At 63.9% G+C, this 56,244-nt stretch carries 53 protein-coding genes (2 of these 53 cut by a window edge); 20 read left to right on the top strand and 33 right to left on the bottom strand.

The features are described 5' to 3' along the window. From RBH77_RS03730 to RBH77_RS03665, 14 genes are all read right to left on the bottom strand, one after another. A protein-coding gene (locus RBH77_RS03730; RefSeq protein ID WP_311030812.1) for an amidohydrolase family protein crosses the window boundary here: on the bottom strand, positions 1–409 show its beginning. It extends 788 nt beyond the left edge of the window; the window shows 409 of its 1,197 coding nt (coding positions 1–409); it begins with the start codon at positions 407–409; its stop codon lies beyond the left edge, outside the window. Between the two features lie 185 nt (positions 410–594). Beyond that, positions 595–1,809 (bottom strand): ABC transporter substrate-binding protein, encoded by a 1,215-nt coding sequence (locus RBH77_RS03725; protein ID WP_311030811.1) that lies wholly within the window; start codon positions 1,807–1,809, stop codon positions 595–597. A gap of 254 nt (positions 1,810–2,063) precedes the next feature. Further along, positions 2,064–2,474 carry a RidA family protein gene (locus RBH77_RS03720; RefSeq protein WP_311030810.1) on the bottom strand — a complete coding sequence of 137 codons (411 nt, stop codon included), beginning with the start codon at positions 2,472–2,474 and terminating at the stop codon, positions 2,064–2,066. Positions 2,475–2,490: 16 nt separating this feature from the next. Next, a complete protein-coding gene (locus RBH77_RS03715) occupies positions 2,491–3,177 on the bottom strand; it encodes an ABC transporter ATP-binding protein (RefSeq protein WP_311030809.1) in 687 nt (228 codons plus the stop codon). Beyond that, positions 3,174–3,926 carry an ABC transporter ATP-binding protein gene (locus RBH77_RS03710; protein ID WP_311030808.1) on the bottom strand — a complete coding sequence of 251 codons (753 nt, stop codon included), beginning with the start codon at positions 3,924–3,926 and terminating at the stop codon, positions 3,174–3,176. Before RBH77_RS03710 ends, RBH77_RS03715 begins: the two co-directional genes overlap by 4 nt. Continuing rightward, on the bottom strand, positions 3,919–4,914 hold the full coding sequence (locus RBH77_RS03705; RefSeq protein ID WP_311030807.1) for a branched-chain amino acid ABC transporter permease: 996 nt from the start codon (positions 4,912–4,914) through the stop codon (positions 3,919–3,921). Before RBH77_RS03705 ends, RBH77_RS03710 begins: the two co-directional genes overlap by 8 nt. Before the next feature lie 19 nt (positions 4,915–4,933). After that, positions 4,934–5,854: a branched-chain amino acid ABC transporter permease gene (locus RBH77_RS03700; protein ID WP_311030806.1), complete on the bottom strand. Its 921-nt coding sequence runs from the start codon at positions 5,852–5,854 to the stop codon at positions 4,934–4,936. Between the two features lie 277 nt (positions 5,855–6,131). Then, complete coding sequence (locus RBH77_RS03695) at positions 6,132–7,268, bottom strand: ABC transporter substrate-binding protein (RefSeq protein ID WP_311030805.1); 1,137 nt, start codon at positions 7,266–7,268, stop codon at positions 6,132–6,134. A 24-nt stretch (positions 7,269–7,292) separates the two neighbouring features. Then, entirely contained in the window at positions 7,293–8,126 is an 834-nt protein-coding gene (gene kynA / locus RBH77_RS03690; protein ID WP_311030804.1) for a tryptophan 2,3-dioxygenase, read from the bottom strand. Next, positions 8,126–9,319, bottom strand: coding sequence for a kynureninase (kynU, locus tag RBH77_RS03685; protein ID WP_311030803.1), 1,194 nt, complete (start codon positions 9,317–9,319; stop codon positions 8,126–8,128). The genes kynA and kynU overlap by 1 nt, the downstream gene beginning before the upstream one ends. Before the next feature lie 247 nt (positions 9,320–9,566). After that, a complete protein-coding gene (locus RBH77_RS03680; protein ID WP_311030802.1) occupies positions 9,567–11,192 on the bottom strand; it encodes an AMP-binding protein in 1,626 nt (541 codons plus the stop codon). Between the two features lies 1 nt (position 11,193). Then, entirely contained in the window at positions 11,194–11,664 is a 471-nt protein-coding gene (locus tag RBH77_RS03675) for a MarR family winged helix-turn-helix transcriptional regulator (RefSeq protein ID WP_311030801.1), read from the bottom strand. Next, positions 11,664–12,416: an SDR family NAD(P)-dependent oxidoreductase gene (locus RBH77_RS03670; protein WP_311030800.1), complete on the bottom strand. Its 753-nt coding sequence runs from the start codon at positions 12,414–12,416 to the stop codon at positions 11,664–11,666. The genes RBH77_RS03675 and RBH77_RS03670 overlap by 1 nt, the downstream gene beginning before the upstream one ends. 196 nt (positions 12,417–12,612) lie before the next feature. Next, positions 12,613–14,904 (bottom strand): bifunctional salicylyl-CoA 5-hydroxylase/oxidoreductase, encoded by a 2,292-nt coding sequence (locus RBH77_RS03665; protein ID WP_311030799.1) that lies wholly within the window; start codon positions 14,902–14,904, stop codon positions 12,613–12,615. Between the two features lie 178 nt (positions 14,905–15,082). On the opposite strand from RBH77_RS03665, the gene RBH77_RS03660 reads away from it, so the two are divergent. From RBH77_RS03660 to RBH77_RS03640, 5 genes are all read left to right on the top strand, one after another. Then, positions 15,083–15,916 carry a hormone-sensitive lipase gene (locus tag RBH77_RS03660; RefSeq protein ID WP_311030798.1) on the top strand — a complete coding sequence of 278 codons (834 nt, stop codon included), beginning with the start codon at positions 15,083–15,085 and terminating at the stop codon, positions 15,914–15,916. A gap of 150 nt (positions 15,917–16,066) precedes the next feature. Beyond that, complete coding sequence (locus RBH77_RS03655) at positions 16,067–16,897, top strand: ABC transporter ATP-binding protein (protein WP_311030797.1); 831 nt, start codon at positions 16,067–16,069, stop codon at positions 16,895–16,897. After that, positions 16,894–17,598 (top strand): ABC transporter ATP-binding protein, encoded by a 705-nt coding sequence (locus RBH77_RS03650; protein WP_311030796.1) that lies wholly within the window; start codon positions 16,894–16,896, stop codon positions 17,596–17,598. The genes RBH77_RS03655 and RBH77_RS03650 overlap by 4 nt, the downstream gene beginning before the upstream one ends. 48 nt (positions 17,599–17,646) lie before the next feature. Then, positions 17,647–18,639, top strand: a complete 993-nt coding sequence (locus tag RBH77_RS03645; protein ID WP_311030795.1) for a branched-chain amino acid ABC transporter permease — start codon at positions 17,647–17,649, stop codon at positions 18,637–18,639. After that, positions 18,639–19,943: a branched-chain amino acid ABC transporter permease gene (locus tag RBH77_RS03640; RefSeq protein WP_311030794.1), complete on the top strand. Its 1,305-nt coding sequence runs from the start codon at positions 18,639–18,641 to the stop codon at positions 19,941–19,943. The genes RBH77_RS03645 and RBH77_RS03640 overlap by 1 nt, the downstream gene beginning before the upstream one ends. 124 nt (positions 19,944–20,067) lie before the next feature. Here RBH77_RS03640 and RBH77_RS03635 read toward each other — a convergent pair whose 3' ends face one another. The 4 genes from RBH77_RS03635 to RBH77_RS03620 form a co-directional block, all read right to left on the bottom strand. Next, complete coding sequence (locus RBH77_RS03635) at positions 20,068–21,720, bottom strand: ABC transporter substrate-binding protein (RefSeq protein WP_311030793.1); 1,653 nt, start codon at positions 21,718–21,720, stop codon at positions 20,068–20,070. Positions 21,721–21,792: 72 nt separating this feature from the next. Beyond that, a complete protein-coding gene (locus RBH77_RS03630) occupies positions 21,793–23,847 on the bottom strand; it encodes an oxidoreductase (RefSeq protein WP_311030792.1) in 2,055 nt (684 codons plus the stop codon). An 85-nt stretch (positions 23,848–23,932) separates the two neighbouring features. After that, the gene (locus RBH77_RS03625) at positions 23,933–25,489 is read right to left on the bottom strand and encodes a trimethylamine methyltransferase family protein (protein ID WP_311030791.1); all 1,557 of its coding nucleotides are present in this window, start codon (positions 25,487–25,489) and stop codon (positions 23,933–23,935) included. After that, the gene (locus RBH77_RS03620) at positions 25,486–26,469 is read right to left on the bottom strand and encodes a LysR substrate-binding domain-containing protein (RefSeq protein ID WP_311030790.1); all 984 of its coding nucleotides are present in this window, start codon (positions 26,467–26,469) and stop codon (positions 25,486–25,488) included. Before RBH77_RS03620 ends, RBH77_RS03625 begins: the two co-directional genes overlap by 4 nt. Before the next feature lie 214 nt (positions 26,470–26,683). Between RBH77_RS03620 and RBH77_RS03615 the strand changes: the two genes are divergently transcribed. Further along, positions 26,684–28,666 carry an oxidoreductase gene (locus tag RBH77_RS03615; protein WP_311030789.1) on the top strand — a complete coding sequence of 661 codons (1,983 nt, stop codon included), beginning with the start codon at positions 26,684–26,686 and terminating at the stop codon, positions 28,664–28,666. A gap of 23 nt (positions 28,667–28,689) precedes the next feature. Here RBH77_RS03615 and RBH77_RS03610 read toward each other — a convergent pair whose 3' ends face one another. The 3 genes from RBH77_RS03610 to acnA all read right to left on the bottom strand — a co-directional run bounded on the left by RBH77_RS03610 (position 28,690) and on the right by acnA (position 33,972). Next, on the bottom strand, positions 28,690–30,231 hold the full coding sequence (locus RBH77_RS03610; RefSeq protein WP_311030788.1) for an acetolactate synthase large subunit: 1,542 nt from the start codon (positions 30,229–30,231) through the stop codon (positions 28,690–28,692). Between the two features lie 166 nt (positions 30,232–30,397). Beyond that, complete coding sequence (locus RBH77_RS03605) at positions 30,398–31,138, bottom strand: DUF1223 domain-containing protein (RefSeq protein WP_311030787.1); 741 nt, start codon at positions 31,136–31,138, stop codon at positions 30,398–30,400. Positions 31,139–31,281: 143 nt separating this feature from the next. After that, the gene (gene acnA / locus RBH77_RS03600) at positions 31,282–33,972 is read right to left on the bottom strand and encodes an aconitate hydratase AcnA (RefSeq protein WP_311030786.1); all 2,691 of its coding nucleotides are present in this window, start codon (positions 33,970–33,972) and stop codon (positions 31,282–31,284) included. A 276-nt stretch (positions 33,973–34,248) separates the two neighbouring features. On the opposite strand from acnA, the gene ccmA reads away from it, so the two are divergent. Continuing rightward, positions 34,249–34,863 carry a heme ABC exporter ATP-binding protein CcmA gene (gene ccmA / locus RBH77_RS03595; protein WP_311030785.1) on the top strand — a complete coding sequence of 205 codons (615 nt, stop codon included), beginning with the start codon at positions 34,249–34,251 and terminating at the stop codon, positions 34,861–34,863. Positions 34,864–35,136: 273 nt separating this feature from the next. Then, positions 35,137–35,802: a heme exporter protein CcmB gene (gene ccmB, locus RBH77_RS03590; protein WP_311030784.1), complete on the top strand. Its 666-nt coding sequence runs from the start codon at positions 35,137–35,139 to the stop codon at positions 35,800–35,802. A 26-nt stretch (positions 35,803–35,828) separates the two neighbouring features. On the opposite strand, the gene RBH77_RS03585 is transcribed toward ccmB, so the two are convergent. The 4 genes from RBH77_RS03585 to RBH77_RS03570 form a co-directional block, all read right to left on the bottom strand. After that, positions 35,829–36,290, bottom strand: a complete 462-nt coding sequence (locus RBH77_RS03585) for an RNA pyrophosphohydrolase (RefSeq protein ID WP_311032413.1) — start codon at positions 36,288–36,290, stop codon at positions 35,829–35,831. 69 nt (positions 36,291–36,359) lie between these two features. Further along, on the bottom strand, positions 36,360–37,520 hold the full coding sequence (locus tag RBH77_RS03580; protein ID WP_311030783.1) for a divergent polysaccharide deacetylase family protein: 1,161 nt from the start codon (positions 37,518–37,520) through the stop codon (positions 36,360–36,362). Between the two features lie 123 nt (positions 37,521–37,643). Beyond that, positions 37,644–38,975, bottom strand: a complete 1,332-nt coding sequence (locus tag RBH77_RS03575) for a S41 family peptidase (protein ID WP_311030782.1) — start codon at positions 38,973–38,975, stop codon at positions 37,644–37,646. Continuing rightward, positions 38,965–40,248 (bottom strand): murein hydrolase activator EnvC family protein, encoded by a 1,284-nt coding sequence (locus RBH77_RS03570; RefSeq protein ID WP_311030781.1) that lies wholly within the window; start codon positions 40,246–40,248, stop codon positions 38,965–38,967. The genes RBH77_RS03575 and RBH77_RS03570 overlap by 11 nt, the downstream gene beginning before the upstream one ends. 266 nt (positions 40,249–40,514) lie before the next feature. On the opposite strand from RBH77_RS03570, the gene RBH77_RS03565 reads away from it, so the two are divergent. Further along, on the top strand, positions 40,515–41,705 hold the full coding sequence (locus RBH77_RS03565) for a GGDEF domain-containing protein (protein WP_311030780.1): 1,191 nt from the start codon (positions 40,515–40,517) through the stop codon (positions 41,703–41,705). Between the two features lie 31 nt (positions 41,706–41,736). Here RBH77_RS03565 and RBH77_RS03560 read toward each other — a convergent pair whose 3' ends face one another. Continuing rightward, positions 41,737–42,123, bottom strand: coding sequence for a hypothetical protein (locus RBH77_RS03560; protein ID WP_311030779.1), 387 nt, complete (start codon positions 42,121–42,123; stop codon positions 41,737–41,739). Positions 42,124–42,326: 203 nt separating this feature from the next. Here RBH77_RS03560 and RBH77_RS03555 point away from each other — a divergent pair, with 203 nt between their 5' ends. The 6 genes from RBH77_RS03555 to msrA all read left to right on the top strand — a co-directional run bounded on the left by RBH77_RS03555 (position 42,327) and on the right by msrA (position 47,276). Continuing rightward, complete coding sequence (locus RBH77_RS03555; protein WP_311030778.1) at positions 42,327–42,770, top strand: G protein-coupled receptor family protein; 444 nt, start codon at positions 42,327–42,329, stop codon at positions 42,768–42,770. Positions 42,771–43,035: 265 nt separating this feature from the next. Further along, positions 43,036–43,443 carry a succinate dehydrogenase, cytochrome b556 subunit gene (sdhC, locus tag RBH77_RS03550; protein ID WP_311030777.1) on the top strand — a complete coding sequence of 136 codons (408 nt, stop codon included), beginning with the start codon at positions 43,036–43,038 and terminating at the stop codon, positions 43,441–43,443. Between the two features lies 1 nt (position 43,444). Beyond that, the gene (gene sdhD, locus RBH77_RS03545) at positions 43,445–43,828 is read left to right on the top strand and encodes a succinate dehydrogenase, hydrophobic membrane anchor protein (protein WP_311030776.1); all 384 of its coding nucleotides are present in this window, start codon (positions 43,445–43,447) and stop codon (positions 43,826–43,828) included. A 10-nt stretch (positions 43,829–43,838) separates the two neighbouring features. Next, positions 43,839–45,683 (top strand): succinate dehydrogenase flavoprotein subunit, encoded by a 1,845-nt coding sequence (gene sdhA, locus RBH77_RS03540; RefSeq protein ID WP_311030775.1) that lies wholly within the window; start codon positions 43,839–43,841, stop codon positions 45,681–45,683. Positions 45,684–45,731: 48 nt separating this feature from the next. Further along, positions 45,732–46,511 carry a succinate dehydrogenase iron-sulfur subunit gene (locus RBH77_RS03535; protein WP_311030774.1) on the top strand — a complete coding sequence of 260 codons (780 nt, stop codon included), beginning with the start codon at positions 45,732–45,734 and terminating at the stop codon, positions 46,509–46,511. Between the two features lie 150 nt (positions 46,512–46,661). Next, complete coding sequence (msrA, locus tag RBH77_RS03530; RefSeq protein ID WP_311030773.1) at positions 46,662–47,276, top strand: peptide-methionine (S)-S-oxide reductase MsrA; 615 nt, start codon at positions 46,662–46,664, stop codon at positions 47,274–47,276. Between the two features lie 253 nt (positions 47,277–47,529). Here msrA and RBH77_RS03525 read toward each other — a convergent pair whose 3' ends face one another. The 3 genes from RBH77_RS03525 to RBH77_RS03515 all read right to left on the bottom strand — a co-directional run bounded on the left by RBH77_RS03525 (position 47,530) and on the right by RBH77_RS03515 (position 49,250). Further along, positions 47,530–47,967 carry an OsmC family protein gene (locus tag RBH77_RS03525; protein ID WP_311030772.1) on the bottom strand — a complete coding sequence of 146 codons (438 nt, stop codon included), beginning with the start codon at positions 47,965–47,967 and terminating at the stop codon, positions 47,530–47,532. A gap of 124 nt (positions 47,968–48,091) precedes the next feature. Continuing rightward, positions 48,092–48,976, bottom strand: coding sequence for a pyridoxal kinase PdxY (pdxY, locus tag RBH77_RS03520; RefSeq protein WP_311030771.1), 885 nt, complete (start codon positions 48,974–48,976; stop codon positions 48,092–48,094). Between the two features lie 7 nt (positions 48,977–48,983). Then, the gene (locus tag RBH77_RS03515; RefSeq protein WP_311030770.1) at positions 48,984–49,250 is read right to left on the bottom strand and encodes a hypothetical protein; all 267 of its coding nucleotides are present in this window, start codon (positions 49,248–49,250) and stop codon (positions 48,984–48,986) included. Between the two features lie 116 nt (positions 49,251–49,366). Here RBH77_RS03515 and RBH77_RS03510 point away from each other — a divergent pair, with 116 nt between their 5' ends. From RBH77_RS03510 to ppa, 5 genes are all read left to right on the top strand, one after another. Beyond that, positions 49,367–49,999 (top strand): LemA family protein, encoded by a 633-nt coding sequence (locus RBH77_RS03510; RefSeq protein WP_311030769.1) that lies wholly within the window; start codon positions 49,367–49,369, stop codon positions 49,997–49,999. A 100-nt stretch (positions 50,000–50,099) separates the two neighbouring features. Continuing rightward, positions 50,100–50,888 carry a TPM domain-containing protein gene (locus RBH77_RS03505; RefSeq protein WP_311030768.1) on the top strand — a complete coding sequence of 263 codons (789 nt, stop codon included), beginning with the start codon at positions 50,100–50,102 and terminating at the stop codon, positions 50,886–50,888. Beyond that, positions 50,888–51,526, top strand: a complete 639-nt coding sequence (locus RBH77_RS03500) for a TPM domain-containing protein (protein WP_311030767.1) — start codon at positions 50,888–50,890, stop codon at positions 51,524–51,526. Before RBH77_RS03505 ends, RBH77_RS03500 begins: the two co-directional genes overlap by 1 nt. Before the next feature lie 104 nt (positions 51,527–51,630). After that, positions 51,631–52,137 (top strand): GNAT family N-acetyltransferase, encoded by a 507-nt coding sequence (locus tag RBH77_RS03495; protein ID WP_311030766.1) that lies wholly within the window; start codon positions 51,631–51,633, stop codon positions 52,135–52,137. Positions 52,138–52,223: 86 nt separating this feature from the next. Next, a complete protein-coding gene (gene ppa / locus RBH77_RS03490) occupies positions 52,224–52,757 on the top strand; it encodes an inorganic diphosphatase (RefSeq protein ID WP_311030765.1) in 534 nt (177 codons plus the stop codon). Positions 52,758–52,769: 12 nt separating this feature from the next. Here ppa and RBH77_RS03485 read toward each other — a convergent pair whose 3' ends face one another. From RBH77_RS03485 to RBH77_RS03470, 4 genes are all read right to left on the bottom strand, one after another. Then, a complete protein-coding gene (locus RBH77_RS03485; RefSeq protein WP_311030764.1) occupies positions 52,770–54,242 on the bottom strand; it encodes an ATP-binding cassette domain-containing protein in 1,473 nt (490 codons plus the stop codon). Beyond that, positions 54,239–55,168, bottom strand: coding sequence for a branched-chain amino acid ABC transporter permease (locus RBH77_RS03480; RefSeq protein WP_311030763.1), 930 nt, complete (start codon positions 55,166–55,168; stop codon positions 54,239–54,241). Before RBH77_RS03480 ends, RBH77_RS03485 begins: the two co-directional genes overlap by 4 nt. 6 nt (positions 55,169–55,174) lie before the next feature. Then, positions 55,175–56,050 carry a branched-chain amino acid ABC transporter permease gene (locus RBH77_RS03475; protein WP_311030762.1) on the bottom strand — a complete coding sequence of 292 codons (876 nt, stop codon included), beginning with the start codon at positions 56,048–56,050 and terminating at the stop codon, positions 55,175–55,177. Between the two features lie 76 nt (positions 56,051–56,126). Beyond that, a protein-coding gene (locus tag RBH77_RS03470) for an ABC transporter substrate-binding protein (RefSeq protein WP_311030761.1) crosses the window boundary here: on the bottom strand, positions 56,127–56,244 show its end. It continues 1,139 nt past the right edge of the window; 118 of the gene's 1,257 nt are visible here — the last part of the coding sequence; the start codon falls outside the window, past its right edge; it ends in the stop codon at positions 56,127–56,129.

The raw sequence follows: 56,244 nt of genomic DNA, 5'->3' as shown, positions 1-56,244 counted from the left end.
GCGCGGCCATCACGCCCTCGATCCCGGCGAGTCCCACCTCGGTATCGACATCGACATGGCTGCGCATATGGGTGGTGCCCATTTTCACCATCCGGGCGGCAAGTCTGACGGACTGCCGCTCCGGATCGATGCCGGTTTCGCGCCGCACCCGTCGCTCGTTTTCGATCCTGTCGATCAGGCCCGGTCCGGCCGTATGTTCGAGCCAGCCCATGCCCCAAAGGGTCTTGTCGAGATGCGTATGCGCTTCGACCAGCCCAGGCAGCAGCAACATGCCTTCGCCGTCGAGCCTCTCAGCGCCGGACGCGTCATCCGCTGCATCCGTTTCCGCGATAATACCGTCGCGAATCAATATGTTCGCGGGCTTGGCGCCGGCCGGCCTGACATTGCGGATCACAAGCTCTCGCGGCATTTCCTCTCCCTCCAATCCCCCTACCGGACCATATACTCCGGCCGCGGGCAATATCCCGGATCCGGAAATGAAACGCCCCGGGGCGTTGCCGTCCCGGGGGCTGCTACATGCTTCATCATTTTGGTTTCACGCAATTCCGAACGGAAAACCGGTTCCCACTTTTCCTGGAATTGCTTCGATGCAGTCTATTGCATCTTGATCAGGCCGAGATCCTTGACGCCGCCGTCGGCGAGCACGGTCTCATGATAGACGCCGGGCACATCGCCGCTCTTGTCGAAGGTGATGAGGCCGGTGGCGCCCTCATATTTCACGGACTTGCCCGCGTCGATGAGTTCCTTCGCCTTCTTCCATTCGCCCGGCAGGACGGTTTCGCCCTCTCCCGTCGTCACCTCGCGGACGGCCTTGGCGATCTTGGCGCGGTCGGCGCTGCCGGCCTTCTCGATCGCCATGGCGATGATGAAGGAAGCGTCATAGGAGTTGGCGACGAAGGTGCCGTCGGCGTTGAGCCCGGCCTTCTTCATCATGTCCTCATACAGCTTCCTTCCCTCGCCACTCGGCGTGGAGGGTTTGGTGAAGGTGATCTTGCCCTCGATGCCTGGCACGTTCTTGATCAGCGAGGCCGCGACCATACCGTCGCCACCGAAAAAGGTGCTGAAATCGCCGCCTTCGAGCGCCTGGCGCAGGATCGTCTGGCCGGAGCCGTCGGCATAGGCGAGTACCACCAGCGCATCGGCGCCTGTCGCCGACAGATTGCCGATCTCGGCGCGATAGTCGGCCTTGCCGTCTTCATGCGCCTGGCTGGCGGCTACCGTGCCGCCGAGTTCCTTGAATGCCTTGTCGAAGGAATCGGCGAAACCCTTGCCGTAGTCGTTGTTGACGTAGGTGACGGCGACATTCTTGACGCCTTTCGACATGATCAGATGGGCGAGCACCTCGCCCTGATAGGCGTCGGAGGTAACCGTGCGGAAGACGAGGTCATTGTCCTTCAACGCCGTTAGCGCCGGTGACGTGGCGGACGGCGAGATCGTCAGCACGCCGCCTGGAATGGCCGCGTTGTTGGCGACCGCGATCGCCGCGCCGGAGCACTGCGCGCCATTGATGGCGACGACCTTCTCGACGTTGACGGCGCGGTCGCCGGCGTCCGCCGCCTTGGTAGCGTCGGCGCAGGTCGCGTCGAGCACGACCGTGGCGGCTTTGGTGCCGTCCTTCCAGAAGCCGCCCTGCTCGTTGACCTGCTGGAAGACGAATTTCCCGCTGGCGATGATCGGCGGCGCAAGGCTCTCGATCGGCCCGGTGATGCCGCCGATCACGGCGATTTTGACGTCAGCGGCAAGAGCGACCTGTGAAAAGGCCGCGATGGCGGCGCCCGCGATCAACGCGGTCTTTATGCGACGCAACATGGTAAGCATTCTCCCTGATTTCGAGCCGGACTTTCCGGCAAGTCTCCAGTTTGTCATTTCCTCCCAGGCCATAAAAAGCTGAAAGTTATCGTGATCATAGCGGAACGCTCGCAACTTGAAAGCCGATTTCGGGACCCAGGCACGCTACCTTGGACTGACCGGAATGCACCGCATTTGACGGTGTCTCGTCGTTTGCCGGACAGCAATCGCGCCGAACGCCTCTATCCGTCGCAACAGACAGCGGACCGCCGCAATCATTCCGGCAGGACGGCGGTCGCCTCTATCTCCACCTTGGCCGCGTCTTCCATGAGCGCCACCACCTGCACCACGCTCATGGCAGGGAAATGCTTGCCCATGACGGCGCGATAGGCCTGGCCGAGTTCGTCGAGCCGGGCGAGATACTCCGCCTTGTCGGTAACGAACCAGGTCATGCGCACGATGTGCTCCGGCCGTCCGCCGGCCTCGCGCAGGATATCGACGATATTCGCGAGCGCCTGCCGCATCTGGCCGATGAAATCCTCCGTTTCGAACACCTGCTCGCCGGTCCAGCCGATCTGGCCGCCGAGAAAGACGGTGCGGCCCTTTGCCACCACGCCGTTGGCGTAGCCTTTGGCAGGTTTCCATCCCGCCGGATGAAGCGCCCGATGAATGGGATTCGTGCTCATGCGATTCTCCTGCACTTCAGACGCCGAGATAGCGGTCCTGGATATCGACGCCAAGTTCGGCTGGGCGGCCTTGCCAGACGGTCCGGCCCTTTTCGAGGATCGTACATCGGTCGGCGACCGGCATCAGTTCCTTCAGCGTCTTGTCGACGACAAGGATCGCCTGGCCCTCTTCCTTTAGCCGGCGCAAAGCGGCCCAGATTTCCTGGCGGACCAGCGGCGCAAGGCCTTCGGTCGCTTCGTCGAGGATGAGAAGCGTGGGATTGGTCGTCAGCGCGCGACCGATGGCGAGCATCTGCTGTTCGCCGCCCGAAAGCGTACCGGCATATTGCCGGCGCCGCCCGGCAAGCTGCGGAAAGAGATCGTGGACGGCCTCGGGCGTCCAGCGACCCGGACGTGCCGCGGCGCGCATGTTTTCGTCCACCGTCAGATTGGCGAAGCAGCGTCGCCCCTCCGGCACGAGGCCGACGCCGCATCTGGCGATACGGTGCGGGCTGAGCCGCGTCGTCTCGCGGCCGGCGAACCGTATCGTGCCAGCCCGCGCCGGGGTCAGATTGCAGATCGAACGGATGGTCGTGGTCTTGCCCATGCCGTTTCGTCCCATCAGCGCCACGACCTCGCCCTCACCGACGGCAAGCTCGACGCCGAACAGCGCCTGGCTGGCGCCGTAATATGTCTCAAGCCCGGAGACTTCGAGCAGCGTCATGCGGCCGGCTCCCCGAGATAGGCTTCGCGCACGATCGGATCGTTCCTGATCTCGTCGACCGTACCGCTGGCCACGACCCGTCCATAGACCAGCACCGAGACGCGGTCGGCGAGCGCGAAGACCGCATCCATGTCGTGTTCGACAAGCAGGATCGGCGCCTCATCGCACAGCCGATGGAGGAAACCCGTCAATGCGCGCGATCCATCCGGACCCATGCCGGCCATCGGCTCGTCCAGGAGGAAGATTTTGGGCCCGAGCGCCAGCGCGACCGCGATCTCCAACTGGCGGCGCTCCCCATGCGACAGTTCGGAAGCCGCCACATCGGCGCGTGGTCCGAGACCGGCGCGGTCGAGCGCCTCGCGCGCCGGCTCGACCAGGGCGCGATCGTTCATGACGTTGCGGATGAAACGGTAACTCGTACGGCTTTGCCCCTGAACCGCCAGCATGACATTGCGCAGCGCCGAGAATTCATCGACCAGCGAGGATACCTGGAACGTGCGCGCGATGCCGAGGCGCGAGCGTGCCGCGGCGCCGAGATGCGTCACTTCCTGCCCGTAAAGCCTGATCTCGCCGCGGTCGGGTCTGAGCGTTCCGGCAATCTGGCCGATCAGGGTCGATTTGCCGGCGCCGTTAGGGCCGATCAGCGCGTGGATTTCGCCGGCACGGAGTTCGAGATCGACGCCGTCGGTCGCCTTCAGCGCGCCGAAGGATTTGGCAAGCCCGGTGATGCGGAGCGCTGGCTCAGCCATGGCGCGCCCTCCCGGCCAAGAGACCGACCACGCCGCCACGCGCAAAGAGCACGACGAAAAGCAGGATCAGTCCGAGGAAGAACTGCCAGCGCTCGGTCATGCCGCCCAGCAGGAATTCGAAAAGCACATAGAGCGCAGCACCGGCGAGCGGGCCGGCAAGCCGGCCGGTCCCACCCAGGACGACCAGGACGATCAGTTCACCCGACATCTGCCAGGACAGCATCGAGGGGCTGACAAAGCGATTCAGGTCGACATAGAGCGCCCCGGCCACGCCGGTCATCATCGCTGACAGGACGAACGCGGCCAGACGGATGCGGAAGGGCGCGATGCCGAGGGCTGCGACGCGAACCGGGTTCTGGCGCGCCGCCTGAAGGGCGGCACCGAAACGGGAATCGCGCACCAGCTTGAAGAAGAAGAGCCCCGCGGCAAGCAGAACGAAACATATGAGGAAGAACGGCAGCGGGCGGAGCGTGTTCACGCCGGGGAAACTGTTGCGCACGAATATCGACAGCCCGTCCTCGCCGCCATAGGCCGGCCAGGAGATGGCGAAATAGTAGATCATCTGCGCGAAGGCCAGCGTGATCATGATGAAATAGACGCCGGAAGTCCTCAGGCTCAACGCGCCGATCACCACTGCCACGAGGCCGCTCGCGACAAGCGCCACAAGCCAGATGACGGGCATCGCCTGCGTGCCGGGCAGGCCGAAGATCATCGGTTCGCCATTATAGGCGTGAATCGCCAGTATGCCGCAGGCATAGCCGCCGATGCCGAAGAAGGCGGCATGGCCAAAGGAGACAAGCCCGCCAAGCCCGAGCGCCAGATTGAGGCCGGTTGCCGCCAGAGCCAGTATGGCGATGCGTGTGGCAAGCGTGACATAAAACGTCTCGCCGCTCGCTTGTGCGATGAGCGCGCCTGCCAAAAGCGCAAGAAGGAGTGTCAGGCTGACCGCCGTCTCGCGGGACACGGGCCTCGACAGCGGCATCGACATGGCTGTTTTCAGGGGCGCCTCACGCATTTGCCGAGAACAGGCCTTGCGGCCTGACCACCAGAACGAGGGCCATGAAGACGTAGATGAGCATCGAGGCGACCGCGCCGCCGATGGAGGCGGCCTGCGAGGCCGGCAGGAAGAGATGAAGCGCGGCCGGCAGCAGGAAGCGGCCGAGCGTGTCGATGACGCCGACCAGAACGGCGCCGATGAGCGCGCCCTTGATCGAGCCGATACCGCCGATGACGATGACGACGAAAGCGAGGATCAGGACCGGCTCGCCCATGCCGACCTGGACCGACTGCAACGCGCCGACCATGGCGCCGGCAAGACCGGCGAGCGCCGCCCCGAGCGCGAAGACCAGCGTATAGAGCGTGGTGATATCGACACCGAGGGCGGCGATCATCTCGCGGTCGGATTCGCCGGCGCGGATGCGCATGCCGAGCCTCGTATGCGCGATGAGGAAATAGAGCCCCGCCGCCACCGCTATGCCGACGACGATGATGAAGAGCCGGTAGAGCGAATAGTCGAGCCCGCCGGGCAGCGACACGGCGCCCGAAAGCGCCGAAGGGATGTTCAGGTAGAGCGGCGAGGAACCGAACAGCCAGCGCATACCTTCGGAGAAGATGAGGATCAGCGCGAAGGTGGCGAGCACCTGATCGAGGTGGTCGCGGCCGTAGAGACGCCGCACCACGAGGACCTCCACGATGGCGCCGGCAGCAGCAGCCGCGGCGAGGCTCGCGGCGAGGCCGAGCCAGAACGAACCCGTCGCCGCCGCGACCGCCGCGCAGGCGAAGGCACCGACCATATAGAGCGATCCATGCGCCAGATTGATCAGCCCCATGACGCCGAAGATCAGCGTCAGCCCGGCCGCCATCAGGAACAGCATGACGCCGAACTGAACGCCGTTGAGCACCTGTTCTATGAGGAGGTCAGTGGACATGTCTTGGTGAGCATCGTCCTCTGCGGATGGCAGCCGAGAAAGGCAGGGCGATCGCATATGGAAGTTACGCAAGGTTTGCGTGGCTGCTTACCCCCACCCCTGTCCCCTCCCCACAAGGGGGAGGGAGATGCTGCCACCGCGCTCTGAGCCAAAATCATCAAAGATTGATGCCGTACGACGTCAGAGCGGAATCCCCCTCCCCCTTGTGGGGAGGGGTTAGGGGTGGGGGTATCTTCATACGCGAACCCTCGTCCAATGAAGAGAGACAGAACTCCCCTCACATCTTGCACTGCTCAGCGTAGGCGTCGCCGTGGTCGGTGAAGGCCGTGCCGACGATCTTGTTCGTCAGCACGCCGTCTTCCTTCACCACCTCGCGCACATAGATGTCCTGGATGGGGTGGTTGTTGGTGTTGAACTTGAACTTGCCGCGCACCGACTTGAAGTCGGCCGCCTTGAGCGCTGCGCGGAAGGCGTCCTTGTCCTTGACGCTGGCCTTGGCGGCGGCCGACAGGATCAAATTCGCCGTATCCCAGGCCTGTGCGGCGTAGACCGAAGGCAACCTTTTATATTCGGCCTTGAACGCCTCGACGAATTCCTTGTTGGCCGCATTGTCGAGGTCGTGCGACCAGGAGGCGGAGTTCTTGACGCCGAGCGCGGCATCTCCGATGGCGCCCAGAACATCCTGGCTGAAGGAGAAGGCAGGGCCCAGAAGCGGCAGGCCGACGCCCGACTGCGCATATTGCTTGGTGAAGGCGATGCCCATGCCGCCGGGCAGGAAGAAGAAGACGGCATCGGCCCCGGACGCACGGACCTGGGCGATCTCGGCCGCATAGTCGGTCTGGCCGAGCTTGGTGTAGATCTCGCCCGCGACCTCGCCCTTGTAATAGCGCTTGAAGCCGGTCAGTGAATCCTTTCCGGCCGGATAGTTCGGCGCCAGGATGAAGACCTTCTTGTACTGCTTGTTCGCGTATTCGCCCATCGCCTCGTGGAAATTGTCGTTCTGGTAGGCGACGTTGAAATAGTTCTTGTTGCAGTTCTTGCCGGCAAGCGCCGACGGGCCGGCATTGGGCGAGAGGTAGATCACGTCCTGAGCGACGACGTTCGGCACGACGGCCATGGCGAGGTTGGACCAAATGATGCCGGTCATGAGGTCGACATGGTCGCTCTGCAGCATCTTGTCTGCGATCTGCACGGCGAGTTCCGGCTTCATCGCGTCGTCCTCGGTGACGATCTGGATATCCTTGTTGCCGGATTTCTTCATGGCGAGGTCGAAGGCGTCACGTACATCGACGCCGAGCCCGGCGCCGCCGCCGGAAAGCGTCGTGATCATGCCGATCTTGATCGGCTCGGCAAAGGCCGTTCCCGCCACGCCGAGAGCCAGGGTCATGACGCAAGCTGCCAGTATTTTCCTCATTCCATTCCTCCCTTTGGTTATCCGTTATAGTTCCGTTCGCAGATGCCACAGTTCTGGAAAGAGTTCCACATCCAGCATCTTGCGCAAGTAGGAAACGCCGGAGGTCCCGCCCGTGCCGCGTTTCATTCCGATGATCCGTTCCACCGTCGTCACGTGATTGAACCGCCAGCGGCGGAAATAATCCTCAAAATCGACCAGCTTCTCGGCCAGTTCGTAAAGCCCCCAATATTTGTCGGGTTCGACATAAACGGCTTTCCACGCCACCTGGACCGCCGCGCTCGGCTCGCGTTTCCGGCTCCAGTCGGTGCGGTAAGCTTCCTCGCCGATATCGAAGCCGTTACGGGCAAGCAGCAACAGCGCCTCGTCATAGAGGCTCGGCCGGACCAGGATCGCTTCCAGTATGCGCACGCGGTCGGGCTGATCGGCATATTGCTTCAGCATCGCGGCATTGCGGTTGCCGGCGAGGAATTCGATGGCTCGGTATTGCCATGACTGGAAGCCCGACGATTGTCCCAGCACGGCGCGAAAACTCGTATATTCGCTGGGCGTCATCGTCCTCAGCACGTCCCAGGCATTGTTCAACTGTTCGAAAATACGGGCGACGCGGGTCAGCTTCTTGAAAGCGGGGCGCAACTCGTCCGCCGCCACCGCCTGCATGGCGCCCCTCAATTCGCTGATAGCGAGTTTCATCCACAGTTCCGAGGTCTGATGCTGGATGATGAAGAGAAGCTCGTCCGGCGAGGCGGAAATCGGTGCCTGCGCGGTCAGCACCTTGTCGAGTTGGAGATAGTCGCTGTAGGACATCGACGGCCTCAGTTCGGCGGCCGCCATTTTTTCCTTCAAATCGTCCGCGCCCATCACGTCACCTTCGCCCGCACGGCATAGGCCGGTTCTTCCCAGAGCCGGCGTTTCATCACGTCTTCCAGCCGGTCGACGGCGGTGAGCACATCGTCCATGCCGAGATAGAGCGGCGTGAAGCCGAAGCGCATGATGTCGGGCGCGCGGAAATCACCGATCACGCCGGCCGCGATCAGCGCCTGCATGGTTTCATAACCGTGCTTGAAGCGGAAGGACACCTGGCTGCCACGCCGGCTGGGATCGCGTGGCGAGGCAAGCTCCAGTCTGGAACAGCGTGCCTCCACTTCCCTGATGAAGCATTCCGACAGCTCGATCGAGCGAGCACGGACAGCCTTCATGTCCACTCCGTCCCACACGTCGAGCGCCGCATCGAGCGCGGCCATGGAGAGGATCGGCGGCGTGCCGACGCGCATGCGCGTGATGCCGTCGCCAGGCCGGTACTGAAGATCGAAAGCAAAGGGCTCCGCATGGCCCATCCAGCCGCCGAGGGCCGGGGCGGCGCGCTTTGCCCATTCCGGCTTGCAATAGATGAAAGCCGGCGCGCCAGGGCCGCCATTCAGATATTTGTAGCCGCAGCCGATGGCGAAATCGGCATCGGCGCCATCGAGGTCGATCGGCAGGGCGCCGGCGGAATGGCAAAGATCCCAGACCGCGATCGCCCCCGCCTTGTGTGCTTTCTCCGTCAGCGACTTCATGTCGTGGAGACGACCGGTGCGGTAGTCGACCTCGGTCAGCATGAGGACAGCGACGGTTTCGTCAATCGTCCGCTCTATCGCTTCAGGCGCCGCGATCTTCAATTCGTAGCCCATGCCCAGGGCCCGGACCGCCTCCTGCGCGACATAGAGATCGTTGGGGAAATTGCCGCTGTCGGACAGAACCACGCGGCGCGTCCCGGCAACCGAAAGCGCCGCTGTCAGCACCTTGAACAGATTGACCGAGGTGGAATCGCCGGCCATCACCGTGCCTTTCGGTGCGCCGACCAGCCTGGCGATCCTGTCGCCCACCCTTTCCGGCAGGCCGATCCAGTCCGCGTCGTTCCAGCCGCGGATCAGCATCGCGCCCCATTCGTCGCGGACGGTGCGGGAGACCCGCTCGGCCACGCCCTTCGGCAGCGGCCCGAGCGAATTGCCGTCGAGATAGACGACGCCTGCGGGAAGATCGAACAGGGCGCGGGTGCGTGTGAAATCGGTCATGCGACTGCCTCGACCGCCGATAGACCCCCACCCCTGGCCCCTCCCCACAAGGGGGAGGGGGACTTAGTCTGGCGCTGCATAGCGCAAATTTCGATGATTTCATCTCGGAAAGCGATGACGGCGTCTCCCTCCCCCTTGTGGGGAGGGGACAGGGGTGGGGGTACGAAGCCGCGCGAATTCCATATGCGATCGCCCTGCCCTTGCAGGGAGAGGCTGGGGGTAGAAGCCACCCTCGTAACAAGTACCGTCATGATCCTTTTCCCTCCCTCAGCCGGAAGCGCTGGATCTTGCCCGTCTGTGTCTTCGGCAAGGCTTCGATGAACTTCACCGAGCGCGGATATTTATACGGCGCGATCGTCGCCTTCACGTGGTCCTGCAACCGCTTGACGGTGAGCGCGTCACGGGCAACGCCCTCGGCCAGTACGACATAGGCCTCGACGATCTGCCCCCGGGCCTGGTCGGGCGCGCCGATCACGGCGCATTCCACCACCTCTTCATGGGAAAGAAGTGCCGCCTCCACCTCCGGGCCGGCGATATTGTAGCCCGACGAGATGATGAGGTCGTCCGAGCGCGCGGCGAAATGGAAATAACCGCCCTCGTCCTGGATGAAGGAATCGCCGGTCAGGTTCCAGCCGTCGCGGACATAGATACGCTGGCGTCGATCATCGAGATAACGGCAGCCGGTCGGCCCGCGCACCGCGAGCTTGCCGATCTCGCCACGCGGCATTTCGTTCATGTCGTCGTCGACGATCTTTGCCTCGTAACCCGTAACCGGCCGCCCGGTCGTGCCGGGCGCGGCATCGCCGAAACGGTTGGTGATGAAGATATGCAGCATTTCCGTCGAGCCGATCCCGTCGAGGATCGGCTTGCCGGTCTTCTTCGTCCATTCCTCGAAGACGGGCGCCGGCAGCGTTTCGCCGGCAGAGACCGCGGCGCGCAGCGAGGAGAGATCGGCCCCCTCGTCCATCGCCTTCAGCATGGCGCGGTAGGCGGTCGGCGCGGTGAAGGAGACCGTCGCGCGGTATTTCTCGATGATCTCGATCATGTTGGGCGGCGAGGCATTTTCCAAGAGCGTGGCGGCCGCTCCGAAGCGCAGCGGGAAGACCGCCAGCCCGCCGAGGCCGAAGGTGAAGGCAAGCGGCGGCGAACCGACGAAGATATCGTCGGGCGTGACGCCGAGCACCTCCTTCGCATAGCCGTCGGCGATGATCAGAAGGTCCCGGTGGAAATGCATCGTCGCCTTGGGCACGCCGGTCGTGCCGGAGGTGAACCCGAGAAGCGCCACGTCGTCGCGGCCGGTTTTCACGGCTTCGAAGATCACCGGCTTGTCGAGGGCGATGCGATCGAGTTCGGCGTCGAAATTGGCGGTGCCATCGAAGCCGATCACTTGTCTGAGGAAGCCGCTAGTCTTGGCGCAGGCGACCATCTCGTCCATCAGCCTCGTGTCGCAGAGTGCGACCGAGATTTCAGCCTTGTCGACGATCTTGGAAAGTTCGCCGGCGCGCAAGAGCGGCATCGTGTTGACGACGACGGCGCCGGCCTTGGTCGCGGCAAGCCAACAGGCGACCATGGCCGGGTTGTTGGCCGAGCGGATCAATACGCGGTTGCCGGGCTGGACGCCGTAATCCTCGACCAGCGCATGCGCCAGCCGGCTCGTCCAGTCAGCCAGTTCCTTGTATGTGCGTCGACGGCCGTTGCCGATCAGCGCGACATGGTCGCCGAAGCCTTTTTCGACCATGCGGTCGGTGAGTTCGACACCGGCATTGAGATATTCGGGGTAGTCGAAGCCCGAGAGCGGGAATTCCGGCCATTCTTCTGCAGGCGGCAGCTTGTCGCGCGCGAATGTGTCGGTATGCGCCGATGGCCCAAGCATCTTATTCCTCCCATTCGCTCCGGAACGATTTCAGCATCTCGGCGAGATGCCGGGCTTCCTCCCTGCCCACCCCGCCGAGCAGTGCGTCCACCCAGCCCTCATGCGCGGCAGCCATGCGGGCGAAGGTCTCCGTGCCCAGTTCCGTCAGCCGCACGATGGAAGCGCGCCGGTCGCCGTCGCGCTTGGAGCGCGCAACCAGGCCGTCCGCCACCAGCCGCTCCACGATGCCGGTCACATTGCCGTTGGAGACGAGCAGGAAGCGCGAAAGACCGCTCATCGCCATCCCGTCCGGCTCGCGATAGAGCGCGGCGAGCACGTCGAAGCGGGGCAGGGTCGAGCCGAATTCCGTCTTCAGCCGCTCGCGCAACTCGGCCTCGATGGAGCGCGAGGCGCGCAGGAGCCTGATCCACAGGCGAAGCCGGTCCTTGGAAGGCGCATCGGGCTGGAAGGCCGTCAACGGCGCACTCACCATCACGCGCCTCCCGAAATGGCGATCGCCTGGCCGGTGACCGAGATAGCTGCGTCGCTGACCAGCCACATGGCGGCGGCCGCGACCTCCTCGGGCTGGATCAGCCGGTGATTGGGATTGGTCTCGGCAAAGCCGCGCCGGGCCTCCTCCTCGCCGCGGCCGGTCTTCTCCATGACGCGCCGGATCGATTCCTCCAGCATCTCGGTCTGGACATAGCCGGGGCAGATCGCATTGACGGTGACGCCGGTCTTAAGCAATTCGGCGGAAAGCGCCCTCATGAGCCCGACCACGCCATGCTTGGACGCGACATAGGGCGCCACATAGGCCGAGCCGCGCAGGCCGGCGACGGAAGCGATGAAGACGATGCGTCCGCGCCCGCGCTCTGCCATGCCTTTCAGCGCCGGGCGCACGGTAAGGAACGCTCCCGTCAGATTGACATTGAGAATACGGTTCCAGTCTTCGAGCGTCGTCCTATAGGCGGGCGCGCTGGAGGCGGTGCCGGCATTGGCGACGACAATGTCGAAGGGGCCGCGCGCGCCTTCGGCGGCTTCATAGAGCGCCGCGACGGAGGCCTCGTCGGTTACGTCGGCGACATGAGCGTGGATATTCCGATTTCCCACCGCGACCGCTTCCAGAGGCGCGGCCTTGCGGCCGCAGACGGTCACCGCGATACCGGATTCGGCAAGCGAAAGCGCGACCGCCCGGCCGATGCCTGACCCGCCGCCGCTGACCAGGGCGTGATGAAGGGCGGTCATTGAATCGACCCCGTGGTTCCGGGCCCGCCGCTATACCCCCACTCCGTCTCGGGCTGCGCCCGAGCCACCTCTCCCCCACTGCGTGAGGTAGAGGAAATGCCGGCCGCGAGTCGGGCGCCCTTCCTCTCCCTCGGGCAGGGGGAGAGGTGGTTCGCGAAGCGAACCGGAGTGGGGGTGCTTTCCTTGTCGCCGTACATCACACCTTCCCCGTCATGGCTTCCTGGCGCTTGGCCAGCCGGTATAGCTGGTCGCGGCCGGGGAGGTAGGGATCGGGCCATTTCACGCCGTGGTCGCCGAGCTTCGCCGCCGCATGCAGCGTCCAGTACGGATCGGCCAAATGCGGACGCGCCATGCAGACGAGGTCCGCGCGGCCGGCCATGAGGATGGAATTGGCGTGGTCCGGCTCGTAGATGTTGCCCACCGCAATGGTCGCCATGCCGGTCTCGTTGCGGATACGGTCGGAAAAGGGCGTCTGAAACATGCGGCCGTAAACAGGCTTTGCCCGTGTCGAGGTCTGGCCTGCCGAGACATCGCAGATATCGACGCCCGCCTCATACAGCATGCGCGCGATCCCGACTGCCGCCCCCGGCGTCACGCCCTCCTCGCCGACCCAGTCATTCGCCGATATGCGCACCGAGATCGGTTTTTCTTCCGGCCACACGGCGCGTACCGCCCGGAAAATCTCCAGCGGATAGCGCATGCGGTTTTCGAGCGACCCGCCATATTCGTCGGTGCGCTTGTTGGTAAGCGGCGAAATGAAGGAGGAAAGCAGATAGCCATGGGCGAAATGCAACTCCACCATGTCGAAGCCGCAGCGTTCCGCCATGCGGGCAGAGGCGACGAACTGGTCCCGCACCCTGTCCATATCGGCGCGGTCCATCGCTTTCGGCACCTGGTTTTGCGGTGACCAGGGGACGGAAGAGGCGGCGATCAGCGGCCAGTTGCCTTCCGCGAGCGGCGCGTCGGCCTCTTCCCAGCCAAGCTGCGTGGAGCCCTTTGGTCCCGAATGGCCAATCTGCGCGCAGATCTTCGCCTCGGTCTCGCGATGCACGAAACCGACGATGCGCTTCCACGCCGCTTCGTGCTCGGGTTTGTAGAAGCCGGTGCAGCCGGGCGTGATGCGGCCCTCCGGCGACACGCATGTCATCTCGATGGTGACGAGCCCCGCGCCGCCCTTGGCCCTTTCGCAATAATGCACGAAGTGCCAGTCGGTCGGCGTGCCGTCGACGGCGCGATACTGTGCCATCGGCGAAACGACGATGCGGTTTTTCAAGGTCAGATCACGCAGGCGGAAAGGCGCGAAGATGGGCGGCCGGTTGGTGTTGGCCGGGGCGCCGGCATGCTTCTGGAACCAGGCCTCCGCGCCGGCCAGCCATCGGGGATCGCGCAGGCGCAGATTCTCATGGCTGATGCGCTGCGAGCGCGTCAGGAGCGAATAGTTGAACTGCACCGGGTCGAGATCGAGATAGCGCTCGACCTCCTCGAACCATTCCAGCGAGTTGCGCGCCGCCGATTGCAGCTTCAGCACCTCCGTGCGCCGCGCATCCTCGTATTTCCCGAAAGCCGCATCGAGGCTCTTTTCGGAATGGAGATAGTCGGCAAGCGCGATGGCGCTTTCAAGCGCCAGCTTGGTGCCGGAACCGATCGAGAAATGCGCGCTCGCCGCCGCATCGCCCATCAGGGCCAGGTTCTCGTGCGACCAGCGTTCGCACAGAACGCGCGGGAAATTGATCCAGGCCGAGCCGCGCAGATGGCGGGCATTGGAGATCAGGCTGTTTCCGTCCAGATACTTGGCGAAGATACGCTCGCACACGGCGATCGATTCATCCTGGCTCATCCGGCCGAAGCCGAAGCGGTTCCAGGTCTCCTCGCTGCATTCGACGATGAACGTCGCCGTGTCGGCGTCGAACTGGTAGGCATGCGCCCACACCCAGCCATGCTCGGTCTTCTCGAAGATGAAGGTGAAGGCATCATTGAATTTCTGGTGCGTGCCAAGCCAGACGAACTTGCATTTACGTATGTCGATGTCCGGCTTGAAGACATGCTCGAAGGCATGTCGCGCCTTCGAGTTCACCCCGTCGGCCGCGAGAACGAGGTCGTTTTCCACCATGAAGGGACGAGGGTCGTCGATCTCCTTTTCAAAGACCAGTTCGACCCCCAGCTCGCGGGCGCGCGCCTGCAACAGGGTGAGCAGGCGCATGCGGCCGATGCCGCAAAAGCCGTGACCGGTGGAGACGGTGCGCACGCCCTTGTGGATGACGGCGATGTCGCCCCAATAGGCGAAATGCTCGCGGATGGCGGTCGCGCTTTTGGCATCGTTGGCGGCGAGATTGTCGAGCGTCTCGTCGGACAGCACCACGCCCCAGCCGAACGTATCGTCGGCGCGATTGCGCTCATAGACGGTGACCTGATGGCCGGCGTCCCTGAGCTTCATCGAAATCGCGAAATAGAGGCCGGCGGGCCCGCCGCCGAGGATCGCGATTTTCATCCTGCGTTCCTTCCTCCCTGATTGACCGGAGCATGACACCGCCGGCGAGTTACTTCAAGCATGAAGTTTTAAGGTTGAAATAATTTCCGACCTGCAGATAGGGATGACACACCGCGCCACCGGCGCTACGAGGGGCGGGCTTGGGTGACTGGCCTGAGACCGGCCGGAGGGAGGAGCGATGGTTTTCCGTCACGTCGAGGACTGGGATGCCGCCTATGCCAATACCGTCAACATCGCCGGCGGCGCTGCCTATCCCGATCGCTGGGAAAAGGACGCTGCTTCGTTCCGGCATCTTCTGCAGCACGAGGGACGGGCGGAACTTTCCATTCGCTACGGCAAAGGCGAGCGCAATCGTTTCGACCTGTTCCACCCCGCCAGCGCGCCCAGGGGGCTCGTCGTCTTCATCCATGGCGGCTACTGGATGCGCTTCGACGAGAGCAGTTGGTCGCATCTGGCCGCGGGATCGCTAGAAGCCGGGTTCGCGGTTGCGATGCCGACCTATACGCTCTGCCCCGAAAACCGGATCTCCGGCATCACGCGCGAGGTATGCGTTGCGATAGAAGCAGCCGCCGCGCGCGTGGCCGGACCGCTGCATCTGACGGGCCATTCGGCGGGCGGCCATCTCGCCGCGCGCATGGTCTCCGCCACCTCGCCGCTCTCCGTGGCCGTGCGGTCCCGCATCGGCAACGTCGTCTCCATTTCGGGACTGCACGACCTCCGCCCGATGATGACGACGGCCATGAACGCGACACTCAAGCTCGACGAGGATGAGGCGCTTGCCGAAAGTCCCGCCCTCCTAAGGCCCCTGCCCGGCACACGCCTCATCTGCTGGGCCGGCGCCGGCGAGCGCGCCGAATTCGTGCGCCAGAACGCGCTGCTCGCCAATGTGTGGGCAGGGCTTGGCGCGTCGACGGCCTGCGTCGAGGAACCGGACCGCCACCATTACAGCGTGATCGAGGGTCTCGAGGACGCCTCGCATCCGCTGACGCGCGCACTTCTGGCGACACAATGAAGCAGAGGCGGACGGACGGGTGAGCGGTGCCGCGCTTCACAGGCGCAAGGGCCGATGCTAAGGCATAAGAGCGGGGCGGCCCGACAATCGTCGAACCGCTTCGGCACACTGAAAAAGAATCAGGCGGCGGGCAAACCGCCGCAGGGAGCCATGGGAACCATCATCGAACTCCGGGGCGTATCGAGGCGCTTCGGCGGCTTTCTGGCCGTCAATGACTGCAGCCTCTCGGTCACGGCCGGCTCGGTGACCGGATTGATCGGGCCGAACGGCGCCGGTAAGTCGACGCTGTTCAACATGGTGGCCGGCAATCTGGTTCCGACCTCCGGCACCATCCTGCTCGACGGCGAGGACGTGACCGGCCTCGCGGCGCACGAACTGTTCTCGCGCGGCCTGCTCAGGACCTTCCAGATCGCCCACGAATTCTCGCACATGACGGTGACGGAGAATCTGATGATGGTCCCGGCGCGCCAGTCCGGGGAAAGCCTCGTGGAAGCCTGGTTCCGCCCAGCGCGGGTGGCTGGCGAGGAAGCCGCCATCCGCCGCAAGGCCGAGGAGGTGCTCGACTTCCTGAAGATCACCCACGTCAAGAATGAACTGGCGGGAAACCTTTCGGGCGGCCAGAAGAAGCTCCTGGAACTCGGCCGTACCATGATGGCCGACGCCAAAATCGTCCTGCTCGACGAGATCGCCGCCGGCGTCAACCGGACGCTGCTCAACGATCTCGCCAGCAATATCGAGCGGCTGAATCAGGAGCTCGGCTACACCTTCTTCGTCATCGAGCACGACATGGACCTGATCGCGCGGCTGTGCGACCCGGTGATCGTCATGGCCGCCGGCTCCGTCATGACACAGGGCCATATCGCCGACATCCAGAAGAACGAAACCGTGATCGAGGCTTATTTCGGCGGCTCGCCGACCGGCAACGCCACCACCATTTCGGCTGCCGTGGAGGCGGCGCGTGGCGCCGGAGCGTCGGCATGAGCCTGCTCGCGGTTACCAACCTTCATGCCGGCTACGGCCAGATGACCATCCTGAAGGGCGTCGACATGACACTCGACGCCGGCGAGATCGGCGTCATCGTCGGGCCGAACGGCGCCGGCAAATCGACGATGCTGAAGGCGATCTTCGGCATGCTCAATATCAGCGAGGGTACGGTCGGCTTCGACGGCGCCGACATCACCGGCATGCGCTCGGAGAAGCTCGCCGCGCACAAGATCGCCTTCGTGCCGCAGGAGGCGAATGTCTTCTCCTCGCTCACCGTGCAGGAAAACCTCGAGATGGGGGCCTATAGCCGGCGCGACGCCTATGGCGCGGTCATAGACAGCGTCTACGAGATCTTCCCCGACCTGAAGGACAAGCGCGGGCAGCCGGCGGGCGAGCTTTCAGGCGGCCAACGCCAGATGGTCGCTTTCGGCCGCGCATTGATGATCGAGCCGAAGCTGATCCTTCTCGACGAGCCGACGGCAGGGCTGTCGCCTCTGTTCATGTCGGTGATCTTCGACCGCGTCATCGCCATCAACAGGACCGGGGTGACCGTGGCGATGGTCGAACAGAACGCCAAACAGGCGCTGGCGATCGCGCACAAAGGCTTCGTGCTCGCCAACGGGCGGAACTCCTATACCGGGACGGGGAATGAACTGCTCGCCAATCCGGACGTCGCCCGCAGCTTCCTCGGCGGCTGAGGAGGAGCAGCGTATGGCGGGACAGGCAACAGCACGGGGCACGCGGGCTTGAACGAACTGGTCTTCTTCGTCGACAACGGCCTGATCGCAGGCCTGATCATCGGCGCGATCTATGCGCTGGGCGCGATCGGCGTGACGCTGATCTTCGGCATCCTGCGCTTCGCCCACTTCGCCCATGGCGACATGATGACGATGGGCGCGTTCATTTCACTCATTATCGCCTTCATGCTGAAATCGGCCGGCGTCCACGGCCCCTTCGCGCTCGTCTTCATCGGCATGTTCCCGGCAATGATCATCACCGCGGCCATCGCCATCGGGCTCGACAAAATCTTCTACAAGCCGCTCCGCGAAGCCGGCGCCCGCCCGATCGTGCTTGTCATGGCTTCGCTCGGCGTCACCCTAATGCTGCAGGGCGTGCTGCGGCTCTTCGGCGGCGTCAGCGCGCGCAACATGTTCATCGATCGGCCGAAAGAGATTTTCCAGTTCCACCTTCCCGGCGCCCACCGGCCGATCGTGCTGACCGAGCCGCAGGTGATCCTCTTCCTCTTCACTGCCGTCACCGTCATTGCGCTCCATTATTTCCTGACGCGCACACGGCTCGGCAAGGCGATGCGGGCCGTTTCCGACAACCCGGACCTTGCGCGCATCACCGGCATCAGCACGGAGCATGTCGTCTGGGCGACATGGATCATCGGGGGAGCGCTTGCCTGCGCGGCCGGCACGCTGCTCTCCATGGACGTGGCGCTGAAGCCCGACCTCTCATGGAACATCCTGCTGCCGATCTTCGCTGCGACCATCGTCGGCGGCATCGGCCAGCCCTACGGCGCCATCGCCGGCGGCTTCCTCGTCGGCCTGTGCGAGTCGCTCTCGGTGTTCAACTGGGCGATCCTGCTCAGGCCGATCAAGCCATATCTGTGGTTCGACATTCCATCGAGCCTGGCGCTGGTGCCGACCGAGTACAAGCTGATGGTGCCGTTCCTGATCCTTATCATCGTGCTGATCTATCGGCCGACAGGCATCTTCAAGGGGAGGGTTCTCTGATGACTCAGCCCGCTCCCTCCGAGCGCAAGGACCACCATTCCGCCGCCGGATGGCAGCGTGACGTTCTCGCCTTCTCAGGACTCGCGATCGTCATCCTGGTCCTCTTTCTCAGCCAGGGCGCGGTCTATTCGGTCCGCGTCATGGTGGAAGCCGGCTGCTATGCGCTGCTGGCGCTCGGCCTCACCATCCAGTGGGGTTATGCCGGTATGTTCAACATCGGCATCATGGGTTTCCTCGCTGCTGGTGCCGCGAGCTCGATGCTCATCTCCTTCCCGGCCAACCCGAAATTCTGGGCCTCGCCCGGGCCGATGCTGGTTGCCCTCTTCATCGGCAAGCTCTTCCTGTGCGGCATCGCCATCTGGGTCGCCAACAAGGCGGACCAGATCGGCGCCAGCCGGCGGCTGAAGGGAATCATCGTCACCCTTGTCCTCATCGTCTCCTTCGTCGTCATCTCGAACCACATGGCGTCGATGTCGAAAGAGATCGAAAGCACGAGCGGCTGGATGGGCGGCCTTGGCCTTCCGGTCTTCTTCGGCTGGGCGGTCGCCGGCCTCGTCGCGGCGATCATCGCCTGGGCCGTCGGCAAGATCTGCCTAGGCCTGAGGTCGGACTATCTGGCGATCGCCACGCTCGGCATCGCCGCCATCATCAAGACCTTCCTGAAGAACGCCGACTGGCTCACGCGCGGCACACTGACGGTCTCGCCGCTGCCCTGGCCGGTGCCGACACCGGCGGATGGCCATTTCTTCCTCGCCCGCTTCTACTATCTCTGCGTCGTCGTGGCGATCATGGTGCTGCTCTACCTCTTGCTGCAACGCGCCTACTACGCCCCTTGGGGCCGGATGATGCGCGCCATCCGCGACAATGAGGACGCGGCGGAAGCCATGGGTAAGGACGTAACGAAGCGGCGCCTGCAGATCTTCGTGCTCGGCTGCATCCCGATGGGGGTAGGCGGCGCGATGCTCATCCATTTCGCGCAGATCTACGATCCCTCGGCCTTCATCGACCTCAACTACACCTTCCTCATCTGGGTGATGGTTATCCTCGGCGGCGCCGGCAACAATCGCGGCGCAATCCTGGGCGCCGTCTTCGTCTATATCATATGGACCGCCTCGGCGCCGATCGCGCTTTGGCTCTTCCATCTGGCCGCCTATTACGGCCACGAATGGGTGGGCTGGCAGCCGCCTTCGGATCTCGACAGCCGGGCGCTCGAAATGCGTGTCTTCGTCGTCGGCCTGGCCATCACCCTGGTGCTGCGTTATGCGCCGAACGGCGTCCTGCCCGAACCACGGGCGCGTCATTGAAGCCAACACGCGGGCAGCTAGTTTTCCGCATGCGCGGATCGCCCAGATGAAAGCCTCGGGTGGGGCGTCTGTCTCAACCATTCCGGGGCAGTGGCTGCCCCGGAATGGCTGATCGGATCGCTATTCAGGCCTTTTCGAGCCAGACCTTCTGCAGATCGACCTGGAAGGTCGGATGGATGCCGTAGCCCTGAACCTCTTTTGTCATGTGACAGAAAAGGGACTGCCAGAAGGGCTGGATGATCACGCCCGAATCCTGCAGGATGGTCTCGACATCCTTCATGACCTGCTTGCGCTTCTCCGGATCGGCGATGGCCATCGCCTCGCCGAGCTTCTTGTCGAAGTCCGGATTGGAATAGCCCGATTCATTCCAGGCCGCGCCGGTCGTGTAGCCCAGAGCGAGGGCCTGGACGCCGAGCGGGCGCATATACCAGATCGTTATGGAATAGGGATATTTCGTCCAGTCGTTCCAGAACGTCGAGCCCGGCAGCACGGTCCGCTTCACCTTGAAGCCGGCGTCGCGCAACTGCCCGGCGATCGCGTCACCCGTATTCTTCTGCCAGTTGTCGTCGACCGTTATGAGTTCGTGCTCGAAATCCATCTGGCCGGCTTCCGCCATGAGCTTTTTGGCGCCATCGAGGTCACGCTGCTTCTTCGGCAGCGGGTAATACTCCGGATGGATCGGGCTCACATGATGATTCTCGCCGACCTTTCCCTTGCCGGCATAGCCGAGCTGGAGGACGGCATTGTTGTCGACCGCCATCTGCAGCGCGTTGCGTACGCGCTGGTCGTCATAGGGCTTGTTCTCCACATGGGTGCGCGCCACGACCGTCGTCGCGGTGTCCACGTCGGATTTCACCAGCCCCATTCCGTCCATGATCTCGATGAAATCGACGGGCGTCTCCATATTGGCGTCGATCTCGCCTGAATCGAACGCGTTGACCACGGCGTTCGCTTCCGTGCCGTAGTCGACGAAGTCGGCGCCGTCGAGCAGTGCCTCGCCGCCCCACCATTTGCCGTTTTCGCGGCGCTTGACGGAAGCGCGTGAACCGACCTGGTACGAAACCAGCTCGAACGCGCCGGTGCCGATGGGGTGCGCCACCGGATCTCTGCCGTTCTCCTCGAATTTCCGATGCACGATAAGCGCCGGATAATCCGTGAAATTGGCGATGATTGAGATATCGGATTTGTTGAGCTTGAGCTTGACGGTGTGGTCGTCCGTCTTGGTGATGGCGCCGTTCTTGGCCTTGCCCGTCTTGTCGTCAATCAGTGTGATGACGCGCGCGGCCATCGAATTGCCCGAGGCCGCCTTGTCGCACCAGCGGTTGAGGTTGAAGACGACATCGTCCGCATTGAAGGGGTCGCCATTGTTCCAGGTAACGCCCTTGCGGACATGGAGGACATATTCGGTCGCGTCGTCGTTGATCTCCCAGCTTTCGAGCAGCGTCGGCTCGAAGGTGAAGGTGCGCGTATAGGTGACCAGCGGCTCGAGCCAGGTGCGTGTGACGTTGGCCAACTCGACCCAGTCATAAGTGCGCGGATCCTTCTGCGCCTTCACTGACATGGCGATCCTGAGAGTGCCGCCCTTCTTCGGCTCCGCCGCCTTCGCCTCTTTCGGGAGCGACAGGCCGATCATGCTGTATGCAAGGGCGGCGGAGGCGCCCATCGTGCTCGCGATCGCCAGAAATTCGCGCCGGTCCATCCGGCCGCGCCGCGCCTCTTCCGCCATGTCGTGCACGACAGGGGGCACACGATCCGAATTGCTCTTGTAGAATGTCATGGTCGTTCCTCCTTTCAGGTTCCCTTTTTCTCTGGATTTGATTGTCCTGTGGCTTCTTCTCCCGACTGAGGCTCAGAACCGCAACGCGTAGCGGATGCCGTCATAGATGGCGGCGTGGATGTTGCGCGAGGCGACCGCGTCGCCGATCCTGAGAAGCGCGAAGCCGCCGTCGGGATTGCGGAAGGGGAAGACATTGCCGCCCTTGACCAGCGCTTCGTAGTCGACCGCGCCGCCATTCGAGGAGAGCGGTTTCAGCACGTGATAGAGTTCGTCATTGGCGAAGGTCCCGTGCTCGCCGACGATCTGGTCCACCCTCCGTTCCTCGCTCCATTCCGGCACGAAATCGGAGCCGAGCGTAGCGATGAGCTTGTTGCCGTCGCGGCGGACGGATCTCAGCCGCGTGTTGATGGTGACGCGGACGCCGCGGCGGTGGAATTCGCGCATATAGGGCACATGGTTCATGCCGCCCATTTCCGGCGCGAAGAAACGCTCCGGCGAGACCAACTCGACGCCCGAGCCGGCGATGGCCGCAAGCTCCGCAGCCGTCATCCCCTGATGGCCGCCATTGTCGTCATAGACCAGCACCGTCTCGGCCGGCTTGGCCGCGCCTGAAATGATGTCCCAGCTCGTCGTGACGAGATCGTCGCCCGCGTCGAGCGGCGGCGGTTGCGGCAGGCCGCCCGTGGCGATCACGACGATGTCCGGCTCGAGCGCCGTCACGTCTTGCGCCTCGGCCCAGCAATCGTAGCGGATCGGCACGCCGAGCCGCTCCAGTTCGGACAGGCGCCAGTCGACGATCCCGATCAGCTCGCGCCGGCGCGGGTTCTGCGCGGCGAGCCGTACCTGCCCGCCTGCCTGCGGCGCGGCTTCGAGCACCGAGACCGAATGGCCGCGCTCGGCAGCCGCGCGCGCCATCTCCAGCCCGGCCGGGCCGGCGCCGACGACCACCACCTTCTTCAGCGGCCCGTCCGAACGCGAAATGATATGCGGGATCGTCGCCTCGCGCCCGGTCGCGGCATTGTGGATGCAGAGCGCCTCGCCGCCTTCATAGATCCGGTCGAGGCAGTAGGTCGCGCCGACGCAGGGACGGATGCGATGCTCCTCGCCCGCCGCGACCTTGGCGGCGATATAAGGATCGGCGATATGCGGCCTCGTCATGCCGACCATGTCGAGCTTGCCTTCGGCGACCGCGTGACGGGCGGTCGCCACATCCGAGATGCGGGCGGCGTGGAAGATCGGGAACTTAGTGGCGGCGCGCACCTCGCCGGTAAAATCGAGATGCGGCGCGGAGCGCATGCCGGCGATCGGGATGACCTCGTTGAGCGCCGCATCGGTCTCGATATGGCCGCGGATGATGTTGAGGAAATCGACCTTGCCGGAACGGGCGAAGCGCTGGGCGATCTCCACACCTTCGGCGCGCGACAGGCCCTTTTCCCAATCCTCGTCTGCGACCATGCGTACGCCGACGATGAACTTTTCTCCGACCGCCTTCCTGACCGCCTCGACCACCATGAAGGCGAAGCGCAGCCTATTGTCGAGGCTGCCGGCGAAAGCGTCTTCGCGCTTGTTGGTCGCCGGCGACCAGAAGGAATCCATCAGATGCCCGTAGGCCTCGAACTCGATCCCGTCGAGGCCGGCGGCCTGCATCCTTTGGGCCGCTGCCGCATAGTCGGCGACGATACGCTCGATGTCCCAGTCTTCCGCCTCCTTGGGAAAGGAGCGATGCGCCGGCTCGCGCACCGGCGAGGCGGAAAGCACCGGCAGCCAGTCGGCCTTGTTCCAGTTGGTGCGGCGGCCGAGATGGGTGATCTGGATCATGACCGCCGCGCCATGTTCGTGGCATTCGTCCGCGAGTTCCTTCAGCCATGGCACGATGGCGTCGTCATAGGCGTGCAGATTGCCGAAGGCGGCGGGGCTGTCCCGGCTGACGACGGCCGAGCCGGCCGTCATGGTGAGCGCGATGCCGCCCTTTGCCTTCTCGGCATGGTAGCGCCGGTAGCGCTCCTTGGGCATGCCATCCTCGGAATAGGCCGGCTCGTGCGAGGTCGACATCAGCCGGTTCCGGAGCGTCAGATGCTTGAGCTGGAAGGGCTGGAGGAGCGGATCTTTTCCGGTTAATGAGCTCATGGCTGCCTTGCCCTAACGTGAAGCAGAAGCTGCAGCCGGGTCAACCTTTCACCGGAAATTCCATGGGTGGCTGCAAGGTCGCGGTTCAATTGACGGTGTCCGGCAAGCCCTTCTCGCGCCGTGCGACGAAGTCCCTGAGAGCCTCGCCGATCCCCTCGTCGAGCTTCGGTTCCTGGTAGTCGAGGAGCATGTTGCGGGCTTTCTCCAGCCCCCTCCTGTCATGGTCCTTGGCACCTTCGGCGTTCCATTGCTCGAAGGAATTGAAATCCATCAGGGTCGGCATGAAGAAAGCGGATTCGAAATGATCGAGCGTGTGCTGGGTGCCGAGGAAATGGCCTTGCGGTCCGACCTCGCGCACCGCCGCCATCGCGTCCTTGAAATCCTCGAAGGAAAGCCCGCCGGCATATTTGTACCAGCCGACGAGTTGTTCGCAGTCGGTGGCGAATTTCGAATAGCCGCAGGTCAGTCCCGCCTCGAGCCATCCCGCCGCATGCCAGATATAGTTGGCGCCGGAAAGGATGGCGGCATGCATCAGCATGTTCGCCTCGTAGCCGGCCTGGGCGTCGTTCAGCTTCGAGCCGACATGGAAGCCGGAGGTCCGCCATGGAAGCCTGTACTTCCGCGCCAGCGCACCCATCAGATACATCATCTGCGCGGCTTCCGGCGTGCCGCCCATCGGCGCGCCGGTCTTCATGTCGACCGTGACCATGAACTGCCCGTAGATCTGCGGCGAACCCGGCCGGACGAGCTGGGTGAAGGCGACGCCCGCCAGCGCCTCGGCGTTGACCTGCGCCACCGCGCCGACGGACGAGGCCGAGGTCGAGGCGCCGCAGAGCGCGAAAGGCGCGAGGATCACCGGCTGGTTGTGCCGTGCATAGACCTTCATGGCGTCCAGCATGGTGGCGTCCCACACCAGCGGCGAGTTGCAGTTGGTGATCGAGACCAGGACGGGATTGTCCATCACGAAATCCTCGCCGAACACGATGCCCGCCATCGCCATCGTGTCTTCGGCGCGTTCCTTGGACGTCACGATCCCCATGAACGGCTTGTCGGAATGCTTCAGCGCCGAATGGATGATGTGGAGGTGCCGTTTCGGCACCGCGATATCCATCGGCTCGCAGATGATCGAGCTCGTCGAGTGCAGCGCCGGCGCCATATAGGCGAGCTTGTGGAAGTTCTGCAGATCCTCCAGCGTGCCGTAGCGCCGGTTGTTGTCGAGATCGCGCACATAGGGCGCGCCGTACATCGGGATGAAGATGGAGTTGTTGCCGCCGATCCGGACGGAACGCTCCGGATTGCGCGCGTTGAGCGTGAATTCCGCAGGCACCCTCGATACGAGGTCCATCAGCAGCGCCCGGTCGAGCCGAACCCGTGTGCCGGAAACGTCCGCGCCCGCCTGTTTCCAGAGCGCGATCGCTTCGTCGTCGCGGAACTCGCAGCCCACATCCTCGAGGATGCCGAGCGATTCCTGGTGGATCAGTTCGATCGCCTCGTCGGGGACGATCTCGTAAACCGGGATCTTGCGAACAAGCGTCGGGAAAGAGGCGACAGGCGCCGACCGCAACGCCTTGCGGCCGACACGGCCACCGCCGCGCCGATGGGTTAAAGGAGCTTCCTGCATTGAGGCCGTATCTGTCGTCATGCCTGCTCTCCCTTGGCTCTAGGAGAGCGCCTGCGCGCTGGTTGTTCAAGCGAAATAGGAAGCCGGCTCGCTTGAGCTGAACTCAACGATCCAAGTGAAAGCAGCCAGTCCCTGAGGAGGACCGCCTGCGGGCTGAGCGGCCGGCGCGCGCTCCATGTCACGAAATAGGACTGCGGGGCGACGATCACGGCATCGGTCACGCGCACGAGGTTGCCCGTTTCGATCAGCGGCGCGACGAGGCTTTCCCAGCCCAGCGCGATCCCCTGTCCGCTGCGCGCCGCCTGCAAGGCGATCACGTAGCTGTTGAAGCGTCGCACATTCACATGCCGATCCGGATGACCGACCTCGCGCAGGAATTCCGCCCAGGTGGTCCAGGTCCAGTCGATGCCCTCGACGGAAAGCAGTTGCAGTTGCGCCATGTCGGCCACCGATTTCACCGGATACGCCTTGGCGAAAGCGGGACTGGCAATGGGAAAGATGCGGTCGTCGTAAAGTTTAGCCGAAAGTTCGTCCGGCCACTCGCCGTCGCCGTAGCGGATACGCAGATCCACGTCCGGCCTGTCGAGCCCATGCGGGTGGTCCGAGATCACATGATCGACGACGATATCGTCGTGCTGGTTCCAGAAAGTACCCATGCGGGGCATCAGCCACAGATGCGCCATGGCCATGGTGCTGCCGAGGGTCGCCACGGCCTGCCCGCCCAGCGATTTGACCTGGCGGAACGTCGACGACATCCGCTCGAATCCTTCGCGCAGCGCCGCGGCCATCGTTTCGCCTTCGCGCGTCAGTTCGAGCGCCCTGTGCCTGCGCAGAAACAGCGGGACGCCGAGTTCTTCCTCAAGCGTCCGGACCTGCTTGGAGACGGCGCCGGGCGTGACGTTGAGCTCCTCCGCCGCTTTGGTCAGGCTGAGATGACGCGCCGCCGCCTCGAAAGCCGCAAGCGCGATCAATGAAGGCAGGCTGTAGAAACGGCGGGCCATCGAACTCCTCCGCACTGCGGCTCGATTGTTAGATGAACGCCGATTTCCGGCGTCGGTTGCCTGTGGCTCAACCGGGCTGGAATTTCGTTCACCTTGACTATTAGCCCCGGTTGCCTGTCGATGTGCAACCGTCGTCTTCTTCCGCGAAGGCGATTGCGCAACAGGTACCGGGAACGCGCTCGTCTCACGACAGGTCGCGACAAGGGAGAAGGCGATGCCGGAACAGAGCTTCAAGCGACTGTTTACGCCGGTCGTGCTGCGCGGCAGGACGCTTCGCAACCGGATCGTCTTCGGCGCGCATACGGCCAACATGGCGGAGGAAGGGCTGCCGACAGAGCGGCATGTCGGCTACTACGCCGAGCGCGCCATCGGCGGAGCGGGATTGGTCGTGGTCGAGCCGATGCCCGTCCATCAGGCCGCGGTGCTGACCCGGGGCAATTTCCGTCCCTCCGACGACAGCGTCATTCCGCACTTCCGCAAGATCACCGAGGCGATCAAGGGCAACGGCGCCGTCGCCATCCAGCAGCTCTACCATGTCGGCCAGCACGCCGACCCGGACAATTCGTTCCATGCGGGCTGGTCGCCCTCCGGCCTGCCGAGCTATCACGATTCAGACGGTTCGCACCGCATGACCGAAGCCGAGATCGAGGAGACGATCGACGGCTTCGTCCAGGCGGCACGCCGCTGCCGAGAGGCCGGTTTCGACGGGGTCGAGGTCTGGGCCGCCTATCATTCGATGCTCGACCAGTTCTGGACGCCATGGTCGAACCGGCGCGACGACCGCTGGGGCGGCAGCCTCGAAAACCGCACGCGGATGAGCCGCGAGGTGATGACCCGAATCCGCAAAGTCTGCGGCGAGGATTTCATCGTCGGGCTGGCGATCAATGACGAGCCGGAGGTCGAGGTGGCGCTGGGGCGCGAGGCGCTGGCCGAGATCATCGCCCTGCATGACCGTGACGCGCTGATGGACTACGTGACTTGCGGCTCCGGCAGCTATTTCGACTTCTATAAGATCATGCCGACCTTCCTTTATCCGGAGAAACTCGGCGCCGATCTCGCTTCCGTGCTCAAATCCACGGTGCGCCACGCGCTGGTCACGGCCGAAAGCCATATCCGCACGCCGGAAAACGCCGAAGGCGTGCTGAGCGAGGGCCGGGCCGATCTGGTCTCCATCGTGCGCGGGCAGATCGCCGACCCGCATCTGGCCAACAAGGCGGCGGCCGGCCGCGCGCAGGATATTCGCGGCTGCCTCTCCTGCAACCAGATGTGCTGGGGCCGCCGATCGCGCGACTACTGGATAAGCTGCGTCATCAATCCGTCGGCCGGCCGTGAATGGGAATGGGGCGGCGACCGCTTCACCCCTTCGGAGCGGCCGGGAAATGTCCTCGTCGTGGGCGGCGGCCCCGCCGGCCTCGAGGCGGCACGCGTGGCGGCCGAACGCGGCCATCGGGTCGTGCTCGCCGAGGCTTCGGATCGTCTTGGCGGGCAATTCCGTCTTGCCGGCCTGCAGCCGCGCCGCGCCCAGATCCTCGACCTGATCGATTGGTACGAGCGGCAACTTGCCCGGCTTCAGGTGGATGTGCGCCACGGACAATATGTCGAAGCCGAAGACGTCGAGCGCGAAGGCGCCGATCACGTCATCGTCGCGACCGGCTCCCTGCCGCCTGACGGGGCTTTCCAGCGGGCACTGCCTCAGTACGATGCCATCCCCGGCGGCGGGTCGGTCTTATCGGCGGAAGCTGTGATGGCGCGCGAGGCGAGGCCGGGAAAGCGTATCCTCCTGCTCGACGACGGCGGCAACTGGAAGGGATGCGGCACGGCCTGGCGGCTCGCGGAAGACGGCCATGAGGTGACGCTGGTGACGCCCGATGCCCTCGTCGGCAAGGAGCTTCAGCGCATGGCAGCGGATGCGCCGCTGCGCCGCGCGCTCGCCCGCCTCGGCGTCCGCTTCGTGACCGAAAGCGCCGTCACCCGCTGGGACGGCGGGTCGGCCAGGATCGCGTCACTGCTCGACGGGACCGAACAGGAGATCGAGGCCGACGCGCTCGTCTTCGCCGCGACAAGCATGGCGGCCGACAGTCTTTCGGTCGAACTTGAAGCGCGCGGGATCGCCTTCACCGCGATCGGCGATTGCACCGCCGCCCGGCAGGCCGCCTATGCCATCCATGACGGACGCAAGGTCGCGCTTGGGCTCTGACGGATTTCGGGCATTCGCTCGGGTCAGATCGCCAGTTCGATGAGGAAAGGCTCCTGTCTGCGGAAAGAACTCCGCATCAGATCGCACAGCGTGTCGAGGTCGCGGGCCTGCGCGGCCTCGACGCCCATGCCGTTGGCGAGGTCGACCCAGTTCAGATCCGGATTGCCGAGGTCGAGCATATCCATCGCGGTACGGCCCGGATTGGCGCCGACGCCGGCATATTCCCCGATAAGGATGCTGTACTTCCGGTTCGACAGGATGATCGTGGTGCAGGGCAGCTTCTCGCGCGCCTGCGTCCACAGCGCCTGTAGGGAATACATGGCCGATCCGTCGGCCTGCAGGCTGATCACCCGACGCTTGCCGCCCGCGCCGATGGCCGCTCCGGTCGCCACGGGCAACCCGTCGCCGATCGCGCCGCCAGCGAGATGCAGCCAATCATGCGGCGGGGCGTCGAAGGTATGCGGATAAAGGCCGCGCCCGTAAGAGATACTCTCGTCCGAAACGATGGAATTGTCCGGCATGAGGGCCGCCACCGCCTGCGCAAGGCCATCCGGGCTGACCGCGCCAGTGGGCGCCGACGGTCGTGGCCCCGGATCGGGGATTTCGGCCGCCGGTGCATCCAAGGCATCGGCAAGCGCTTGGAGGGCCGCCACCGCGTCCTGGTCGGGGCGCGATAGCGTCACGAACTCTGCATCATCGGCATATTGCGTAGAGGGCTTGCCTGGATAGGCGAAGAACCCGACCGGCGGCTTCGCGTTGACGAGGATGATCCGCTTGAACGGTTCCAGCGTCTTCCGGGCCACGTCGGTGTTGTAGGGCACACGGACGAGTTGCATCCGTCCCCTGCCCCGCGCGAGATGCGCGGTGACGAAGTCGGCCATGATCTCCGCGCCCGTTGCCCGCGCGATGCGCCAGGCCAGAGCCTGGGCCGGAGCGAGCACGCCGTGGCCGGCCAGAAGGATCAGTACCCGCTCTTTGCTCCGCAACACGTTTGCGGCCCGCTCGATCGCGAAGGCATCGATGGGTGGCGGCGCGGGTACGGGGAGCGCCTCGGCCACGCTGCCGCATTCGTCCCAGCTCGTGTCGGACGGAAGGATCAGCGTAGCGATCTGCCCCGGCATCGTCCGCGCCGCCTGGATCGCCTGTGCGGCATCCCGGCCCACTTCGGTGGAACGCGCGCTTGCCCGCACCCAATGCGATACCGTGCGGGCCATCCCTTCCGTGTCGGCGGTGAGCGGCGCGTCATGCGGCCTGTGATAGGTCGCCTGGTCGCCGACGATGTTGACGATGCCCGAGCGTGCGCGGCGCGCATTGTGCAGATTGCCCATGCCGTTTGCCAGCCCTGGACCGCAGTGGAGCAGCGTTGCGGCAGGCTTGCGCGCGATACGGAAATAGCCGTCTGCCATACCGGTTACGACATTTTCCTGGAGGCCGAGAACGCAGTGGATGCCCGGGATACGATCGAGGGCTGCGACGAAGTGCATTTCGCTGGTGCCGGGATTGGCGAAACAGGTGTCCACACCCCCGTTCAACAAGGTCCGGACGAGGCTTTCGGCTCCATTCATATGACAGATTCCATGCTGGCTGATTCCGGGCGCAACCTAACCCAAGCCGAGACGCTTCGAAACCGCACGATAGCCGGCGCATCCCGTCCGAGGGTCGGAGATCTATGGATATTGCTGAAACCTGTCCGCTCGGGCTCGTGCCGGAGGCTTGCTCCGGCATCGGCGATCAGCTTCCCGTGTCGCCAAGCGTCGCCGCGCCGAGGATCGGCCCCGCGGCACCTCCCACCCCCGATTGTAGCAGGACGGCGAGGCCGCCATCTGACGGAAGCGCGGCTTTCGGCACCTCGTAGCGCATCGGCTTGCCGTGCCACATGCCGGCGATGTGGGTGCCGGTCACGGCGTGCCAGTAGGTAATGGTGCGGCCGCTGTTCTCGCCTCGACGAATGGGGATATCGCGTTGAGGGGCATAGGAAACGAGGATCACCCGCGCCTCGCCTGTCCCGTCCTTCGCCGCTCCGGCCTCGACGACATAGGAATTGCCCGTGTCGCGAACCGAAATATCCACGACAAGCCCCCCGCCGGATTGATCGAGCATATCGAGTTCGGCCTCCACCTCGCCGACATATCCGCCGTTCATTTGGGAACGCCCGTTGATGACGGCCTGCGGCGTATAGACCTGGCTCGAGCCGAAGCCCTTGGCGTAGGCGTATTGCCGTTCGGTATTGGCGCGGCTGCCGAGCGTATCCTTCCAGCCGAGATAGTCCCAGTAGTCGACATGATAGGCCAGCACCACGACATTGCCCTGTCGGACAAAGCGACCGAGCGCGGCGTCGGCGGGCGGGCAGGAATTGCAACCCTGACTGGTGAAGAGTTCGACCACGCCGAGCGGCTTGGCGGCGGCCGGCATCGTCATGGCAAGGCAGGTCGCGGTCAACGTTACCGCTAAAAAGCGGTGCCTCGCCGCCACTCTGCCCGCCCGATCGGGCGTTTGACCTCTCGGTTCCATGCAACGAAGATAGGCGGCGGCCAGTCTCAAGGGGAAGTCACGTTGAGGTGAGAGTTTCCGTCTCCCCGTTCGCGGCAAGGCAAACGGGGAAACGAGTCTTCCTGCTACGCCGCGAGGTCGCGCAGGACATATTGCAGGATGCCGCCATTCTTGAAGTAGGCAAGCTCGTCCAGCGTATCGATACGGCAGAGGATCGGCACCTCCTTCACCTTGCCGTCGACATAGGTGATCTTGGCAACCATCTTCTGGCGCGGGCGGATGTTCTCCAGCCCGTCGATCTCCACCGTCTCCTCGCCGGTGAGACCGAGCGAATGCCAGCTTGTCCCCTCGTCGAGGACGAAGGGCACGACGCCCATGCCGACCAGATTCGAACGGTGGATGCGCTCGAAGGACTGGGCGATGACCGCGCGGACGCCGAGCAGATTGGTGCCCTTTGCCGCCCAGTCGCGCGAGGAACCGTTGCCGTATTCGACGCCGGCGAAGATGACCAGGGGCACTTTTTCCTGCCGATAGAGCATGGCGGCGTCGTAGATCGACATCTCCTCCTTGGAGGGATAGTGGATCGTGTAGCCGCCCTCCTTGCCGTTCTCGCCCAGCATGTGATTGCGGATGCGGATGTTGGCGAAGGTGCCGCGCATCATCACTTCGTGATTGCCGCGCCGCGTGCCGTACTGGTTGAAGTCGGCGACGCCGACACCATGCCCGGTCAGATATTCACCGGCCGGCGACGCCGCCTTGATCGAACCCGCCGGCGAAATGTGGTCGGTGGTGATCTTGTCGCCGAACAGGCCGAGGATACGCGCGCCCTTTATGTCGCCGACCGTGTCCGGCTTCTTCTCCATGCCCTCGAAATAGGGCGGGTTCTGCACATAGGTGGACTGGTCGTCCCAGGCATAGGTCTGGCCGCTCGGCGCCTTGACCTGGCGCCAATTGTCGTCGCCCTTGAAGACATCGGCATATTTGCGGGCGAAAAGCTCGCGGGTGACGTTCTTGGCGATGAAATCCTGGATTTCGGCGGTGGTCGGCCAGATGTCCTTCAGGAAGACGGGCTTGCTGTCCTTGCCCTCGCCGATCGGCTCCGTGGTCAGGTCTTTCGTCACCGTGCCGGCGAGCGCGTAGGCGACTACGAGCGGCGGCGAGGCGAGATAGTTCGCCTGCACGTCGGGCGAGACGCGGCCCTCGAAATTGCGGTTGCCCGAAAGCACCGCCGCCCCGATGAGGCCCTTGTCGTTGATGGTCTTCGAGATCGGACCGGGAAGCGGGCCCGAATTGCCGATGCAGGTCGTACAGCCGAAGCCGACGAGGTTGAAGCCGATGGTGTCGAGCTCCTTCTGCAGGCCGGACTTGTCGAGATATTCCGCCACCACCTGGCTGCCCGGTGCGAGCGAGGTCTTCACCCACGGCTTCTGCTTCAGGCCGAGCCTGTTGGCGTTGCGGGCAAGAAGGCCGGCACCGATCAGCACGCTCGGGTTCGACGTGTTGGTGCACGACGTGATCGCCGCGATCACCACGTCGCCATGGCCGAGATCGTAACCGGCGCCCTCCACAGCGTAGCGCTTCGAAAGCTCGGCGGCCTTCTTGTATTCCGTGTCCATCGCCTGGGCGAAGGCGGCCGGAATGTCGCCCAGCGATACGCGACCCTCGGGCCGCTTCGGCCCGGCCATCGACGGCACCACATCGCCGAGGTCGAGTTCCAGCGTGTCCGTGAAGACCGGATCGGCGATGCCGTCATGGCGCCACAGGCCCTGCGCTTCCGCGTAGGCCTTGACCAGCGCGATGCGCTCATCGGTGCGGCTGGTCATGGTGAGATATTTGATGGTTTCGACATCGACCGGGAAGAAGCCGCAGGTCGCGCCATATTCCGGCGACATGTTGCCGATGGTGGCGCGGTCGGCAAGCGTCATGGCGGAAAGGCCGGGTCCGAAGAACTCGACGAACTTGCCGACGACGCCCTTCTTGCGCAGCATCTGCGTCACGGTGAGCACGAGGTCGGTCGCCGTCACGCCCTCCTTCAGCCGGCCGGTGACGCGGAAGCCGATCACTTCGGGCAAAAGCATGGAGACCGGCTGGCCGAGCATGGCCGCCTCCGCCTCGATGCCGCCGACGCCCCAGCCGAGCACGCCGAGACCGTTGACCATGGTAGTGTGCGAATCCGTGCCGACGCAGGTGTCAGGATAGGCAACCGTCTCGCCGTCGATCTCGGCCGACCACACCGTTTGAGCCAGATATTCGAGGTTGACCTGGTGGCAGATGCCGGTGCCGGGCGGCACGACGCGGAAATTGCGGAACGCCTGCTGCCCCCATTTCAGGAAGCGATAGCGTTCGCCGTTGCGCTCATATTCTTTCTCGACATTGCGGGCAAAAGCCATCGGCGTGCCGAACTCGTCGACGATGACGGAATGGTCGATGACGAGGTCGACGGGAACGAGCGGGTTGATCTTCTCGGGATCGCCGCCAAGCGCCACCATGGCGTCGCGCATCGCCGCCAGATCGACCACGGCCGGAACGCCGGTGAAATCCTGCATCAGAACGCGAGCCGGCCGGTAGGCGATCTCGTAGCCGGCGCTACCCTTGTCGTTCAGCCAGGCGGCGACCGCCTCGATATCCTTTTTCTTGACCGACTGCCCGTCCTCGTTCCGGAGCAGGTTTTCCAGGAGGACCTTCATCGAAAAGGGAAGTCTGGAGATACCGGAAAGCCCGTTCTTCTCGGCCTCCGTCAAACTGAAATAGACATATTCCCTATCCCCCGCCTTGAGGGTTTTACGTGCTTTGAAACTGTCGAGTGAATGTGTCACGAGCGATCCCTGACTGTCGGTTGCCGATAGGGAACGGACGCCAGTCGCATGGTATCACGCGCAAAGGTGCGGGTACGGTCATTTCCGCTGTCCGCTCCCAAGCTCTCGGGCCGTTCAAGGCGGCTCGCGCGCTGGTTCGGCGCAAATTGAAGTTCACGCCGACCGCTGGCATGATTGCCTCGCATATAGAGAATTTCGTAGAGGAGTCTAGAGAAACTAAGGATGAATGTTACTGGGCCAGCGGGACCCGGGAAATAAGGGCGAAAAGGGGAAGGAATGCGGCTTGTCGCCGAGGGAGTTGGGGGCGAACGCGGCGGCGAGACCGTATTTACGGACATCGATTTTATCGTGTCCGATGGCGAGGCCCTGATCATTACGGGGCCGAACGGATCGGGAAAATCGACGCTGCTGCGAATCATCGCTGGGCTGCTTCCCGCGGCCGGAGGGGCGGTTCGGCTGGAAGGGGGCGGCGAACAAGCGCCGGATCCCGCCGCCGCCTGCCACTATCTCGGCCATGAGAACGGCATGAAGCCGGCGCTCTCGGTCACCGAGAACCTCGATTTCTGGCAAAACTTCAATGGCCGGCCGGCGCTCGGCCTTGGCGACGCGCTGGAAGCGGTCGGTCTCGATACGGTCGCGCACCTGCCCTACGGCTACCTGTCGACCGGCCAGCGGCGGCGCATCGCTATCGCCCGACTGTTGATCAACCATCGCCCGCTATGGCTGCTCGACGAGCCGACGGCGGGGCTCGACCGACGCTCCGAGGAGCGTTTCGCTGCCCTGATGGCCGAGCATCTCCACCAAGGCGGCATGATCGTCGCGGCCACCCATGTGGCGCTCGGGCTGGAGGCGGTGAAGGAACTGAGGATGGGGGATGCGGCAAATGCCTGAGTTCCCTCCCGGCTCCCTCCGTGCTGCCGGTGATGCACGATACTCGCCCTTGCGGCAGGGTAATCATATATGGCCGGATATCCCCCACTCCGTCGTGCTTCGCGCGCCACCTCTCCCCCACATCGGTGGGGTAGAGGAATGGAGCCAAGCCTTGCGGCCGGCGTTTCCTCTCCCCCGTCGAGCGGGGGAGAGGTGGTTTGCGAAGCAAATCGGAGTGGGGGTCGAACTTCATATACGATTGCCCTGCCGCAAGGGGAAAGGAGGGGACTGCCTATGCTAGCCCTCTACCTCCGCGATCTGAGGATCGGCATCCGCGCGGGCGGCGGGGCGCTGGTGGGCGTGCTGTTCTTCCTCGCCGTCGTCGCGGTCGTTCCTTTCGGCGTCGGGCCCGACCTCAAGCTTCTGGCGCGGATCGGTCCGGCGATCCTGTGGATCGGCGCGCTGCTCGCCAGCCTGCTCGGCCTGGAACGGCTCTTCCAGGCCGACCGCGAGGACGGCACGCTCGATCTCCTGGCGCTTGCCGGCGATCGCCACCCGCCGGCGCTGACCGTGCTCGTCAAATGCCTGGCGCACTGGACCGCAAGCGTGCTGCCGCTGGTGATCGCTTCGCCGCTCCTCGGCTTGTTCATGAACATGGAAGCGGCCGCGATCGGCGCCACAACGCTGACGCTTCTGGTCGGAACGCCGGCCATCGCCTTCATCGGCGCCGTCGGCGCGGCGGTGGCGGTGGCGCTGCCGCGCGGCGGGCTTCTCGTCTCGATCCTGATCCTGCCGCTCACCGTGCCGGTGCTGATCTTCGGCGTCTCGGCAAGCTATGGAGCCGTCAACGATCCCGAGCCCTTCCTGCCCCCCTTCCTCATCCTCGCGGCGCTCACGCTCTTCTTCGCCGTTATCGGGCCGCTCGGCGCGGCGCTGGCGCTCAAGCAGGCGACCGATTGAAGCGAACGGGTCGATCTTTTGCCGGTTCAGGACGCCAGATGGCCGAATATCGCGACCAGTTCCTCATAGGTCGCGCGCTTGAAGGGCACGACGATGTCGGGAAAGTCGCGTAACTTCTTCCATGCCCATTCGTCGAATTCGGCTGGATGCCCGTCGGGCGGCGGGTTGATGGCGATTTCGCCGTCATTGCCCTCAAATCGGAAGGCGAACCATTTCTGCGTTTGGCCGCGGTATTTTCCCTTGAGGGCGATACCGACGAGATCGTGCGGCAGGTCGTAGTCGATCCAACGCGGCGCTTCGGCGATGAGCGAAGCGCTCTTCATACCGGTTTCCTCATAGAGTTCGCGCCGCGCCGCAGCGAGCGGCTCTTCACCCTTGTCGATCCCGCCCTGCGGCATCTGCCAAAGCCGCGACGTATCGGAGACCTCGCTATCTTCCTCGACGATGCGCCGCCCTGCCCAGACGAATCCGTTGTGGTTAAGAACCATCACGCCGACACAGCGCCGATAGGGCAGGGTCGCCGGATCCACCAACTCTTTTTGCCTGGTCACACCGTTTTACCCCTTCTCCGGATCGGTCATGACGGCCGTCACCGGCACGATCTCGACGCCGCGCTTCACCGCTTCCCCGATCCAGTCGGCGACCGCGTCGACCGTGACCTGAAAGGCGGAGCCCGTGCCGATGGCAAAACCCTTGGCACGCGCCGTCGCTTCGAGTTGGTCGAGCTTTTTCAATATATCGCCGCGGTCGTGCGAGGTGTCGATGGTCATGTCGCCCTCGGCGAAGGGAACTCCGTCCTTGAGCGCCAGTTGCGGCGCCACGCTACGCGCCGAGGTGCCGTCGTCCAGATAGAGCAGTCCGCGCCGGGCTAGGTCCTTCATGATGGGTTCCATGACATTCTCGTCGGCAACGAAGCGCGCGCCCATATAGTTCATGATGCCAGTATAGTTGGTAATCCGCGACAGCGCCCAGTGCAGCGAACGGAGGTTCTCGGCTGGCGAGGCCTCGACCGTCAGCGTGTTGCGGCCGGGATTGACGTTCGGATAATCGAAGGGCTCGAACGGTACCTGCATCAGAAGCTCGTGCCCGCTCTGGCGGGCGTCCCGCATCCAGCGGTCGAGGCTGTTGCCCTGCGGCGCAAAGGCAAGCGTGACCGGTCCCGGAAGTTTTTGGATCGCATATTGCGTACCGGTCTGCGACAGGCCTAGCCCGCCGATGACTATGGCGACACGGGCCCCGCGCGTGCCCGACCACGGCCGCGCATAGACGTCGACCGGCCGCCTCCCGTCGATCGAACGGATCGGCAGCGGCCCCATCTCCGACTGCTCGATGAGTGCGCGGTCCGGAAGATGCGCCATGCGCAGGTTCTGGCCGAGGGTCGAGGGATCGCGGATGACGATCGTCCCTTTCGGCTCTGTGCTATCGGGATTGACGTGGATGATGTGCGGCCCGGTCTGGCCGGATGTGGACATGGCCTGGCCGGAAGGAGCCATGCCGACCGGCGGCTTCGAGGCGGATGCAGCGGCCTCCGGCGTCGAAACGACGATTTCAGGTGCCTGATGGAACGGGCGCGGTCTGAGCGCGATCGCGCCGGCGACCGCGATGATGGCAAGGCAGGCGACCGTCGCCGCAACCGCACCTGGCGAAAACCGGAGCCTGCGCGGCCGTCCGCCCGACCGTCTGTCCTGCCCCAGGGGGCGTTCAATTTCCTTGTTCATCGCCGGCGACGGGATTCCGGTTGGCTATGCTAACCCTGTTCAGCTTCGCATGGCGGATGCGGCGGGGTGGGGCGGGACGGATAGAAGAAGTGGCCGGCGCGTAAGGGCGCCGGCCGCGGTACGTCACTGGTTCAGCGCCGCCTTGTTCGGGCTGGGCGGGAAGGCCGGATCGGTCTTCTTGCCCTCCATCAGGTCGAGCGCGAAGTTCAGTTGCTTGTCGTCCTTCTCCTCAGGCGGGACATAGGCAGCCGAGCCGGAACCCTGGGCACTCTCATCGACACCCTTGATATGCCCGCGCAACTCGGATTCGCCGCGCACCACGTCGCGGCCGAGAAGTTCAGGCGGCAGCGGCTGGTCGACCTTGATGTCTGGCGTGATGCCCTTGCCCTGGATCGACTTGCCGGACGGCGTGTAATAGAGCGCCGTGGTCAGGCGCAGCGCACCGTTGTTTTCCGGCAGCGGGATGATGGTCTGGACCGATCCCTTTCCGAAGGACTGGGTGCCGACCACCGTGGCCCGCTTCTGGTCCTGCAAGGCGCCGGCGACGATCTCGGAGGCACTCGCTGAGCCGCCATTGACCAGCACGATCAGGGGCTTGCCGTCGGTCAGGTCGCCCGGATGCGCATCGAAGCGGGATACGTCCTTGGGATCGCGGCCCCGCGTCGAGACGATCTCCCCATGATCGAGGAAGCTGTCGGACACGCTCACGGCCTGGTCGAGCAGGCCACCCGGATTGAGGCGCAGATCGAGCACATAGCCCTTGAGCTTGTCCTCGGGCACATCCTTCTTGATCTGGTCGATGGCGTTGCGCAGATCGTCGTAGGTCTTCTCGGTGAAGGACGTGATCTTCATGTAGCCGACATCGTCGCGCTCGACATGGAACTTCACCGCCTTCACCTTGATGATGGCGCGCACGATGGTGATCTGCATCGGCTTGTCGGCGCCCTTGCGCAGCACGGTCAGCTTGATCGGCGTATCGACCGGGCCGCGCATCTTGTCGACCGCCTGCTGCAATGTCAGGCCGCGGACGTCGTCACCGTCGATCTTCGAGATGAAATCGCCGGCCAGCACGCCCGCCTTCGCCGCCGGGGTGTCGTCGATGGGCGTGATGACCTTGATCAGGTCGTCCTCCATCGTCACCTCGATGCCGAGACCTCCGAACTCGCCCGAGGTCTGGACCCGCATGTCCTTCGCCTCGTCGGCGTTCATGTAGGAGGAGTGCGGATCGAGCGCGGCAAGCATGCCGTTGACGGCGTTCTCGATCAGCGCCTTCTCGTCCGGTGGCGTCACATACTGCGCCCTGACGCGCTCGAAAATGTCGCCGAACAGCGCCAGTTGCTTGTAGGTTTCCGAACTGGCCGCGTTGGCCGTCGAGCCGGGCGCGCCATAGACCAGGCTCATGGCCGACGCGCCGATCAGTACCCCGGCACAAAGAAGCGACAATTTACGAATCATTCCCTGTCCTTCCAGAAATCCGCTCCATCCACCATGGAGACGGGTCGATGGGCTTTCCGTCCTTGCGGAACTCGACATAGAGTTCCGGGCCGGTGTTTTCGCCGCCGAACGCTACGGTGCTGGCAAGCCTGGCCTCTCCCATTAGTCCGACGGGTTCGCCCGCCAGGACGGACTGGCCGAGCGATACGCTGATTCTGTCCATTCCCGCCAGAACGACATGATAGCCATCGCCCGCATCAAGTATCAAGAGTTGGCCGTAGGAGCGGAACGGGCCCGCATATAGCACAATCCCATCCGCCGGTGTGGTAACGATCGCGCCAGATTGTGTTATAAGCATGTCGCCCTGCATGCTGCCGCCGGTGCCGTCTGCTTCGCCGAAACGCTTGTCGATACGGCCGGCGACGGGAAGCGGGGTATGCCCCTTCATCGCCGCAAAGGGCGTGGCCGCGAGGCGATGGCCTTCCGGTGCCGGCCGGCTGGCGGCTTCGGCCTCGGCCTTGCGGACGCTCTCGATCTGCGCTTCCAGGCTGGCGATGAGTTCCTTGACGCTGCCGGCCTTCTTCGCCAGTTCCGCAGCCTTCGCCTGCTCGTCGGCCAGCGCCGCCTCGGACCGCTGCTGTAGCTTCTTTTTCTCATCCAGGAGGAGGCTGAGCCGCTTCTTCTCTTCCGTCTGCTCCTCGACCTTGGCGACGAGGCGGCCACGTTCGGTGTCGATGGATTTCGCCACCCGCGACAGTTCCTTGAGGTCGCCGACGAGCACTTCCGTCTCCGCGCGCAGGTCGGGAACGACCGCGCCAAGCAGGATGGCGCTGCGAACCGAGGAGAGGGCGTCTTCCGGCTTTACCAGGATAGCCGGAGGCGGGTTGACGCCCATGCGCTCGAGCGCGCCCAGCACTTCGGCGAGTACGCCGCGGCGCGCATTGAGCGACTTGCGGATCGTTGTTTCCTGCCCGCGCAGGGTATCGAGCCTGGCGCCGATATCGTCGATGTCCTGGCTGAGCTTGCGCTCCGTCTTCGCCGCCTGGATGAGAGCGGCCGTGATCGTCGCTTGATCCTTCCTGATCCCGGCGACTTCCTCGGTGAGTGCCGCAAGCTTCTGGTCCGACAGCGTCTTCCGGCGGGCAAGCTGCTCGTATTCGGCTTCGCCGCGCGCGTGCTGCGCCTGGAGATCGCTTACCGTACCGGCCTGCGCGGTGGCGCTTCCGACATGGGCACAAAGAGCGAGCGCTGCGCAAAGCGCGGCCGTCCTGCCCCCTGGAAAAACCCTGATCATCCGTCCGCAGCGCAGCCGATTGCTGATTTGCCGCCAATATTGGCGTACCGACTCTACGGAGCCGGTCGTTAAGGAACGATAAACCATGTGACCGCCATATGCGCGGGAAATCTGCCGCTGCCCGGGCGGTTCGCAAGGACGGCTCAGCCCTCGCCGTCTTCCCGATCGCCGCATACCGGCCTTAACAGCTTGTTTTCGTTTTGGGCCTATTTCTCGCCTGTCGACAATGGGGTGGGCGCACGGTGGTTCAAGGCATTCTGATATCTTTGCTGAACCCCGTTCTTGCCATGGTCCTTTCCGGCCTGTTCCTGAAGCTCTGGCTGGAGCGACCGGCATACCGCCACGTCCTTTTCTTTTCCACCGGCTATCTCAGCTACGCCATCACCTTCGGCCTGCAGGCAATGGATTGGCCGTTCGGCTATCCGGCCAACGGCCTTCTTTCAAATCTCTTTATCCTTTACGCCTACATAGCGATCATTCACGGCATCATGCTGAGAAGAGGGGTGCCGACGCCCTTTCTCGCATTGGGAGTGCTGGGCGCGATTGCCTTCGCCGGGCAGTTCTGGTTTGCGGTCATTGTGCCCGACATGACCGGCCGCATCTACGCGGTGAACTTCTGCTATGGCGCGATGATGCTCGTGGCGGCTGCCACCATGCATACTTTCCGAAACAAGACACCGATCGAACGGGTTCTCTTTGCCGTGGCCCTGACCATCGGCCTCTATTCCTTCGTCCGGACCATCGGCATTTCGCTGGTGGAAGGCCATATCGTCGATCGTGCGCAATATGTCGGATCGCTCACCTGGCTCGTCTTGAACTTCTCGGCGGCCTTCTTCGCACTCCTGTTCGCGCTGACCCTCGCCTATATGGTTGTTCTCGATGCGATGCAGGATTTGCGCGCCGAATCCATGACCGACCTGCTGTCGGGCCTCCTGAACCGACGCGGTTTCGAGGAGCACGGCCGCAAGGCCCTTGCGCATGCGGACGGGATCGGCGTGCCGGCGGCACTGCTCATCTGCGACATCGATCACTTCAAATCCGTGAACGACCGCTTCGGCCATGCCTGCGGCGACCAGGTCATCACCGCCTTCGGCCGCTGTCTCAGTGACGCCGCCGGCGGCGAGCACGTCACCGCCAGGATCGGTGGCGAGGAATTCGCCGTCGTGCTGGCGGGAGCGAATTTGAAGACCGGACGGCTCTTCGCGGAGGCCGTCCGCAATGCCTGTTCGACGCTCAAGATTTCCGGTCTGCCCGAGGACTGTGCGGTGACCGCCAGCTTCGGCGTCGCGGAAATGCAGGCAGGCGAGGATCTGACCTCGCTCATGCGGCGCGCGGACGCCGCCCTCTACGAGGCCAAGAGGCGCGGCCGTGATCGCGTACGCAGCGCCGAGACGCATGCCGGAAAGACGGGAACCGACGGCAATCCGCCGCTCTCATCCGTCCGGGCGAGCGGCTGATCCGGCCCCGGCCAGCACCCCTCCGGTGCCCTCAGTCGCAATCCTTCGCCGGAACCGGCACGACATTGTCCGGAAGGCCGTACATATAGCTGCGCCCATGCAGCAGCACCGCGCATTCGCCCCTATGGGCATAAGTACCCCGGATATAGGTATGATGACCCGGCGCCCGATGAAGGCGCACAACACGAGGGCCATCGCTCTCGCCAGCGCTCGCAAGCCTGTCGGCCAGGTAACCCTTGCCGACGACGATGCGCTTGTAGCCGGCCGGGGAATAAACGACGAGATTGCCGAAGGAATCGGCATAGACATGATCGCGATAGAAGCTGTCGGCGGCCGCCGGCATTGCCATCGCGACGGCGACGAGACATCCGAGAAGCGGCCCCTTCAGCCCGCGGCCGGACGATGATCTCAAATTCATGGCGCGTCCTTTCCGATAGGTCGCAGCCTCCTCGAATCGGAATTTAACGCCTTATTAACCTTTGTCACCTCGCCGCTGTTTTCGCTCCCCGGCAATTCGGAAAACATGGTTAACGGCAGCCGCCAAACCAGCAGTCGCCATTGATCTGCGCGCGTCAATCGGACTAAACCACGGGACCGAATCGCCAGCATGACGGGAGCGGAATGGCCAAGCGCGAGGACGACGCCGGCAAGGATCGGCAGACCGCCAAATCCTATCCGCTCCGACCGCCCAGCATCGTCGGAAGCCGAAATGCATTCATGCCGGCCTTGAAGTTGGCGTTGCCGGTCCTTGCCGCGTCGCTGTTCCTGTCCGCCTGCATGCCTCCCGATCCGCCGAAGAGCACGATGCTCCAGTCGACGACCGCTCCGCGTTACGCCACCTATCGCTGTGACGGTGAAGGCGAGATCACGCTGGAGAATTTCCGCACCTCGGTGCACGTGGTCGACACGCGCGGCGTGGATGTCGAACTGCCGGCCTCTCCACCGAACCAGACGGCGCGCTACGGCCAGCCCGGCTACGCGCTGATCCTCGAGAGGGGTACGGCGCTCTGGATGGTGAGCGGCAAGCACCCGGTCAATTGCAAGCAGGAAAGCAACCCGGCCTGAGCGCATCTCGCGATTCGCGCGGATTCGTCTCGCGAACGGGTAATCTCCGGCGGCGTGCAAGGCAATAATCGCGGAAGCCGGCGGCACAGGGGATCCCAGCCTTGGCCTCAATCGATTAAGCCGTAAGCGGCGGTCCTGAAACGCCTATTTATCTTTGACGCGATGCAACAAGCGTTCTAGAACCGGGTCCAGCCACATACGGCTTCCGGCATTCCCGATTTCTTCGCGACGTCCGGTTGGCCGCAGCCGAAGACGGGGGAAAAGGATGAGCAGAAAGACAGCGGCCGCCGCGCGTCCCCTCTCACCGCATCTGCAGATCTACCGCCTGATCCCGACCATGGTGATGTCGATCGTCCATCGCATCACGGGCGGCGCGCTTTATTTCGGCACGCTTTTGCTCGCATGGTGGCTGATCGCGGCGGCGACATCGGAGCACGCCTTCGACATCGCCAATTCCTTCTTCGGATCGTGGCTGGGTCGCCTGATCCTGCTGGGCTACACCTGGGCGCTGCTGCATCATCTGCTCGGTGGCATCCGCCATCTCATCTGGGACACAGGCTCCTGGATGCAGAAGGAGACCTCGACCCGGCTGGCATGGGCGACCATCATCGGCTCGGTCGTACTGACGCTGCTGGTCTGGATCGCCGGCTACGCGGCAAGGGGAGCATTCTGACATGGCCGACATGCAAACGCCTCTCCGCAAGGTTCGCGGCCTCGGCGCCGCGCGCGAGGGGACCGGCCATTTCTGGCGTGTCCGCGTCACCTCGATCGCACTCATCGTTCTCTCGCTTTATTTCCTCGGCTTCGTCATCTCGCTGAACGGCACCGATTACGCGACCGTCCGCGCCGCGCTCGCCCAGCCCTTCGCGACGCTGATGATGGGGCTCTTCGTGCTGGTCGGGCTCGTCCACATGCGGCTCGGCATGCAGGAAATCATCGAGGACTATATCCATGCCGAGGGACAGAAGCTCGTCCTCCTGATCCTCTCGGCCTTCTTTTGCGTGGCGGTCGGCGTCGCCTCGATCTTCGCGCTTCTCAAACTGACGCTTGGAGGCTGACAGGCAGCAAATGGCAAAGGCTTCCAGGAAAGAGGCGCCTTCTATCGGCGCCAAGGCATACACTTTTGTCGACCACGCTTTCGACGTCGTGGTGGTCGGGGCCGGGGGCGCCGGCCTGCGCGCCACGCTCGGCATGGCCGAACAGGGCCTTCGCACCGCCTGTATCACCAAGGTCTTCCCGACCCGCTCCCACACCGTCGCGGCGCAGGGCGGCATCGCCGCCTCGCTGCAGAATATGGGGCCGGATTCCTGGCAGTGGCATCTCTACGATACGGTCAAGGGCTCGGACTGGCTCGGCGACATCGACGCCCAGGAATATATGGTCCGCGAGGCGCCGGCCGCCGTCTACGAACTTGAACATTACGGCGTTCCCTTCAGCCGCACCGAGGACGGCAGGATCTACCAGCGTCCCTTCGGCGGCCATATGACGGAATTCGGCGAAGGGCCGCCCGTGCAGCGTACCTGCGCTGCCGCCGATCGGACCGGCCATGCCATCCTGCATACGCTCTACGGCCAGTCGGTGAAAAACAACGCCGAGTTCTTCATCGAGTATTTCGCGCTCGACCTCATCATGTCGGACGGGGTCTGCACCGGCGTCGTCGCATGGAACCTCGATGACGGCACAATCCACCGCTTCTCGGCGAAGATGGTGGTGCTCGCCACTGGCGGTTACGGCCGCGCCTACTTCTCCGCGACTTCAGCGCATACCTGTACCGGCGATGGCGGTGGCATGGCGGCACGCGCCGGCTTGCCCTTGCAGGACATGGAGTTCGTGCAATTCCACCCGACCGGCATCTACGGCGCCGGCTGCCTCATCACCGAAGGCGCCCGTGGCGAAGGCGGCTATCTCGTCAATTCCGAGGGCGAGCGCTTCATGGAGCGCTATGCGCCGAGCGCCAAGGACCTCGCCTCGCGCGACGTGGTCTCGCGCTGCATGACGCTCGAGATCCGCGAGGGCCGGGGCGTCGGCAAGAAGAAGGATCACATCTTCCTTCATCTCGACCATCTCGACCCGGCGGTGCTCCATGAAAGGCTGCCGGGCATCTCCGAATCGGCGCGCATCTTCGCCGGCGTCGACCTCACCAGGGACCCGATCCCGGTGCTGCCGACGGTGCATTACAATATGGGCGGTATCCCGACCAATCTCTGGGGCGAGGCGCTCAATCCGACCAAGGCCGCACCGGACCGGGTGCAGCCCGGCCTGATGGCGGTCGGCGAAGCGGGCTGTGCCTCGGTGCACGGCGCCAACCGCTTGGGTTCGAATTCACTGATCGACCTCGTCGTCTTCGGTCGCGCGGCCTCCATCCGCGCCGGCAAGGTCGTCGACCGCGCCGCCGCGATCCCTTCGCCTGACGAAGCCGCCGTCGAAAAGATCATGGACCGCTTCGACCGGCTGCGCCATGCCAACGGCAAGTATCCGACAGCGGAACTGCGCGAGAAGATGCAGCGTGCCATGCAGGAGGACGCTGCCGTCTTCCGCACCGAGGAGACGCTGGAACAGGGCTGCCGGCGCATCTCGGAAATATGGAAGGAACTTCCCGACATCCGTGTCACCGACCGCTCGATGATCTGGAACTCCGATCTGGTCGAGACGCTGGAACTCGAGAACCTGATGACCAACGCCATCGCCACGGTCTACAGCGCCGAGGCGCGCAAGGAGAGCCGAGGCGCGCATGCGCGCGAGGATTTCCCCGACCGCGACGACAAGGACTGGCGCAAGCATACGCTGGCCAAGGTTGCCGACAACGGCAAGGTGACGCTTGCCTATCGGCCGGTACACAAGGACCCGTTGCTCGACGAGAAGGACGGCGGCATCGCGCTTTCCCGTATCGCACCGAAGAAGCGGGTGTACTAAACGGCCGATCCCGCCGCCGGAACGCAGAAGGTCTGTTGAGGAATTTTCATGGTTGCGCTCACACTTCCGAAGAATTCCAAGGTCAAGGAAGGCAAGATCTGGCCGAAGCCCGAGGGCGCAACCAATCTGCGCGAGTACCGCATCTACCGCTGGTCGCCGGACGATGGTGAGAATCCCAGCATCGACACCTATTATGTCGACATGGACGATTGCGGGCCGATGGTTCTCGATGCGCTTTTGTGGATCAAGAACAAGATCGATCCGACACTGACGCTGCGCCGTTCCTGCCGCGAGGGCGTCTGCGGCTCCTGCGCCATGAACATCGACGGCACCAATACGCTTGCCTGCACCAAGGGCGCCGACGAGATTTCGGGCGCGGTGAAGATCTACCCGCTGCCGCATATGCCGGTGGTCAAGGATCTCGTGCCGGATCTGACCGTGCCCTATACGCAGCTCACCACGATCCAGCCTTATCTGCAGACGGTCTCCCCACCGCCGGAAAAGGAATGGCTGCAGAGCCACGAGGACCGCGCCAAGCTGGACGGGCTCTACGAGTGTATCCTGTGTTTCTGCTGCCAGACCTCGTGCCCAAGCTACTGGTGGAACGGCGACCGCTATCTCGGCCCAGCCGTGCTCCTGCAGGCCTATCGCTGGCTGATCGATAGCCGTGACGAGGCGACCGGCGAGCGTCTCGACAATCTGGAAGACCCCTTCCGCCTCTACCGCTGCCATACGATTATGAACTGCACCCAGGCCTGCCCGAAGGGCCTCAACCCCGCCAAGGCCATCGCCGAGATCAAGAAGATGATGGTCGAGCGGCGGGTGTAGTCGCCGCTGCGCTGGCCGATCGGGGGGTGCGTCCTTCGAGGCTCGCTACGCTCGCACCTATACCTTGTCACGCAGCCGTGTTGCGGTGTGACTTGAAACCGGAGCAGGCGCTGGTACGTCTACGATACCGCCGTCCGGAGACTATCCATCATGCTTCGCTTCCTTGCCGCAGCGCTTTTCCTTGCCTCGGCCGTCGGACTGACGATGGCCGGGACCGCAAACGCCGAAACCGGAACGGCAATCTTCGCCGGCGGCTGCTTCTGGTGCGTCGAATCCGACTTCGACCACGTACCGGGCGTGACCTCCACGACCTCCGGCTATACGGGCGGGCACGTCAAGGACCCCACCTATGCACAGGTCGTAACGGAAACCACCGGCCACCGCGAGGCGGAGAAGATCGAGTTCGACATGGCAAAGACCAGCTACGCCAAGCTGCTCGACGTCTATTTCCACGCCACCGATCCGACCGATGGCGGCGGACAGTTCTGTGATCGTGGCGAAAGCTATACGCCGGCGATCTTCTATCTGAACGAGGAACAGAAGAAGGAAGCCGAGGCGGCAAAGGCGGCGGCGGCCAAGGAACTCGGCCGACCGGTCGTGACGAAAATCCTGCCGGCCTCGACCTTCTATCCGGCCGAGGACTACCATCAGGATTTTTACAAGAAGAACCCGCTCCGCTACAAATACTACCGCTATGGCTGCGGGCACGATGCACGTGTCGAGCAGCTATGGGGCAAGGAAGCGCATCGCGGCATCAAGGAGTAAGTCTGCCCTGCGTCCTTCGAGGCTCGCTGCGCTCGCACCTCAGGATGAGGGATGGTCAGGGCGCTACTTCGTAGCCAGAAGCCGATATCTCAGGCTAGGCGATCGGGCTCCAACCTCCCTCATCCAGAGGTGCTCCGCGAAGCGGAGCCTCGAAGGACGCACCGATCACCTATCGCTAAAAAATACGCCTCTTTGATGCAACCCCGGCTGCCTTGGACAGCCGGGATGCTCTAGGCAGAATGGGAGGAGCGCCCTATGCCAGCTTCGCATCCAGCGTGACCTTGATAGCGCCGAGCGCCTTGGAGACCGGGCAGCCTGCCTTTGCCTTGTCCGCCAGTTCCTTGAATTTCGCCGCGTCGATGCCCGGCACCGTGCCGGTCAGCGTCAGCGCACTTTCGGTGATCTCGAAGCCGCCGCCGGCCGCCGGTCCGTAGGTGACGACGGCTTTCGCGTCCAGTTTCTCTGCCGGCGTGCCGTTCTCGGCCAGGAAATGCGAAAGCTGCATGGCGAAACAGCCCGCATGAGCTGCCGCGATCAGTTCCTCCGGGTTGGTGCCAGACTTGCCGCTCTCGTCCTGGAAGCGGCCTTTGAAGGAATAGGGAACATTGGCAAGCGCGCCGCTTTGCGTATCGAGCGTCCCGGTCCCTTCGGTCAGTGTTCCCTTCCATACGGCGTTGGCTTGACGGTGCATATCAATACTCCCTTCCTTTCGACGGACATTCGTCCCCAATCAGATAGGCCCGGGACAAGCGGTCGGCCAACCGCATTTTGGAATGACTGCACCTATTCGTCCGCACAGATGCGATTTGCCGCAGTCAGCCTTTCTTTCGCCGACGAGGCTGAAGCAGTTGGCGCACCGTCACCATCGCCACCGGGTGCGAGAGGCTCGCCGCGTCGGTCTGCAGCATCAGTTCGTCGGCTCCGCGCTTGGCCGCCCGCGCCACGACCTCCAGTACGGAGGCCGTCGTCATCTCCAGCGCCTTCGCGCCGTCTTCGCCACTGAGAAGATGGGCAAGAAACAACGCCGAGGTCAGATCGCCGGTTCCCTTGGGCTCGCCCTCGATCAGCCGATGTTCGGCAAGCCACGCACCCTTCTCCGTCACCAGCAGATTGCCGATACTTTTCGCCATCATCGACGGCGCCGAGGTGACGAGCATGGTCGGCGGTGCCAAATCACGTGCGGCGGCGAGGATATCCGCCGTGGAAGGCAATGGCCTGCCGACGAGCCATTCAAGCTCATGGCGGCTGGGCGTGGCGATATCAGCGATCGGCAACAGCCGGTCGCGGATGGCGGCCGCCGTCTCGGTCGGCACGTAGAGCCCGCCTTCGTCGCCGATCACCGGATCGCAGAGATAAAGCGCGTTCGGGTTCGCCGCCTTCACCGCGCGGACGAACTTTTCGACCGCCTCCGCCTGCCCGGCATCGCCGAAATAGCCGGAGAGCACGGCCGTCACCTCGTCCAGCCATTTCGCCGAACCCATATCGGCCAGCAGGCGGGCAAACTGTTCCGGGTCCGGTACGATCCTTTCCCCCGGAGCGAGATCGGGGCGCCAGGGAAGAATGACCGTCGGGACGGCCCATACCGGGAACCCGAGCGTCTCCAGCGTGAACACCTTGGCGCGGTTACCGACCGAACCGCGCACGACATGGCTCGACACGACAATGACCGCGCGCGGCGCGGTGGCGGAATTTTCCTGCATGATTGTGCTACCCGCCCCGCGTCAGAAACCGATAGAGATAGATCGAGAGCGCCACGAAGGCGGCAAGGCTGAGCAGCCGTCCGACGCGAGTGCCCCAGAGCTCAGCCCAATCCTCGGGATCGGCATCCGTGCCGGTCATATGGTTGCGGGCACGGCTCACCGCCCGGGCAAGCGCCGACGACGCGGCGATGCCGGTATCCTTTTCCACCTGCGCCAGTATTCGCCGTGCCTCGACAGTGCGGTCGGGTCTCTCCCTGGGGTGTCGGTTCGTCATGGCACGAACCTTATCCTGCCGGGCCGTCCGGTCGCAACGGCCTTCGGAACGCGCGCACGTTTCCTCGGCGCCGAGATATGCTATTGCTCGCAAATCACCGACCGACGAGGCCAATCATGTTGACCCTGCGCCTGAACCCGACATTCGGCTCCCGCCTGCTACCGGCGTTCCTCATACTCCTCTTCACCCTGCCTCTCCTTTCCGGCTGCGGCATCAATACCATTCCTACCCAGGAGGAGAAGGCGAAGGCAGCCTGGAGCGAAGTGCTCAACCAGTATCAGCGCCGCGCCGACCTGATCCCGAACCTGGTCGAGACGGTGAAAGGCTACGCTGCTCAGGAAAAAGACGTGCTGACCTCGGTGGTCGAGGCGCGCGCCAAGGCGACACAGACGCAGGTGAACGTCAATACGCCGACCAATCCCGAACAGTTCAAGGCCTTCCAGGAAGGCCAGGCCGGCCTGACCGGCGCGCTGTCACGGCTGCTCGCTATCGTCGAGAACTATCCCGACTTGAAATCCAACCAGAACTTCCTGGCACTCCAGGCGCAGCTCGAGGGAACCGAGAACCGCATAGCGGTCGCCCGCCGCGACTATATCGAGGCGGTCCGGGTCTATAACACCTCGCTCCGCACCTTCCCGACCGTGCTGTGGGCGAGGTTCTGGTACACGGACGCAAAGCCCTTCGAGAACTTCACCATCTCCGAGGACAAGATGGAGCTGCCGAAGGTCGATTTCGGCAAGAAAAGCTGAACGGCCGTAACAGGCATCCATGTTGATCGACGGCATACCGGGCAGACAAACCGCCCGCAGATGCAGTCCGGCCGAGGCAACCCGGCCGGCCCTGCATCTCATGCTGGCTGTTTTATTTTCCCTGTTCGCCGTAGCCTCCGCGATTGCGGCTCCGCTGCCCGCGCTGACGGGACGTGTCGTCGACAACGCGCACATGATCGATCCCGCGACCAAGGCGGACATCAAGCGGAAACTTGCCGACTACGAGAAGAAATCATCCGACCAGATCGTGGTCGCTACCGTGGACAGCCTCGATGGAGAGGCGATCGAGCCTTACGCCAACCGGCTCTTCCGCGCGTGGCATCTGGGACAGGCCGGGGAAAACAACGGCATTCTCCTGCTCGTCGCGAAGAACGACCGCAAGATGCGCATCGAGGTCGGCTACGGCCTTGAGGGGACGCTGACGGACCTGCATTCGAACCTCATCATCGAGGGCATGGTTCCCGCCTTCCGCAAGGGCGATTTTTCCGGCGGCATCTCGCACGCCGTCGACGACATCATCGCGGTGCTTTCAGGCAATGCCGCCGAAGTTGAAGCCCGGGCGGCGCGCAACCAGAATGCGCATGACGATGTCAACTGGCCGGCGATCCTCTTCTTCATCGTCTGGGGAACGCTGTTCTTCGGCGGCTTCGCAACCGCGATCCTGCCGCCGATTTTCGGCCACAAGATCGGCCCGCACCGCTATCGCTGGCTCGGCCGCACCTTCACCTACAGTCAGGGCTCGTCTGGCGGATGGTCCGGCGGCGGCGGCGGCGGCGGCTGGTCGTCTGGTGGCGGCTTCGGCGGAGGCGGTGGCTTTTCGGGTGGGGGCGGTTCGTCCGGCGGTGGCGGTGCCTCGGGGGGATGGTGATGGCCAGGAAGACCATGACGCCAGAGGAACATGCTCGCGTCGCCGAAGCGGTTCGGCGGGCGGAGGAAAAGACCTCCGGCGAGATATTCTGCGTGCTGGCCCGCTCCAGCGACAGCTATTTCTTTCCTTCCGCCTTCTTCGTTACCATCGCCGTCCTGGTGGTCGGGCTGATCGTCGCCTTCCTGCTCGACCATTGGTGGTTCAGCATCGGCCTGCCTGAATTCACGGCACTTCAGCTTCTCGGCGTGCTTGCCGCGCTTCTCGTCTTGTGGGTCTTTCCGGCGATCCGTGTCCACTACGTGCCGCATTCGGTTCGGCGCAGGCGGGCCCATGACAACGCCGTACGGCAGTTCCTCGCGCACAATATCCATCTGACCGGCGAGCGCACCGGAGTGCTGCTGTTCCTGTCCATGGAGGAGCGCTACGCCGAGGTGATCGCCGACAGCGGCATCAACCAGCGCGTGGAACAGAAAGACTGGGAACGCATCGTCGCCCTTCTGATTTCGCATGCCGGCAAGGACCGCCTGGCAGAGGGTTTTTGCGAGGCAGTGGAAGATGTCGGAGCGCTTCTCGCCCGCCATTTTCCGCCGGCCCCGGACGACCGCAACGAGCTCGACGACCATCTGGTCGAGATCTGACCCGACCAGCCTCTCGATCAAAAAGATTTCCGTTGATAATCGGCCCCGAATCGGCCACTCGCGGGTTGCGGCGAGCGAGTCCCGCCGTCTATGGTTAATCGGCCATGAAGACGCTCACCATCGATATTCGCAAGGCGGAACCGGCGGACGCGGAAGCGATCGCGGAGGTGCATCTCCAGGCCTGGCAGGGTGCCTATTCCGGCATCATCCCGCATCGCGCGCTCGGCGCCATGATCGGCCGGCGCGGCGGCGACTGGTGGGCGCACGCCGTGCGTCGGGCTGCGTCCATCCTGGTGATCGACGTGGGTGGCACTGTCGCGGGCTATGCCACCGTCGGGCGCAACCGCTCGCGCGACCTGCCGCAGCAGGGCGAGATCTATGAACTTTACATCAAGCCGGAATACCAGGGCGTCGGCTTCGGCAGCCGTCTGTTCGCGGCGGCGAGACAGAAGCTGAAATCGCACGGGCTGAAGGGGCTCGTTGTGTGGGCACTGGAAGAGAATTCCAGTGCGCTGGACTTTTATGCGGGGGCCGGCGGCCGCGACGTGGCCGAAGGCGTCGAGGTATTCGACCAGAAGGCGCTGCGCAAGGTCGCCTTCGTCTGGGATTAACCGCCCGAAAGAATTCGTGCCATTTGGTCATATTGCTCATTTGACGCGGGGCGATTATCGGTGCCCGCGACAAAGGAGCGACAGCGATGCGCATCGATGCGATTTCGATCGGAAGCAATCCGCCCGAAGACGTGAACGTCATCGTCGAGGTGCCGGTCGGCGGCCAGCCGATCAAGTATGAACTCGACAAGGAAGCGGGGACGCTCGTCGTCGACCGCTTCCTCTACACGCCGATGACCTATCCGGGGAATTACGGCTTCGTTCCGCATACGCTGTGCGGCGACGGCGACCCCATCGACGTGCTGGTCTGCAACACGCGCGCGCTGGTTCCGGGCTGCGTCATCAATGTCCGGCCGATCGGCGTGATGATCATGGAGGACCAGTCGGGCGAAGACGAGAAGATCATCGCGGTCCCCTCGCCGCATCTGACCCGCCGCTATGAGAATGTGCACGAATATACCGACCTGCCCGAGATCACGCTCCAGCAGATCCAGCATTTCTTCGAGCACTACAAGGATCTGGAACCCGGCAAATGGGTGAAGATCGGCGATTGGCATAATGCGACCGTCGCGCGGCGCATGATCGTGGAATCGATCGAGCGTGCGAAGAAAGGCGGCTGAGCGCCCGCCTCTCTACAGATACTCCGCGCCGATCTCGGCGGCGAAGCGGGCCGGTTCGCCTTCCCAGACGATGCGCGCATGTTCGAGCACGTAGACGCGGTCGGCATGCGGCAGCGCGAAGGTGACGTTCTGTTCGCCGAGCAGCACCGTGATCGGCGTCGTCTGGCGCAGCTTTTCAAGCGCCTTCGAGATCTGTTCCAGGATGACCGGCGCCAGGCCGAGCGTAGGTTCGTCCAGGATCAGAAGGTCCGGGTTCATCATCAGCGAACGGGCAATCGTCAGCATCTGCTGCTCTCCACCGGAAAGCGTGCCGGCCGTCTGCTTCTGCCGCGTCCTCAGGATGGGAAACAGGTCGAACAGCCACTCGATGCGTTCCTTCGCCGCCGCAGCGTCGAGGTGCTGACCGCCCATGTCGAGATTTTCGCGCACCGTCATATCGGTGAAGAGATCGCGCCCCTCGGAGGACTGGACGATACCGCCCCGCGCTATGGACGCGGCGGATTGGCCGGCAAGCGAGCGGCCTTCGCGCTGGATTTCGCCGGAATAGGGCACCATGCCGGAAATGGCGTTGAACAAAGTCGTCTTGCCGGCGCCGTTCAGCCCCACCACCGAGACGAACTCGCCCTTGTGGACATGCAGGGAGACATCCTCCAGCGCCTGCGCCTTGCCGTAGAAGACGTTCAACTTCTCGACCTCGAGGAAGGGCGTCTCGCGGTCGGCGAAGGACGCCTCCTTGCGTGCGGCCGTCTCCAGCTTGCCGCCGAGGTAGACGCGGCGCACCGTCTCGTCACGCATGACTTCATCGACCGTGCCTTCGGCGATGCGTTCGCCGACATACATGGCGAACACGCGGTCGGCGAGCGCGGCAACGCTCTTGACGTTGTGATCGACCAAGAGGATGGCGTGGCCGGAATCGCGCAATTCGCGGATCAGCCCGGCGAACGTCTCGGTCTCCTTAGAGGTCAGCCCGGCGAAGGGCTCGTCGACGAGCACCACCTTGGGGTCGCGCGCCACCGCCTTGGCGACCTCCATCCGGCGCAAATCGGCGAAAGGAAGCGTAGAGGGGAGCCGGTCGAGCACCGGGGTCAGGCCGACACGATCGGCGATCCGGCGCGCCCGATCCTCGATTGCCCTGTCATGGAAGAGATGAAGCAGGCTGTCCGGCAGAAGCGCCAGCGTGATATTCTCCAGCACGGTCTGGCGGTGCAGCGGCCGGGAATGCTGGAAGACCATGCCGACGCCGAGGCGCGCGATGCGATGCGATGGCCAGCCGGCAACTTCCACGCCGTCGATGCGCACGGAACCGGAATTCGGCTTCTCAATGCCGACGATCGCCTTCATGGCGGTCGACTTGCCGGAGCCGTTGGGCCCGATCAGGCCCAATATCTCGCCCGAATTGACGGTGAAGCCGATATCCTTGACGGCGACCAGCCCGCCGAAGCGTTTGGTAAGGCCGGAGACCTCGAGCATGGCCGGCGCGCTCATGCCGCACCTCTGAAGCGCGACAGGAGACCGAGGAAGCCGCTCGGGAACAGCAGCACCACGACAAGCGCAATGGCCGAGACGATGAAGGTCGCGAGATCGCCGACGGGCCTCAGCGCCTCATTGGCGCCGATCAGGAAGACGGCACCGAGAACGCCACCGATGATCGTGCGGCGGCCGCCGATGACGGCGGCGACGATGATCTGCACGGCGACCGTGACATCGACGAAAGTGCCGACCGAGGCGACACCGAAATAGAAGACCATCAGCGCGCCGGCCAGCCCCGAGAAAAAGGCGCTGACGATAAAGGCGGCAAGCTTGTGTTTGCTGACATTGAAGCCGAGCGCGCCGGTCTGCACCGGGTCCTGGCCGCTCGCCTGAAGGATGAGACCGATCGGCGAGCGCGACAGGAAATAGAGGATGGCACCCGAAACCGCCATGAAGCCCAGCGCCAGCCAGTAATTGGTGTTGGCGTCGAAGGTGATGACATCCGGGACGGTGAGGCCGATCTCGCCGCCCGTCAGCCCCGCGGCGACGACGACGAAATTGCTCAATATCAGCACAGCCACCAGCGTGACGAGGCCGAAATAGGGCCCGCGCAGGCGAAGTGCCGGAAGCGCCAACGCAACGCCGGCGACAATTGCCGCAAGCGTGCCGGCGATAAGGCAGACGATGATCGGCGGCTGATAGAGATTGTCGAGGATGCCCGCGGTATAGGCGCCGACGCCGATCAGGAAAGTCGGGCCGAAGTTGACCTCGCCGGCGAAGCCGAAGAGTAGGTCCCAGGCCATGGCGAATACGCCGAAATAGAAGGCCACCGTCAGGAGGCCCAGAATATAGCCGGAAACGAAGAAGGGCAGAACGGCCGTAATCGCCACGACAACGGCCGAAATGAACAGTACCCGGGAGGTAGAAAGCTGTTTCTTCATGGTGCGTCAGCGCCTCCCGAGCAGCCCGCGCGGGCGCAGATACATGACCAGCACCACCAGAAGCAGCGCCGGGATCGAACGATAGGCGGGCGAGATCGTGTAGGCGGTGATGGTCTCCAGATAGCCGACCGCATAGGCCGCGATCAGCGATCCCGGCACGCTGCCGAGCCCGCCCAGCACGACGATGGAAAAGGCGCTCGCGGTGAGCGGTCCCGCGCTGTAGGAGGAGACACCAAGGAACATGCCGAGAAGCACGCCCGCGACACCGACGAGCACGCCGTAGATGACCCATACGGCGATATAGACGGATGACAGTTCCACGCCGAGCAGCGTGACGCCACGCGGGTTCATCGACGCGGCAAGCACGGACTTGCCCGCGCGCGTCCGGTTGACGATGAACCACAGGATGGCAATGGCGACCCAGCACACGATCGCGGTGAAGATTTCGTTGGCCGGCGTGCGAACACTCGCGATATGGACCACGCCGGCAACCACCGGCAGGACGGACTTCGCGTTGTTGGTGAAGAAATAGGCGATCAGTTCCTGGATCATGATGCCCCACAGGAGCGTCGCCGTCAGAATGAAGATTTCCTTCTCCTCCTCGCGAATCCTGGAGGACCGCTGCAGCGGTCGTACGACGACCGCGTAAGTCAGGAGTGTCAGCACGACGCCGGTGGCAACGCCGAAGACAGCGCCCAGATAAGCGCCGGAGCCAAGTTCGCTGTTGAGCGCCCAGGCGCCGACCGCGGCGGCCACCATCAACGCGCCGTGCGACAGGTTAAGCACACCGGAGACGCCGAAGATCAGCGTGAAGCCGGTCGCCGCCAACGCATAGAGGGAACTGATCGCAAAGCCGTCGATCAGTATCTGCCAGAAGAGCATCGGTCAGGCTCCGTACTGGTAGGGATATTGAGGGGAGCGAAGGCCCCCGGCTGATGCCGAGGGCCGAAAGCCGGCTTTAATGGGCGCCGCCGATCTTGACGAAGTCCGGGAACTTCAGTTTGCCGTTGGCGAGGTCCTTGGGCCAGAGATTGACCTGCTTGCCGTCCTGCCATTGCAGCATCAGCCCGGTGATG

This window comes from Mesorhizobium koreense (assembly GCF_031656215.1).
Lineage (GTDB): Bacteria > Pseudomonadota > Alphaproteobacteria > Rhizobiales > Rhizobiaceae > Mesorhizobium_L > Mesorhizobium_L koreense.
The sequence above is the reverse complement of the archived record's forward strand: the minus strand, read 5'-3'. Positions and strand labels throughout refer to the sequence as shown.

Excerpts from the sequence above, each read along its gene's own strand:
- RBH77_RS03725 (WP_311030811.1), bottom strand. The coding sequence starts at position 1,809 with ATGTTGCGTCGCATAAAGACCGCGTTGATCGCGGGCGCCGCCATCGCG.
- RBH77_RS03720 (WP_311030810.1), bottom strand. The coding sequence starts at position 2,474 with ATGAGCACGAATCCCATTCATCGGGCGCTTCATCCGGCGGGATGGAAA.
- RBH77_RS03715 (WP_311030809.1), bottom strand. The coding sequence starts at position 3,177 with ATGACGCTGCTCGAAGTCTCCGGGCTTGAGACATATTACGGCGCCAGC.
- RBH77_RS03710 (WP_311030808.1), bottom strand. The coding sequence starts at position 3,926 with ATGGCTGAGCCAGCGCTCCGCATCACCGGGCTTGCCAAATCCTTCGGC.
- RBH77_RS03705 (WP_311030807.1), bottom strand. The coding sequence starts at position 4,914 with ATGTCGATGCCGCTGTCGAGGCCCGTGTCCCGCGAGACGGCGGTCAGC.
- RBH77_RS03700 (WP_311030806.1), bottom strand. The coding sequence starts at position 5,854 with ATGTCCACTGACCTCCTCATAGAACAGGTGCTCAACGGCGTTCAGTTC.
- RBH77_RS03695 (WP_311030805.1), bottom strand. The coding sequence starts at position 7,268 with ATGAGGAAAATACTGGCAGCTTGCGTCATGACCCTGGCTCTCGGCGTG.
- kynA (WP_311030804.1), bottom strand. The coding sequence starts at position 8,126 with ATGGGCGCGGACGATTTGAAGGAAAAAATGGCGGCCGCCGAACTGAGG.
- kynU (WP_311030803.1), bottom strand. The coding sequence starts at position 9,319 with ATGACCGATTTCACACGCACCCGCGCCCTGTTCGATCTTCCCGCAGGC.
- RBH77_RS03680 (WP_311030802.1), bottom strand. The coding sequence starts at position 11,192 with ATGCTTGGGCCATCGGCGCATACCGACACATTCGCGCGCGACAAGCTG.
- RBH77_RS03675 (WP_311030801.1), bottom strand. The coding sequence starts at position 11,664 with ATGGTGAGTGCGCCGTTGACGGCCTTCCAGCCCGATGCGCCTTCCAAG.
- RBH77_RS03670 (WP_311030800.1), bottom strand. The coding sequence starts at position 12,416 with ATGACCGCCCTTCATCACGCCCTGGTCAGCGGCGGCGGGTCAGGCATC.
- RBH77_RS03665 (WP_311030799.1), bottom strand. The coding sequence starts at position 14,904 with ATGAAAATCGCGATCCTCGGCGGCGGGCCCGCCGGCCTCTATTTCGCG.
- RBH77_RS03660 (WP_311030798.1), top strand. The coding sequence starts at position 15,083 with ATGGTTTTCCGTCACGTCGAGGACTGGGATGCCGCCTATGCCAATACC.
- RBH77_RS03655 (WP_311030797.1), top strand. The coding sequence starts at position 16,067 with ATGGGAACCATCATCGAACTCCGGGGCGTATCGAGGCGCTTCGGCGGC.
- RBH77_RS03650 (WP_311030796.1), top strand. The coding sequence starts at position 16,894 with ATGAGCCTGCTCGCGGTTACCAACCTTCATGCCGGCTACGGCCAGATG.
- RBH77_RS03640 (WP_311030794.1), top strand. The coding sequence starts at position 18,639 with ATGACTCAGCCCGCTCCCTCCGAGCGCAAGGACCACCATTCCGCCGCC.
- RBH77_RS03635 (WP_311030793.1), bottom strand. The coding sequence starts at position 21,720 with ATGACATTCTACAAGAGCAATTCGGATCGTGTGCCCCCTGTCGTGCAC.
- RBH77_RS03630 (WP_311030792.1), bottom strand. The coding sequence starts at position 23,847 with ATGAGCTCATTAACCGGAAAAGATCCGCTCCTCCAGCCCTTCCAGCTC.
- RBH77_RS03625 (WP_311030791.1), bottom strand. The coding sequence starts at position 25,489 with ATGACGACAGATACGGCCTCAATGCAGGAAGCTCCTTTAACCCATCGG.
- RBH77_RS03620 (WP_311030790.1), bottom strand. The coding sequence starts at position 26,469 with ATGGCCCGCCGTTTCTACAGCCTGCCTTCATTGATCGCGCTTGCGGCT.
- RBH77_RS03615 (WP_311030789.1), top strand. The coding sequence starts at position 26,684 with ATGCCGGAACAGAGCTTCAAGCGACTGTTTACGCCGGTCGTGCTGCGC.
- RBH77_RS03610 (WP_311030788.1), bottom strand. The coding sequence starts at position 30,231 with ATGAATGGAGCCGAAAGCCTCGTCCGGACCTTGTTGAACGGGGGTGTG.
- ccmA (WP_311030785.1), top strand. The coding sequence starts at position 34,249 with ATGCGGCTTGTCGCCGAGGGAGTTGGGGGCGAACGCGGCGGCGAGACC.
- ccmB (WP_311030784.1), top strand. The coding sequence starts at position 35,137 with ATGCTAGCCCTCTACCTCCGCGATCTGAGGATCGGCATCCGCGCGGGC.
- RBH77_RS03585 (WP_311032413.1), bottom strand. The coding sequence starts at position 36,290 with ATGGTTCTTAACCACAACGGATTCGTCTGGGCAGGGCGGCGCATCGTC.
- RBH77_RS03580 (WP_311030783.1), bottom strand. The coding sequence starts at position 37,520 with ATGAACAAGGAAATTGAACGCCCCCTGGGGCAGGACAGACGGTCGGGC.
- RBH77_RS03575 (WP_311030782.1), bottom strand. The coding sequence starts at position 38,975 with ATGATTCGTAAATTGTCGCTTCTTTGTGCCGGGGTACTGATCGGCGCG.
- RBH77_RS03570 (WP_311030781.1), bottom strand. The coding sequence starts at position 40,248 with ATGATCAGGGTTTTTCCAGGGGGCAGGACGGCCGCGCTTTGCGCAGCG.
- RBH77_RS03560 (WP_311030779.1), bottom strand. The coding sequence starts at position 42,123 with ATGAATTTGAGATCATCGTCCGGCCGCGGGCTGAAGGGGCCGCTTCTC.
- RBH77_RS03555 (WP_311030778.1), top strand. The coding sequence starts at position 42,327 with ATGGCCAAGCGCGAGGACGACGCCGGCAAGGATCGGCAGACCGCCAAA.
- sdhC (WP_311030777.1), top strand. The coding sequence starts at position 43,036 with ATGAGCAGAAAGACAGCGGCCGCCGCGCGTCCCCTCTCACCGCATCTG.
- sdhD (WP_311030776.1), top strand. The coding sequence starts at position 43,445 with ATGGCCGACATGCAAACGCCTCTCCGCAAGGTTCGCGGCCTCGGCGCC.
- sdhA (WP_311030775.1), top strand. The coding sequence starts at position 43,839 with ATGGCAAAGGCTTCCAGGAAAGAGGCGCCTTCTATCGGCGCCAAGGCA.
- RBH77_RS03535 (WP_311030774.1), top strand. The coding sequence starts at position 45,732 with ATGGTTGCGCTCACACTTCCGAAGAATTCCAAGGTCAAGGAAGGCAAG.
- msrA (WP_311030773.1), top strand. The coding sequence starts at position 46,662 with ATGCTTCGCTTCCTTGCCGCAGCGCTTTTCCTTGCCTCGGCCGTCGGA.
- RBH77_RS03525 (WP_311030772.1), bottom strand. The coding sequence starts at position 47,967 with ATGCACCGTCAAGCCAACGCCGTATGGAAGGGAACACTGACCGAAGGG.
- pdxY (WP_311030771.1), bottom strand. The coding sequence starts at position 48,976 with ATGCAGGAAAATTCCGCCACCGCGCCGCGCGCGGTCATTGTCGTGTCG.
- RBH77_RS03515 (WP_311030770.1), bottom strand. The coding sequence starts at position 49,250 with ATGACGAACCGACACCCCAGGGAGAGACCCGACCGCACTGTCGAGGCA.
- RBH77_RS03510 (WP_311030769.1), top strand. The coding sequence starts at position 49,367 with ATGTTGACCCTGCGCCTGAACCCGACATTCGGCTCCCGCCTGCTACCG.
- RBH77_RS03505 (WP_311030768.1), top strand. The coding sequence starts at position 50,100 with ATGCTGGCTGTTTTATTTTCCCTGTTCGCCGTAGCCTCCGCGATTGCG.
- RBH77_RS03500 (WP_311030767.1), top strand. The coding sequence starts at position 50,888 with ATGGCCAGGAAGACCATGACGCCAGAGGAACATGCTCGCGTCGCCGAA.
- RBH77_RS03495 (WP_311030766.1), top strand. The coding sequence starts at position 51,631 with ATGAAGACGCTCACCATCGATATTCGCAAGGCGGAACCGGCGGACGCG.
- ppa (WP_311030765.1), top strand. The coding sequence starts at position 52,224 with ATGCGCATCGATGCGATTTCGATCGGAAGCAATCCGCCCGAAGACGTG.
- RBH77_RS03485 (WP_311030764.1), bottom strand. The coding sequence starts at position 54,242 with ATGAGCGCGCCGGCCATGCTCGAGGTCTCCGGCCTTACCAAACGCTTC.
- RBH77_RS03480 (WP_311030763.1), bottom strand. The coding sequence starts at position 55,168 with ATGAAGAAACAGCTTTCTACCTCCCGGGTACTGTTCATTTCGGCCGTT.
- RBH77_RS03475 (WP_311030762.1), bottom strand. The coding sequence starts at position 56,050 with ATGCTCTTCTGGCAGATACTGATCGACGGCTTTGCGATCAGTTCCCTC.